Origin of the sequence: Pseudomonas sp. 25 R 14, from assembly GCF_900004755.1 — a bacterium.
GTDB lineage: Bacteria > Pseudomonadota > Gammaproteobacteria > Pseudomonadales > Pseudomonadaceae > Aquipseudomonas > Aquipseudomonas brenneri.
In genome coordinates this window covers 115,343-164,442 of the sequence record NZ_CVTS01000010.1, presented here as the reverse complement: position 1 = coordinate 164,442, position 49,100 = coordinate 115,343, and the positions used below count along the sequence as shown (strand labels likewise).

Below are 49,100 nucleotides of genomic sequence, written 5' to 3'. Positions count from 1 at the left end.
GGCCAGCCTCGCGGCACGGGGCTGGCAAGTCAGTCTGCTGGAGCGTCATCAAGGCCTCGCTCAAGAAGCCTCTGGCAACCCGCAAGGGGTGCTTTATCTCAAGCTGTCGGCGCACGGTACGGCGTTGTCGCAGATGATTGTCAGCGGGTTCGGGCATACCCGTCGCCTGCTGGAGCACCTGCAACGCGGCGTGGACTGGGACGGTTGCGGCGTCCTGCAACTGGCGTTCAATGCCAAGGAAACCGAACGCCAGGTGCAACTGGCCGAAGCGTTCCCCCCTGACTTGCTGCATCTGCTGGATAAGGACCAGGCACAGGCCCGGGCCGGGGTTGGCCTGGACCATGGCGGGCTGTTTTTCCCCGAGGGTGGCTGGGTTCATCCGCCCGCTCTCTGTGAGTGGCAGGCGCGCCAGCCGGGCATCACGGTGCATGTTCATCATGAAGTGCTCAAGCTGCGCAAAGTCGACGGCCAATGGCAGGCCTGGGACGGTGAAGTACTACTGGCCAGCGCGCCCGTGGTGGTACTGGCCGGGGCCGCCGAGGTCAAGCGCTTTGCCGCCAGCGCCGAACTGCCCCTCAAGCGCATTCGCGGGCAAATCACCCGGTTGCCGCAGACTGCCGAGAGCGCAGCATTGGCCACGGTGGTGTGCGCCGAAGGTTACGTTGCACCACCACGCCTGGGCGAACATACCCTGGGCGCCAGCTTTGATTTCAAGAGCGATGACCTGGCCCCCACCGCCGCCGAGCACGCCGGCAACCTGCAGCTGCTGCAGGAAATTTCCCCGGACCTGGCCCAGCGCCTGCACGCTGCCACATTGGCCCCGCAAGCGTTGGAAGGTCGGGCGGCCTTTCGCTGCACCAGCCCGGACTACTTGCCGATTGTCGGGCCACTGGTCGATCCCCAGGCGTTTACGCAAGCCTATGACAGCCTGCGCAAGGACGCCCGCCACACGCCGGACGCCATCTGCCCGTGGCTCGACGGTCTATACGTCAACAGCGGCCACGGCTCACGAGGTCTGATCACCGCACCGTTGTCCGGTGAACTGCTGGCGGCATGGCTGGACAATGAACCACTGCCCCTGCCCCGCAGCGTGGCAGAGGCCTGTCACCCGAATCGCTTTGCCGTGCGCGCATTGATTCGCAGCAATGTGGCAAAAAATCCTCAGTGAGCGGCCCCTCAACCCGCCATAGCTGGGGTCCTTCCGATCGGAGCGCCCCCACTATTTGCATATCACGTTGACCTAATTCCTCCCCGCTGCACCCACGCTGCACAGCCCGCAGGGTCTGTGGCGAAGGGGAGCGGCCGTTTGCCATATAACGTATTGATCTAAAACTCCACTAACAGCCTCGGGTCAGTCCCTAGGTACCCGCCGTTTTGGCGCGTGCATTTTTATCCCTCCCCAACGGAAAAACCGGTAAGGAATTTATGTGCGGACTAGCTGGAGAACTGCGTTTCGATCATCAACCTGCCGACCTGGCAGCGGTGGAACGAATCACCCATCACTTGGCACCACGCGGCCCTGACGCGTGGGGCTTCCATGCCCAAGGGCCGATTGCCCTGGGCCATCGCCGTCTGAAAATCATGGACCTGTCGGACGGCTCCGCCCAACCGATGGTCGACGCCCAACTGGGCCTGTCCCTGGCCTTCAACGGCGCGATCTACAACTTCCCGGAACTGCGCACCGAGCTTGAAGCATTGGGCTATGCCTTTTATTCCGGTGGTGACACTGAAGTGCTGCTCAAGGGCTATCACGCCTGGGGCGAAGCCTTGCTGCCCAAGCTCAATGGCATGTTTGCCTTTGCCATCTGGGAGCGCGACAGCCAGCGCCTGTTCATCGCCCGCGACCGCCTGGGCGTCAAACCCTTGTACCTGTCGCGCACCGGCCAGCGCCTGCGTTTTGCCTCGGCGTTGCCGGCGCTGCTCAAGGGCGGTGACATCAACCCGCTCCTCGATCCGGTGGCGCTCAATCACTACCTGAACTTCCATGCCGTGGTGCCCGCACCGCGCACCTTGCTGGCGGGCATCGAAAAGCTGCCGCCAGCCACCTGGATGCGCATCGACGCAGACGGCAACACCGAGCAGAAAACCTGGTGGACCCTGCCCTATGGCCCCCGCGACGATGAACAAAACCTGACCCTGGAAGACTGGACCGACCGCGTGCTGGACAGCACCCGCGAAGCCGTGGCCATTCGCCAACGCGCAGCGGTGGATGTCGGCGTACTGCTTTCCGGTGGTGTGGATTCAAGCCTGCTGGTGGGCCTGTTGCGCGAAGTCGGCGTGCAGGATCTGTCGACCTTCTCCATCGGCTTTGAAGATGCCGGGGGCGAGCGTGGCGATGAGTTCCAGTATTCGGATTTGATCGCCAAACACTACGCTACCGAGCACCACCAGTTGCGCATCGCCGAAAGCGAAATCATCGAACAACTGCCCGCCGCATTCCGTGCCATGAGCGAGCCGATGGTCAGCCATGACTGCATCGCCTTCTACTTGTTGTCCCGGGAAGTGGCCAAGCATTGCAAGGTAGTACAAAGCGGCCAGGGCGCCGATGAGTTGTTCGCCGGTTACCACTGGTACCCACAGGTGGACGGCGCCAGCGACCCTTACGCCGCTTATCGCGAGGCATTCTTCGACCGCAGCTACGACGACTACGCGGCCACCGTCGCGCCGCAATGGCTGACCGCCAATGACGCCGCCGGCGACTTCGTGCGCGAACATTTCGCACAACCCGGCGCGACTGCCGCCGTGGACAAAGCCCTGCGCCTGGACAGCACGGTGATGTTGGTGGACGACCCGGTCAAGCGTGTGGACAACATGACCATGGCCTGGGGCCTGGAAGCGCGTACGCCGTTTCTCGACTACCGCCTGGTGGAGCTGTCGGCCCGTGTGCCGGGTCAATTCAAACTGCCGGACGGCGGCAAGCAAGTGCTCAAGGAAGCCGCGCGCCGGGTGATCCCCAGCGAGGTCATCGACCGCAAGAAAGGCTACTTTCCGGTGCCCGGCCTCAAGCACTTGCAGGGCGATACCCTCAACTGGGTGCGCGACCTGCTGCTGGACCCGAGCCAGGATCGTGGCCTGTTCAACCCGGCGATGCTCGACCGCCTGCTCACGGACCCGCAAGGGCAACTGACGCCGCTGCGCGGCTCCAAATTGTGGCAATTGGCAGCGCTGAACCTGTGGCTCAGCGAACAAGGAATCTGATTGATGAAACCTCACGCCACGGCCTACAGCCAACGCCTACTGCGCGGCCAGGCGCCGTCCTACGAGCGCCTGCAGGCGCGCTTCGCCGAAGACGGCAGCGAACCCAGCGCGCAACCCATCGCCGTGCATTGCGGCTGGGGCCGCCTGTTGATTGGGCATACCTTCCCCGACCCAGCGAGCCTGGCCCTGGAGTTGCTCAACGAGCAGCCCGGGGAACGGGATATCGCCCTGTATGTGGCCGCGCCCCAGCAGATCCTCGGGATTGATCCACAACAGTTGTTCCTCGACCCCTCCGACACCTTGCGCCTGTGGTTCACCGACTACCGTCCGGCGACCCGGGTGTTTCGTGGCTTTCGCATTCGTCGCGTACAGAGCGAAACCGACTGGCAGGCCGTCAATCGCCTGTACCAGGGGCGCGGCATGTTGCCGGTGGACGCCAACCTGTTGACCCCGCGCCATCAAGGCGGCCCGGTGTACTGGCTGGCCGAAGATGAAGACAGCGGTGCAGTGATCGGCAGCGTCATGGGCCTTAATCATCAAAAGGCCTTCCATGATCCGGAGAACGGCAGCAGCCTCTGGTGCCTGGCCGTGGACCCGCAATGCTCGCGGCCAGGGGTCGGTGAAGTGCTGGTACGCCACCTCATCGAACACTTCATGAGCCGTGGCCTGAGTTATCTGGACCTGTCGGTATTGCACGACAATCGCCAGGCTAAAAGCCTCTACGCCAAGCTCGGCTTTCGCGCCCTCGCCACCTTCGCCATCAAGCGCAAGAACGGCATCAACCAGCCGCTGTTCCTTGGGCCGGGGCCACAGGCCGGGTTCAACCCCTATGCGCGGATCATTGTCGAGGAGGCCCACCGGCGCGGGATCGACGTCCAGGTAGATGACGCCGATGCCGGGCTGTTTACCCTCAGCCATGGCGGGCGCCGGGTGCGCTGCCGCGAGTCATTGAGCGACCTGACCAGCGCGATCAGCATGACCTTGTGCCAGGACAAGAGCCTGACCCACAAGGCACTGAGCGCCGCCGGTTTGCAATTGCCGGCGCAACAACTGGCGGCCAGCGCCGACGATAACCTGGAGTTTCTCGACGAACACCGGCGCATCGTGGTCAAGCCGCTGGACGGGGAACAGGGCCAGGGCGTGGCCGTGGACTTGCAGACCATCGAAGAAGTGCAACGCGCCATCGAAGCGGCGCGCCAGTTCGACTCACGGGTGTTGCTGGAAAGCTTTCACGAGGGCCTGGACCTGCGCATCCTGGTGATTGGTTTCGAAGTGGTGGCCGCTGCGATCCGTCGCCCGGCGCAGGTGATCGGTGATGGCAAGCACTCGATCGGGGCCCTGATCGAGGCCCAGAGCCGGCGTCGCCAGGCTGCCACAGACGGCGAGAGCAAGATCCCGGTGGACGACGAAACCCTGCGCACCCTGAAGGCCGCGGGATATGACTACGACAGCCTCTTGCCTTGCGGTGAAGTACTCGCGGTACGGCGCACCGCCAACCTGCACACCGGCGGTTGCCTGGAAGATGTCACCGCAATCCTGCACCCCACGCTGGTGGATGCCGCCATCCGCGCGGCCCGTGCCCTCGATATTCCCATGGTGGGCCTGGACTTGATGGTGCAGGCCGCCGACCAGCCGCAGTACGTATTTATCGAGGCCAATGAGCGTGCTGGGTTGGCCAATCATGAACCGCAACCGACTGCGGAGAAATTCGTGGATCTGTTGTTTCCACATAGTGAAAAGCTGCAAGTGACAAGCTGCAAGCCGCAAGAATAAAGCAGCCCCTATTTATCTTGCAGCTTGCAGCCTGAAACTTGCAGCTAAGGACCCCTTATGACCCGAACCATCCCCGAACCGGATCTCAACTACCTGCACAAAGTGCTGCTGGAAATGCTCGCCATCCCCAGCCCCACCGGGTTTACCGACACCATCGTGCGTTACGTCGCCGAGCGCCTGGAAGAACTCGGCATCCCCTTTGAAATGACCCGGCGCGGCACGATCCGCGCCACCCTCAAGGGCCAGCAAAACAGCCCGGACCGCGCCGTTTCCGCGCACCTGGACACCATCGGCGCCGCCGTGCGGGCGATCAAGGACAATGGCCGCCTGACCCTGGCCCCCGTCGGTTGCTGGTCCAGCCGTTTTGCCGAAGGCAGCCGCGTCAGCCTGTTCACCGACAATGGCGTGATCCGTGGCAGCGTCCTGCCGCTGATGGCTTCCGGACACGCGTTCAATACCGCCGTGGATGAAATGCCAATCAGTTGGGACCATATCGAACTGCGGCTGGACGCCTACTGCGCCACCCGTGCCGATTGCGATTCCCTGGGGATCAGTGTCGGTGATTTCGTGGCCTTCGACCCGCTGCCGGAATTCACCGAGAGCGGCCATATCAGCGCCCGTCATCTGGATGACAAAGCCGGGGTCGCCGCCTTGCTGGCGGCGCTCAAGGCTATCGTCGACAGTGGTGAACCGTTGCTGATCGACTGCCACCCGCTGTTCACCATCACCGAGGAAACCGGCAGTGGCGCGGCGGCCGCATTACCCTGGGATGTCAGTGAATTCGTCGGCATCGACATTGCACCGGTCGCCCCCGGCCAGCACTCCAGTGAACATGCGGTGAGCGTGGCGATGCAGGATTCTGGTGGTCCTTACGATTATCACCTGTCCCGACACTTGCTGCGCCTGGGGGCAGATAACGATTTGCCGGTACGGCGTGACCTGTTTCGCTATTACTTCAGTGATGCCCATTCGGCCGTCACCGCCGGCCACGATATCCGCACCGCGCTGCTGGCCTTCGGCTGCGATGCAACCCACGGCTACGAGCGCACCCATATCGACAGCCTGGCAGCCTTGAGTCGCCTGCTGGGCGCCTACATCCTCAGCCCGCCGGTGTTTGCCAGCGATGCCCAACCGGCCCAGGGATCCCTGGACCGCTTTAGTCATCAGCTGGAACACGAAACACAAATGGAGAGCGATACCCGCGTGCCCTCGGTAGACAGCCTGGTCGGGCAGAAATCCTGAAGCTGGCAACAATGATCCCGGCACAGTAGCATCGCCGGGATCAACCATTTGAGGCTTGTATGCTGATTCCCCACGATGCACTTGAAGTCGACACCCTGACCCGCCTCATCGAAGACTTCGTGACCCGCGACGGCACCGATAACGGCGACGACACGCCCCTGGAAACCCGCGTATTGCGCGTACGCCAGGCGTTGACCAAGGGCCAGGCGCTGATCGTTTTCGACCCTGAGAGTGAACAGTGCCAATTGATGCTCAAGCACGATGTGCCCAAGCACCTGTTTGACTAGGGATTAGGCACGGATACCGGGTTTGCCTGCTGGTGGCGGATCCTTTCATAGACCTCCGCCCGGTGCACGTTGACCCCTGTCGGCGCTTGCACGCCGAGTTTCACCTGGAGGTTGTTGACCTCCAGGATCCGCAGGGTGATGTGATCGCCGATGGAAATGATTTCGCCTACCGCGCGGCTAAGTACCAGCATGGTGTTTGTCCTTTGGAAAATTACCGGACATCGACCATGCTCCCTCCCCTACGAGCCATCAATGACCTGCCAAATAAACAGATCCTCCCTACAACCTAGGGTTTGTTTTACTGACAGACAAATATCAAATAGCCAAGCAGGACCGCAAAAATATAAACATATTGTTTATATCTATCAGCCTTTGACCGACTGCGCCTTGGCGCGCATTTTCTCCGACATGCTGGTCATCTCGTCATACAGCAACTGCGGATTTTTCTGCTTCAGTGCCCAGGCCATCCGCCCTTGCTCGTGGGGCAGGATCATGAACTCACCCTCGGCCACACGCTGGTAGATGTAATCGGCAATGTCTGCCGCACTGATCGGCGAGCTTTCCAGCAATTTACCGACCTGGGCCTTCATCGCAGGCGTCGGGCCACGGAACGAATCCAGCAGGTTGGTCTGGAAGAACGACGGGCAAACCACGTGTACCCCGACCTCCTGTTGCTTGAGCTCCACCAGCAGGCTTTCCGAGAGCGCCACCACGCCGGCCTTGGCCACGTTGTAGTTGCTCATGGCCGGGCCTTGCATCAAGGCAGCCATGGAGGCGATGTTGATGATGCGACCCTTGCTCTTTTCCAGCAGCGGCAGGAAAGCCTTGCAGCCCTTGACCACGCCCATGAGGTTGATTGCGATCTGCCAGTCCCAGTCTTCCAGGGACAATTCGCTGAAGAACCCACCGGAGGCAACCCCGGCGTTGTTGACGATCACATCGATACCGCCCAGCTTGACTTCGCAGGCCTGGGCAAAGGCCGTGAGCTGGCTGTAGTCACGCACATCACACCGCTGGATAAACCCGTCGCCACCGGCCTGGCGCACCAGCGCCAGGGTTTCCTGCAAGCCCGGCTCGCTGACGTCCGACAAGGCCAGTTGCCAGCCCTCCCGGGCCCAGCGCAGAGCGATTTCGCGACCCAGGCCAGATCCAGCGCCGGTGATCATCATGCGATTTTGCATAGGAAGTAGCCTTGTGGTTCAGGGAAGAAGTACGCGCCAGTGTAGCGAAGGTTATTCACCGACCCATGCACCATCAAGTTGCTGAATGCCCGAGGCAAACCAAAGGCCCGGTCGGATGCCGGAGCACGGGGTAAGTTCAATCTTTTCAAACTAAGTGCGAAGCAGCACAACAATTAAAAAAGAAATAAGCCAGTAGCCAAATCGAGTTAAAAAAACAGGGAATTTTCTGCAAAGTGCAGGAGTCGGATCAATTAAGGCAGCCGTTTTAAATGACCGGCGCTATCACTTGATAATCAGCTCTTTTCAGAAGACGAATAAGGAAAACACACTATGAGCCTCATTCTTATCATTGTTCTGATCCTCCTGCTGGTCGGCGGCCTGCCGGTGTTCCCGCACTCACGCAACTGGGGTTATGGGCCATCGGGCATTCTCGGTACGGTGCTGGTGGTGCTGTTGATTCTGTTGCTGTTGGGCAAGATATAACGGCTGTAACCCATCACTGTAGGAGCGAGCTTGCTCGCGAAAAACACCCAGGCAATGCGTTTCTTCAGGATAAGCGTGGTGGCTCTGAGTTCTTCGCGAGCAAGCTCACTCCTACAAAAAAAGATGCAAAAAAAAGAGGCCTTGAAGAAGGCCTCTTTTTTATTGGCGCCGATTAGTCCGGCTTGCCGTCTACCACACCTGCGGTGTTATCCAACAGACTCTTGGTAGCGGTTTGCAGGAACGACTCAAGTTTCTGCTTAAGTTGCGCCTCATCCGCCGACTCAGGGATCACCTTGCCGGTAGGGTTGGCACCCAGTTCGTATTGCCACAGCTTCGGTGGCATTTCCTTGGGCAGTACCAACACGCGGTCAGCGGTGAGCAAGGCCACGGTCTGGTCGCTGCCCGATGGCTTGATCACGCCAAAGCCCTTGTCGCCTTCCGGCAAGTTGAGCAGGTCACGGCCCCAGCACTGGTGACGGGTTTCACCGCCCAGGCGCCCCATGATGGTCGGCACGATATCGATCTGCGTACCCACGGTGTGGTCACGCACGCCGAACTTGTCCTGCACGCCCGGTGCGATCAACAGCAACGGCACGTTGAAACGGCCCAGGTCCATTTCGGTGATCTGTTGCTCGTTACCAAAACCATGGTCGCCGACGATCACAAACAGGGTGTCCTTGAAGTACGGCTCCTTGCGGGCCTTCTCGAAGAACTGGCCCAAGGCCCAGTCGGAGTAGCGCATGGCCGTCAAATGCTCGTTGAGGCGGCCACGGTCAGTGACCGGCGCGACTGGCAACGGTGTCGGCAAGGCATACGGCGTATGGTTGGACAGGGTTTGCAGCAGTGCGTAGAACGGCTTGCCGCCTTCGCGCGCCTTCAACTCTTGCAGGCCACGGTCGAACATGTCCTGGTCGGACACGCCCCAGGTCGGATCGGAGAACACCGGGTCGACGAAGTCGTTGCGGCCAATGAAGTTGGTCATGCCCTGGTTGCTGAAGAAGCCCGACTGGTTATCCCAGGCGAAGTCGCCGTTGTAGACATACACGTCGTCGAAATCACGGGCGCTGAGCAATTGCGGCAAGCCCGACAGCTTGTGGCTGCCTTCCGGGGTCTGCATCAGGTATTCGAAGCCTGGCAGGTTCGGGAAGCACGCCATGGTGGCGAACATGCCCTGGTGGGTATGGGTGCCATTGGAGAAGAAACGGTCGAACAGCAGGCCTTCCTTGGTCAACTCATCGAAGTACGGCGTGATCTTGCCGTTGCTGCCCAACGCGCCCACCGAGTGACCGGCGAAGCTTTCCATCAGGATCACCACGACGTTCTTGATCGGCAGGGTCTTCTCGGCCGGTGGCGTGAAGTCACGGCGCACGGCGGCAGTGTCGGTATCCACCAGTTTCTCGTCCGGCAGTACCAGCATGTCGCGCACGGTCTGGGTGGCCAGCGGTTGCTCCAGGGTGGCTTTCCAGACGTTCTCGCGATGCTCGGAGAAACGCGCCTTGGCCGCACCGATCAGCGACAGCGTACCGTTGAGGCCCAGGTGGTTGGCGAAGTTGGAGTCGGTGGTGTACACGTCACCCCAACGCATCGGCGGGCCCTGGCGCAGGGTGCCGCGTGCGGCGACCACGGCGATCAGCAGGCAGACCACGAACACCGCAATGCGGCTGTACCACGGGGCAACCTGGCGAGTGCCGACGGTGCCACCGCTGAACGGGCCACGCGGGCGCGTCGCGCGGTCGGCGCCCTTGAAGGCGATGCTCAGGATAAGTGTACCGACCGCCCAACCCAGCAGGTAGCGCACCACCGGGAAGCCGTACCAGAGCATGCTCATCACGGTTTTCGGATCTTCCTTGACGTACTGGAAGACCAGGCCGTTGAGGCGCTGGTGGAACTCGCGGTAGAAGTCCATCTCCATCAGGCCAAGGAACAGCGCGATGCTGGAGACCACGGTCAGCCACAACCGGAAGAACCCGCGGGCAGCCATGGCGCGCACACTGAACAGGGCCAGGATCAGCGGAATGCTCAGGTACACCACCAGACGCAAGTCCATGCGCAGGCCATTGACGAACGCTTCAAGGAACGTCGAGGCCGGGGTATCGAGCATCATGTCGCTGTTGTACACCAACAGCCCGAGGCGCAGCAGGGAGAGCATCACCATCATGACCAGGGCGCAAAGCAGCGTGTAGGCCAGGTGGGATTTGACGGTGGGTTGCAGCAAGCGATTAGAAGCTCGCTGCTGATTCAGGGCGTCCGGGTTTGCCATGTTGTTTGAGGACCCATTGGAAGTTTAAGTTGCGAAATAATGCAGCGGCGTCCTGCCCCGGCCAATGAAGGCACAGGGTCCAGGTATTACGCGGTGGGCAGATGGTGCCCGATCAACGTCGGCAACGCTATTGATTACTCATCGCGCAGGGCTCCTGGCGGCGCAGACGGGCCGTGGCAGGAAAATAAAGCGGGGGAATTGTCTTGGATGAAGTGTGAAAATTTTGTCCAGCGAATATCTCGACACACAAATCTTCAGAACACAGGAGAAGCAATTGTGGGAGCGGGCTTGCTCCCACATTTACTGTGCTCACTCGAAAAATGGAGTGTGTCGGTCAGATCCGCACATTGCCCCGTGGCCCGGCAATGGCCCAGATAATCAGGCCCAGCACCGGCAGGAACAGGATCAACAGGATCCACAACACTTTGGCCCCGGTCCCGGCGCCGCTTTTGAAGACGTTGATGATCGCCCAGATATCCAGCGCCAGGATGATCAACCCGATCAGGCTGTTAAATGTGGAACCCATGGTGTCGCTCCTAAGTGAGGGCTTGCCTGCTTAGGATAGCCAGCCCTGGCGAGGGTTCCGTTTTATTTCAGACGTGCAATGCAATGCGCAGGGCTTCCAGGGACGGCTCACCCTTGATCCCGACTTCGGCACACAACTCCAGCACCCGTGGTACGTCGTTGCCATACACCAATACCGCCTGGATTTCGTCATCGAGCAACTGGCTGAAATTCATCAGCGTATAACCGCCGTTTTCCGGGTTCATGGCGCCGAGTTGGATCTGGATCCGATTGAGCGCAGTCAGCGCCTCGGTCTTGGCCAGTTGCTTGGGCTTGAGGTTGAACGCAACGCTGGGGCCAAAGGACGCGACGATCTGGGCGAACAGTTCCTGGTAGGTATCGGCCTGGAACAGCACCGTTTCCGGCAGGCTGCCCACCACAATCCACTCACCCAGGGGGATGGGGAAGGTGTCGTCGTAGTTGATATCAGGGTTGGCCGCCAGAAATCCCTCGGCATCGGCGTAGGCCTGGGTGGCTTCGTCGGCGATCTGCACGATCTCGGCGTCACCCAGGCAACCGGAACTGATTTTAGTGATGAGTTCGACGAGCGCGGTGTTCATGGGCGAATCCTGTGGCGAGGCTGATTTTGAGGGCGCAAAGCCTACACCAGTTTTTGCAACTGCGCCGTCGTATCCGCCGCGCCCATGGTCTGGGCTGCCACCAGGGCGGTTACACCCTGGGCATCCGTAGCCTTGGGGTTGGCCCCCACGCTGAGCAGGTACTCGACCATTTCAGTGCGATTGAACATCGCCGCCATCATCAGTGCCGTGCGACCATCGGCGGATGCTCCCTCAACCGGGGCGCCACCTTCGACCAACGCCTTGACCACCTCAAGGTTGCCCTTGAACGCAGCACCGGCGATGGGCAACTGGTTTTTGTCGTTGGCCATCTGCGGGTCGGCCTTGAACTCCAGCAACACTTTCACCGCCTCGGCATGCCCGTGATAGGCCGCCAACATCAACAAGGTATCGCCATTGTGGTTACGCAGATTGACCGGCAAGCCCTTGGCCAACAGTGCCGCCAACATGGCGGAATCGCCCCGACGGGCCACGTCGAAGACCTGCTCGGCAAATTCGGCGGCTTCTTCTTCGGTCATTTGTTTGGCTTGATCTGACATCTGCGGCTCCCTGTAAGGTGTTTCGTAAGGCCGTCAGTTTCCCGAGCAGCCGTACGTCTGTCACCCCTTTTTTGCCGAAGGCCGCGATAGTCGTGTTCTATCACATACCGTCAGTAGCGATATTTTCCACCCTGAATATCCGCCAACACCTGCCCGGTCACCGGAACATAGGCATCAGTGCCCGGCAGCCAGACATACAGTGGGTCATCACCGACCTTGGCCGGGTCGAACGCCTCTTCCTTGAGTCGCACTTTCTGATACTTGAAGGTGCCGGTGGTTTCCATCTTCACCTTGACCCGCAGGAACAGCGGCACCGCATAGGCTGGCATCTGACTCTGGGCGAACTGCAGCAATGCCTGCATATCCAGGGTTGCCAGGGATTCGGTCGGGGTAATCGCCGCCATCCCGGCCCGCCCGTTGGTGTTGGCGATTTCCACACCGTAGGCCACCGCCTCGGTGATCTGCGGGTGTTGCATGAAGATGTTTTCCACCTCGGTGGTGGAGACGTTTTCGCCCTTCCAGCGATAGGTATCGCCCAGGCGGTCGACGAACTGCGCATGGCCAAATCCGATGCTGCGCAACAGATCGCCGGTGTTGAAATAGCGATCGCCCTTTTCGAATACGTCGCTCAACACCACCTTGCGGTTCTTTTCCGGGTCGGTGTAACCATCGAACGGCGCCTTGTCGTCGATCCTGGCCAGCAGCAGGCCCTGGCCGCCCTTCTGCACTTCACGCATAAAACCGTTGCTGCCACGGATCGGTTCGCAGGTGTCGTGAGCGTAGTCCACCAGCGCCCAGTGCATCAGGGAAAAGCCGATGGTGTTGTCGAAATTCAGCACATTGGTGAAACCGATATTACCGTCGCTGGCTGCATACAGTTCGCAGATATGATCGACGCCAAAGCGCTCCTTGAACGGCCCCCACACCCCGGGGCGCAAGCCGTTACCGATCATCTTCACCACGCGGTTGTCGCGGTCGCGCGGGCTTGGCGGCTGGTCGATCAGGTAGCGGCACAACTCACCGACATACCCCAGGGTCGTTGCGTTGAATTTGCGCACATCGTCCCAGAACTGGCTGGCGCTGAACTTGCGGCGGATGGCAAACCCCGACGCGCCGGCAATCGCCGAGCCCCAGCACACACACAGCCCCGTGGCGTGGTACAGCGGCAGGGTGCAATAGACGACATCCTCAGGCCCCATATCCAGGGCGATGGTGCCGAAGCTGGCCGAGGACTTCATCCAGCGGCCATGCTTGAAGATGCCGGCCTTGGGCAAACCGGTGGTGCCGGAGGTATAGATATAGAAGCACGGGTCGTTGAAGTAGATCTGTTGGCTGCTGGCCGGGTTATCCGTCGAGCAGTCCGCGCTGACGGCCATCAGGTCGATGTACCCGTGAGGCACCGGCACCGCCTGTTGATCGGCAACATACCAGGTGCGTAGCGGATCGATCGCCACCTGCTCACGCACCGCGTCAAAGGCTGCGACCAGTTCGGCACCGACAACAATCGCCACCGGGTTCACCAGGGTCAGGCTGTGCACCAGCACCGCCTGGGTTTGTGCGGTGTTGAGCATGGCGCAGATACCGCCGACCTTGGCCACCGCCAGCACGGTCAGCAACAGTTCGGGACGGTTTTCAATAAACAGCGCGACCACATCGCCCTTGCCAATGCCTTGGGCCTGCAGGTGATGGGCGATGCGGTTGGCGTGCTGGTTGGCCTGGCGATAACTGAGGACCTGATCGCCGTACAACAGGGCCGCACCCTCGGGATTGCGCTGGGTGGCCTGTTCGAAGGTCCAGCCCAGCCCGCACGGCTGGTCGGGGTCCGTGATATTGGCGACGCGGATACCGCGCACCAATCGTGGCAGGGCCCTGACAATGGTCGGCACCTTACGCAACATCATGCCGAGGGTGATCATCTCGCTGTTCGGATTGCTCATGCACAAAAGTCCTTTTTCTTATTATTCGTATGACCCGCGGGCGTTCATACGGTGTAGGACCGTTCCTGAATGCCTTGCAGGAAAATACGCCAGCCATTCCTTGGCTGTACACGCAGGATTTGCAATGTTTTGTATCCCGGGGAACGGCGCCCCCCCAGTACCGCTCGTCACCGGTCAATAGCGCAAAATGCAGGATGCACGATGGCCATTCATGCATATTGCACGAAACCGAAAATGCTGATTTTTTGTAAATCATTGATTTATAAGGATATTTTATAAATCACAATACTGGCACAATCACTGCACCTATCACTCCATGCCGCACAACACGAGCCAATGGAGCCGATAGACATGAGCCTGATCCAAGACAAATTCGCTTCTGTATTCTCCAGCTACGACGTCACCACCCAACCGCGTCCTGACGGTGGCATCCTGCTGACCTTGCGTAACACCGAAGGCAAGCAGATCAAGCGCTCGATCTCCTACCAGCAACTGCACACCGCCGATCAACTGACCTGGGTCATCAGCGCCATCCGTCGTGACCTGGCAGAACAGGCCAGCGAATTGCCACAGATTTCGATGCTGCAAAGTCAGAATCGCTTTGCCCTGCCGACGTACCACTCGGCATAAGTGCAGGTCAGTTTCCCAGGGCCGTGAAGCCGTGATGCTTCACGGCCCTTTTTTTACCCGCACAATCCGCGCTTGATCGCCTCGCTCACCGCCTGGACTCGGTTATTGACGTGCAATTTGCAGTAGATATTGCGCAGATGAAACTTCACCGTGGCCTGTGAGACACAACGTATACGGCTGATTTCCCACACTGTCTTGCCCTCCGTGGCCCAGCGCAGTATTTCCAACTCTTTGACCGTCAGCGGTTTATCCGGCAACGACGGTGCGCCGCCAGCCCGGTCGTCGGACGCCTGCTCACACACATCCACCGCCGCGTTTGCCGCAGGCTCAACGGATGGGGTGGGCTCCTCTGGGCTGCTCATGCATGCCTCTCCCTCTCGTAGTGATTTGCACTGCCAATATTCGGACTCCTCCTATTGACAGATAAGTACACAGCGACGGGAGAGTTACACAAAGCCTGGGATTAACACATCGACCCACAGACAAATAGCCGGAACTTACAAACTATAGAGTCCATTCCCACAAACTTATCCAACTTAAGTGTATTGAATAAGTTTGCAGATCGTGAACTAACGTCAATCATCCAGCCCAGGAAATCCTTGGGCGATCTCACTGCCAGTCACGTGTGCCACGGCCCCGGACGCGGTCTTGAACAGGCTGATTGCGACCACTCGCGGCTCCTCTCCCAAATCAAACCAGCGTGGCACGCCGGCCGGTATGCGCAGCAGGTCGTGTTTTTCGCACAGCACCGTGTAGACATAGTCGTCGATGTGCAGGCCAAGCAGCCCACGCCCAGCAGCGAACAGGCGGATTTCATCGGCGTCATGGCGATGTTCATCACGCAAGCGCGCCCGCCCCCCATCCTGCTGCGGGTGCTCGCGGCTCACGCTCAACACCTCCACCTGCGCGTAGCCCTCTGCGGTCATCAAGCTGTCGATCTGCCCCTGGTACGCCGCCGTCACCTCAGCCGCGCTGGCCCCGGCCTCCACGCGGGTGCTGGCCTGCCAGCGTTCAAAACCCACACCCTGTTCGGCCAGGGTCTGGGCAATATCGTCAACGTGGGTCAAGACTTTGTTCGGGGTGTCCGGGGTAGAGACGTGATAAACGCAAAGAATGCTCATGAAAGGAGTCCTCGGGCAGTAAGAATATTCAGATGATGGACCGGGCTCATGGCCGCTCCTCGGGCAAGCGCACGGCCATGATCAACGCGGCTGCCAAGGCCGCGAGGCTGGCAATACTGAATGTGAGGGTGGGCCCCAGTTGGTTCCAGCTGTACCCAGAATACAAGGCGCCCAGCGCACCACCCGTACCGGCCAGCGCAGCATAAAGGGCCTGGCCCTGGCCTTGCTGGCGCGCACCGAAGCTACGCTGCACAAACTGGATGGCCGCCGCATGAAAGCTGCCAAAGGTCGCGGCATGCAGCAGTTGGGCAAACAGCAGCACCCACAGGAACTCGGCGAACGATCCCAGCAACAACCAGCGCAACGCCGCCAACAGAAAGCTGGCCACCAGCACCCGACGCACCGAGAAACGCGTGAGAACCCGGCTCATGGCCATGAACATCAACACTTCCGCCACTACGCCCAGGGCCCACAACAGGCCGATCACGCCACGGCTGTAGCCCAGGTTTTCCAGGTGCAGGGTGAGGAAGGTGTAGTACGGGCCGTGGCTCATTTGCATCAAGGCGACACAGGCATAAAACGCCAGCACACCAGGGCTGCGCAACTGCCGCAGGAAACCGTCACCGGCCCCACGATCGCCAGTGGAAACCGGCTGGGCATTGGGCACCCACAAACTGGCACCGATGATACCGGCCATGATCAACACGATCGCCACCGGGTAGATATCCAGGCTCAAGGCCTCGAACAATCGCCCCAAGGCAACCACTGCGAGGATAAACCCGATGGAGCCCCACAAGCGGACCTGGCTGTAGCGCGAGGTCTGGCCTTGCAGATGCGCCAGAGTGATGACCTCAAACTGTGGCAGCACCGCATGCCAGAAGAACGCATGCAGGGCCATCACCAGCGCCAGCCAGGCATAGCTCTGGCTGACGAAGATCAGCGAGAAGCTCAGCAACGTGCACACCGCGCCAAATCGCACGATGGCCAGGCGCCGACCGGTGTAGTCCCCCAGCCAGCCCCAGATATTGGGAGCTACGCAGCGCATCAGCATCGGGATCGCTACCAGTTCGCCAATGCGCGCGCTGGAGAACCCCAGATGATGGAAGTACAGCGCCAGGAATGGCGCCGTCGCCCCCAGCAGGGCGAAATAGAACAGATAGAAGCTGGAAAGTCGCCAGTACGGGAGCGCTGTCACGGTCAGACCGTCACAGCTGGCCCAGCACCGGGGTACTCACACGCACATCGGCATTCTGCCCACGGTGACGCAACAGGTGATCCATCAGCACAATGGCCATCATTGCCTCGGCAATCGGCGTGGCGCGGATCCCGACACAAGGGTCATGGCGGCCCTTGGTGATCACCTCCACCGGGTTGCCATGCACATCGATGGAACGGCCCGGCGTGGTGATGCTCGACGTCGGCTTGAGTGCCAAATGCGCCACAATCGGCTGGCCGGAGGAGATACCGCCGAGAATGCCGCCCGCATTGTTGCTGACAAAACCTTCGGGGGTCAGCTCATCGCGATGCTCGGTGCCGCGCTGGGCCACGCAAGCGAAACCGGCGCCGATTTCCACGCCCTTGACCGCGTTGATGCTCATCAGCGCGTGGGCCAGTTCGGCGTCCAGGCGGTCGAAGATCGGCTCGCCCAGGCCCGGCATCACCCCTTCGGCGACCACGGTGATCTTGGCGCCCACTGAGTCCTGGTCACGGCGCAACTGGTCCATATAGGCTTCCAGTTCCGGCACCTTGTCCGGGTCGGGGCTGAAGAAGGCGTTGTCTTGCACGCTGTCCCAGGTCTTGAACGGGATTTCAATCGGGCCCAGTTGGCTCATGTAGCCACGAATCACGATGCCCTGGGTTGCCAGGTACTTCTTGGCGATGGCCCCGGCCGCCACGCGCATCGCGGTTTCCCGCGCCGAACTGCGGCCACCGCCACGGTAGTCGCGCTCGCCGTATTTATGGTGGTAGGTGTAGTCGGCGTGGGCCGGGCGGAACAGGTCCTTGATCGCCGAGTAGTCCTTGGACTTCTGGTCGGTGTTGCGGATCAACAGGCCGATGGCGCACCCGGTGGTGCGGCCTTCGAACACGCCGGAGAGGATTTCGACTTCGTCGGGCTCCTGGCGCTGGGTGGTGTGGCGGCTGGTGCCGGGCTTGCGGCGGTCGAGGTCGCGCTGCAGGTCGTCCAGGGACAGCTCAAGGCCGGGCGGGCAGCCGTCGACAATGGCGACCAACGCCGGGCCATGGCTTTCGCCCGCGGTGGTGACAGTGAACAGCTTGCCGTAGGTATTGCCGGACATGCAGGGCGCTCCGTGAAATCAGTTGAATCAACTCAACCGTGATAACTAAGCGCGCCAGTATACGCAGGCTCACCCAGTAGTTCATCCTCGAAACCTTCCCGGTAGACGTTGGTCCAACCGGCACCTTCCTCATGATGGCGCGATGATGCTGCGAGTTTTGCTGTTCACCCTCACCCTGATCTGTACCGTGGCCCACGCCGCCGCGCCTGTGGTGCTGCAACGCCCCATCAGCCTGGACACCGGCAGCGGCGAGTTGTTTGGCTCGTTGCTGCTGCCCCAATCCGCCAAACCCGTGCCCGTGGTGCTGATCATTGCCGGCTCCGGCCCCACCGACCGCAACGGCAACAGCGCCGACGGTGCACGCAACGACAGCCTCAAGCGCCTGGCCTGGGTGCTGGCCCGGCACAACATCGCCAGCGTGCGCTATGACAAACGCGGCGTGGCCGCCAGCCTCAAGGCCACGCCCGACGAGCGCAACCTGACCCTGGATGCCTATGTAGCCGACGCCGTGGCCTGGGGCAAATTGCTCAAGGCCGACCCGCGTTTCGGGCCCTTGGTGGTGCTGGGCCACAGTGAAGGTGCCTTGGTCGCGACCCTGGCCGCGCCTGAACTCGACCCCGCCGGGGTGATTTCCCTGTCCGGCAGTGCCCGCCCGGTGGACCAGGTAATTCGCCAGCAACTGGCCGACCACATGCCCCCTGCCCTGCTGCTGCGCAGTAACCAGATTCTGGATCGGCTCAAGGCCGGCCAGGTGGATGCCGATGTGCCCGGCCCGTTGCAGAGTATTTTCCGTCCCAGCGTTCAGCCTTACCTGATCAGCCTGTTTCGGGCAGACCCTGCGGCGGCTTTCGCCCGCCTGAGGATGCCGGCGCTGATTGTCCAGGGCACCACCGACCTGCAAGTGGGGGTCACCGATGCCGAAAAGCTCAAAGAGGCCAAACCCGACGCCGAACTGGCGGTGATTCCCGGCATGAACCACGTCATGCGCATCGTGCCCAACGACGTGAAACAGCAACTGAATTCCTACAACGATCCGCAATTGCCCCTCGCCGATGCGCTGGGCAGGCGCCTGGTTGGCTTTATCGACGGACTTCGCCCCCGATAAGCGACTATTGACCCTCCAGTCCTGGAGAAAACGGCCGATAAGCACAGGGTCGACAGCAAAAAGCCTGTCGACTTGCAGGGCTTGGACAGGATCGCGCCGAATGACGAACACCGAAGCAGTACCGCAACCTCCCGCCGACACCACCGCCGACACCGAAACGGCGGCAGCGGCTGCGCTGCCGTGGGCGGAGGTTGAGGCCGAACACTTCAAAATGCTGCGCCTGGCGCCCTTGGCCACCGATCGCGCCACGGGTGCACGGCCATTGCGCTTTGTGCAGTTTGGCTACGCCGAACGCAACAACAAGGACCATAGCCTGCTGCGCATGGTCATCCAATTGCCCAGCCAACGGGTGCGACGCGAACAGAATCACCTCGATGTCTGGGTCGACCACGCCACCCACCGCGTGCATTTCGGCCCGGGCAACAGCCTGGAAATCGAACCGGCAAACCGTGGCCTTGGCCGTTTCCTGGTCGCCCAGGGCGCCGCGTGGGCGAAAAAGAAGTGGTCGCACTATCGCGTCGACGGCGTCGACCTGGCGAACAAGGACGCACTGAACGAAGCCACGCGCCTGCGTCGCGACCACTTCTTGCGCATCCAGGGTTTTGACGTGGCCTATGCCGATGTCCAGCATCTGAAGGGCCATGTGCAACCGGGCAAGGTCAGCGAGGTGCTGGACAGTTGGAACACCGAGAAGGTGCAGTTCGTGGAGATCCTGGAGGCGGCGCAGATGCTGCAACAGGCCGAGCAGAACCTGGTGGAGCAGGAAGTGAAACTGCGCCACGAAGAAGAAAAGGTCATCAAGTTCAAGCGTGAAGACAGCGGCTTGCGCTTCACCATTACCTGCCTGGTGGCGTTTACCGTGTTCCAGGCGGGGTTGCTGATCTGGATTGCGACGCACCGCTGACAACGCGGTTTAACTGAACAAAGCACCTCAAATGTAGGAGCTGGCTTGCCTGCGATGCAGACGACTCGGTGTATCAGCTACACCGAGTTGATGCCATCGCAGGCAAGCCTGCTCCTACATGGGCCGGGCTAGACCCTGGAGGCAAACACCGCCTGATGCTCCCGGCACTGCTGCGCCGTCAGCATGAACACGCCATGGCCACCGTTCTGGAATTCCAGCCAGGCAAAATCCACTTCCGGGTACAGCGCTTCAACGTGCACCTGGCTGTTGCCCACCTCGACAATCAGCAAGCCCTTCTCGGTCAAATGATCGGCCGCTTCGGCCAACATCCGACGCACCAGGTTCAAACCGTCATCACCACAGGCCAGGCCCAGCTCGGGTTCGTGCTGGTATTCGTCGGGCATGTCGGCGAAATCCTCGGCATCGACATACGGCGGGTTGGACACAATCAGGTCAAAACGCTGGCCGGGCAAACCGTCGAAGCCATCACCCTGCACGGTGTAGACGCGCTCATCGGCGCCGTGGCGCTCAATGTTCTGGTTGGCCACTTCCAGCGCCTCGTAGGACAAGTCCCCCAGCACCACTTCGGCCTCCTGGAACTCGTAGGCGCAGGCAATGCCGATGCAACCGGAGCCGGTGCACAGATCAAGGATGCGCGCCGGCGGCTGGGCCAGCCAGGGTTCGAAGCGGTTTTCGATCAGTTCGCCAATCGGTGAGCGCGGGATCAGCACACGCTCGTCTACGATAAACGACATGCCGCAGAACCAGGCCTCTTTCAACAGGTAGGCCGTAGGCACGCGCTCGTGGATACGGCGATGCAGCAAGCGCTGCACATGGGCGACTTCCTCTTCTTCCAGATTGCAGTCCAGGTAACTGTCGGCAATTTCCCAAGGCAGGTGCAGTGCACCGAGTACCAATTGCCGGGCTTCGTCCCAGGCATTGTCGGTACCATGGCCAAAAAACAGGTCTTCCCCATGGAAACGGCTGACAGCCCAACGGATATGGTCGCGCAAGGTGCGCAGGCGGGAAGTGATCACGGGGGCAAGCTCCAGGAAAAAACGACTGGCAATTCTAACAGCCTTAAGCTGTACGGACGATGTCTGAAAAACCTTTGCAGCACGTCAGTGTTAACCTGATTCAAGGTTTTTCTGTTACACAGCACCCCCTCTTGACATGGCTGTAGGCCAACAACGGCGCACCTTACGTTAGTAGCGATTCACAGAACCGCTCAGCCAGAGGACAATGTCGCAAAAGCCCCACTCACAGGAGCCCCAGAATGTCCGTTCCAAAGACGATGTTTCAACTCAGCGGTCGCGGTTACGCACCGGCCAATTTGAGCCACGCGACCCTTGTGATCATCGATGCCCAGAAAGAGTATTTGAGCGGCCCGCTCGCCTTGTCGGGCATGGACGCAGCGGTAGAACACATCAAGCAGCTGAGCGCCGCCGCACGCAAGGCCGGGCGCCCCATTGTGCATGTCCGTCACCTGGGCACCGTCGGCGGCCTGTTCGACCCTCAGGGCGAGCGCGGCGAGTTCATTCCTGGCCTGGAACCGCAAGACGACGAAACCATCATCGGCAAACTGCTGCCCAGCGCCTTCCACGGCACGCCGCTGGAAAAAACCCTGCAGGACCTGGGCTCCCTGGACTTGATCGTCTGCGGCTTTATGAGCCACTCCAGCGTCAGCACCACCGTGCGCGCGGCGAAGAACCTGGGCTTTCGCTGCACCCTGGTGGAAGACGCCTGCGCCACCCGCGATTTGCCTTACAAGGGCGGCATCCTCAGCGCCGAACATGTCCAGCAAACTGAAATGGCCATCATGGCCGACAACTTCGCCACCCTCGCCTTGACCCAAGATCTGATCTGATCGCCCTGTCGATGAGCGGCGCGGCCATCTTGCGGCCCCGCTCATCCGCTAAAGCCTGTCATTTACCGCAATTGCCTCCCAGCCCGGAACAAGTTGTTTATCTTCCGGTCGAAGGGCCGATACCCTGGAGGAAAGGTCGGAATGAAGATATCCGATGGATTTGACGCTCGTCGCTTGCGCCCCAAGGGCCAGAGCAACTGGCGTTTGCGCCTGGGCGCGGTGTTTGCCGCGCTGCTCGCGCTGTTTGGCTTGCTGCTCTCGTTGGCCGGTGGCGCCGCGCTGTCTGGCCACTCGCCTGCGTTGGGCGAACTCAATACCAGCCCGGGCGGTGCGGCGGTGCTGTTAGTCGGCGGGCTGTTGATCCTGTGGCTCGGCGTCTGGTTGTGGCGCCGTTGCCGACGCCGCATGCGTGAACCACTGGCGCTGAACATCGCCTCACACCTGATGAAAAAGCACGACTGATCGAGCACTGATAGCGTTTTGTCCCGCATCAACCGCGCTGATTTGGGTAAACTGCCCGCCCTTCGCGGAGGCTGCCATGCAAGACGACGATTTTTCCCTGTTCAAAAACGAGCTGCGCGGCGTCAAGCCGATCAAGCACGACCGCGCCGATACCGGCAAACCCAAGGCCGACCGCGCGCAGATCGCCAAACTGCGCCAGGCGGCCACGGTGCGCACTGACGCCACCACGGTGGACGGCCTGTCGGACCAGTTCGTGATTGACGTCGGCCCCGAAGACGAGTTGATGTGGTCCCGCGACGGGGTCCAGGAAAGCCAGGTGCGCAAGCTCAAGGCTGGGCAGATCCCGTTCGAAGGCAGCCTCGACCTGCATGGCATGACCGTGGAAAAGGCCCGGGAAACCCTCTGGGCCTTCCTTGCCGAAGCCACCAAATTCGAAATCCGCTGCGTACGCGTCACCCACGGCAAGGCCGTGCGCCTGGACGGCAAGCGCCCCATGATCAAGAGCCACGTCAATACCTGGCTACGCCAGCATGCCCAAGTGCTCGGCTTCACCTCCTGCCAACCGCGCCATGGCGGCGCCGGCGCGGTGTATGTGATGCTCAAGCGCACGATGCTCGAAGGGCGTGACGAGTAACCCACGCTTGCAGCGATCTGCCGGCCACCGTACCCTTGCACTTTGCGAAAATCCCACAGGTAGTTTCATGTCCCTGGAACAGAATTACACAGCGATCCTCGGCCAAATCGGCGAGGACGTCTCCCGCGAGGGCCTGCTCGACACGCCAAAACGTGCCGCCAAGGCCATGCAATACCTTTGCCGCGGCTATGAGCAGACACTGGAAGAGGTCACCAACGGTGCCCTGTTCAGCTCCGACAGCAGCGAAATGGTGCTGGTCAAGGACATCGAGTTGTACTCGCTGTGCGAACACCACTTGCTGCCGTTCATCGGCAAGGCCCATGTCGCCTATATCCCGAGCGGCAAGGTGCTGGGCCTGTCGAAGGTCGCGCGGATTGTCGACATGTATGCCCGTCGCCTGCAGATCCAGGAAAACCTCAGCCGCCAGATCGCCGATGCGGTCCAACAGGTGACCGGTGCCCTGGGCGTTGCCGTGGTGATCGAGGCCAAGCACATGTGCATGATGATGCGCGGTGTGGAGAAGCAGAATTCGTCGATGATCACGTCGGTGATGCTGGGTGAGTTCCGCGAAAACGCGGCCACCCGCAGCGAGTTCCTCAGCCTGATCAAGTAACCGGCTGCGCCAGGAAAAACCGGCATTCATCGCCGGTTTTTTTTCGCCCGTGGAAATCAGGTAAGCTGCGGCCCCTTCTGTCATGGGCAAGAGGTTTCAGCCATGTTCGTCAAAGCACTTCGAGTGGGCCTCGGCCACGTCATCATCGCGGGCGATTTCCTGACCCGCCCACGTAAAAAACAGCGCCCTGCCGAGCAACAGGCGCAGGTCAATGAAGCGGCCAAGGGCCTGACCCTGTACCAGTTCCACGCCTGCCCGTTCTGCGTGAAGACGCGCCGCACCCTGCACCGCCTGAATGTGCCGGTGGCGCTCAAGGATGCGAAGAACAACGAGCAGGACCGCCAGGCTTTGCTGACACAAGGTGGCAAGATCAAGGTGCCGTGCCTGCGTATCGAAGAAAACGGCCAGACCACCTGGATGTATGACTCCAAGGTAATCATCGATTACCTGGATAAGCGCTTCGCCGCGATCTGACAGAAAACGCGGTCAAAATGTGGGAGCGGGCTTGCTCGCTCCCACATTTTGACCGCGCCTATCAGTCGAGCATCGGCACGTGCCTGGGGTGGCTGGCCACACGCTCAAGCCAGGCTTGCACGGCTGGGTAGGGGCTCAGGTCGAAGCCACCTTCATGGGCTACATGGGTGTAGGCATACAGCGCAATGTCGGCAATCGAATACTGGTCGCCCACCAGGTACGGCGTGGCTTGCAGTTGTTTTTCCATGACCTTCAGCGCCTTGTAGCCGCCTTTATGGGTGGTTTTGTACTCTTCCAGCCGATCGTCCGGCAGGCCCAGGTAAAGCTGGATAAACCGCGCCACTGCAATGTACGGCTCATGGCTGTATTGCTCGAAAAACTGCCATTGCAACACCTGCGTGCGCAGTCGCGGCTCGCTGGGCAGGAATTCGCTGCCGTCGGCGAGGAAGTTGAGGATCGCATTGGACTCCCATAGGCAAGTGCCGTCTTCCAGTTCCAGCACCGGGATCTTGCCGTTGGGGTTCTTCGCCAGGAACTCGGCGGTCTGTGTGTCGCCATTCAAGATGTCGACATTCACCCACTCATACGCGATGCCGAGCAGGTTGAGCATCAACTTGATCTTGTAGCAGTTGCCCGAGCGGTAATCGCCATAAACCTTGTACATGAAGCTCCCCTTATGCCGCTTGCGCGCGCTGTGCTTGACGGACCACCGCCGCGAGACGCTTGAGACCTTCGTCCAGGCGCGCCGGGTCGATGTGGCTGAAATTGAGCCGCAGGTGCCCATGGTGCTGGTCCGGCTCGGAAAAGAACGGTTCACCGGGCATGAACGCCACGTCCTGATCGAGCGCTGGTGCCAACAAGGTGCGGGTATCCAAGGGCTGTTTCAAGGTCAGCCAGAAGAATAATCCCCCCTGAGGCACTTGCCAGTCGGCCAGCTCATCGAAGTGGCGCTTCAGTGCCGCCTGGAACCCATCACGACGCTCACGGTAAAAACTGCGCAGTTGCACCAGGTGCTGCTGGTAGCGCTCGGTGCCGATCCACTGCATGGCCTGCCATTGGCCAACGCGGTTGGTGTGCAGGTCCGCCGACTGCTTGAGCTTGAGCAGATGGGGAAACAAATCGGGGCTGGCGATCAGGTAACCGACACGCAAGCCGGGGAGCAGGGTTTTCGATACGGTGCCGGTGTAGATCCAGCTGGCCTTGCGCAGCCGGCTGACAATCGGCCGCGCACTGGCGCCATCGAAGGTCAACTCGCGGTAAGGCTCGTCTTCGATCAGGGTCACGCCGAACTCATCCAGCAAGGCCGCTACGGCGTCGCGCTTGGCTTCGCTGTAGCGCACCGCCGAAGGGTTCTGGAAGGTCGGGATCAAGTAGATGAATGCCGGGCGATGGCGTTCCAGATTGCTGCGCAGCGCCGTCAGGTCCGGGCCATCGGCTTCCAGTTCCACGGTCAGGCAATCGGCGCCGAACAATTGGAAGATCTGCAGGGCAGCCAGGTAGGTCGGGCCTTCCAGCAGGATCTGCGTGCCCCGGTCGATATACAGCTTGGCCGCCAGGTCCAGGGTTTGCTGCGAGCCGCTGACCACCAACACCTGGCTGGCCTCGCAGGCCACCCCCAGCGCTCGCGCTTCGGCCGCCAGCAACTCGCGCAATTGCGGCTCGCCTTCACTCATGCCGTACTGGCCCATGGCCGGCGGCATGCCCTGCCAATCCAGCGCCGGCAGCATGGCTTCGGCGGGCAGGCCTCCGGCGAATGACATCACCTCCGGACGCTGGGCCGCCGCGAGGATCTCACGGATCAAGGAGCTTTTAAGGCGCGAAACACGTTCAGAGAAAGCCATAGGGTCACCGGTAGCAAAGCCTGGGGGAAATACGTCAAACTGGTTGACCGAAATTACGACGCCCCGGGTAGATACGTCAATATGCTTGACCTTAAAAACCAGACTTCGCAGCAAGCCGCCATGGAAGCGTTCTTCTTCGGCTATCAGGCCTTCACCGCCAAGGCCGATGAAATGCTGGAGCGCCGGGGCTTGAGCCGGGTGCATCAGCGCATCGTGTTTTTTATCGCCCGTTACCCCGCCTTGAACGTCAAGCAACTGCTGGAACTGCTGGGGGTGAGCAAGCAGGCGCTGAATATGCCACTGCGCCAATTGCAGGAAATGCACCTGGTCGACAGCATCGCCTCGGACACCGACAAACGTAAGCGCCTGCTGCAATTGACCGAAGAAGGCCAGCGCTTCGAACACGCCCTGCGCCGCGAGCAAGTCAAGTTGCTGCAGCGCGCCTTTGCCGAGGCCGGCGAGGACGCAGTGAATGGCTGGCTGGCGGTGAACAAGGCCCTGACCCTGCCTTGAGAGTGGCCTTTCATCTTTTTTGCACACATAATCGCAAACATTATTTGCTTTCTTTGTATACAAAAGCATAATTCGCTTCGTGCGAGTTCCTGACCTACTGGTCAACAAAACCCGCTGGTACCTCAAAGCACCGCTGCCCACCCCTGTGTCCGGTGCTGGAAATAACAATAAAACTCTTGAGGAGTACTTGCTGTGGAAAGCCATAAATCCGACGCCCCTACGCTGGATCGCAGTCCGCCCCACCTTTCAACCGTGAAGCAGGGCTGGCTGGAACGCCTGTTCAAACTCAGCTTGCATGGCACCACAGTGAAGACCGAATTGATCGCCGGCCTCACGACCTTCATCACCATGGCCTACATCATCTTCGTCAACCCCAACATCATGGCCGATGCCGGCATCGACCACGGCGCCGCCTTTGTCGCGACCTGTATCGCCGCAGCTCTCGGCTGCCTGTTGATGGGCCTGTATGCCAACTGGCCTGTAGGCCTGGCTCCCGGCATGGGCTTGAATGCGTTTTTCACCTACACCGTGGTCGGCACCATGGGCTACACCTGGGAGACCGCGCTGGGTGCGGTATTTATCTCCGGCGTGTTGTTCATGATTCTGACGCTGTCGCGCATCCGCGAATGGCTGCTCAACAGCATCCCGGTAAGCCTGCGCCACGCCATGGGCGCGGGGGTGGGTCTGTTTCTGGGGGTGATCGGCCTGAAAACCGCCGGCATCATCGTTGCAAGCCCCGCCACCCTGATCAAGCTCGGCTCCCTGCATGAACCGGCTCCGCTGTTGGCGGCCATCTGCTTTTTGCTGATCGCGATCCTCAGTTATCACCGGGTGTTCGGTGCGATCCTGATCAGCATCATCGCCGTTACCCTGGCCGGCTGGGGCCTGGGCCTGGTGCATTACCAGGGTATTGTGGCGCCCCCGCCGAGCCTGGCACCGACCTGGATGGCGATGGACGTGATGGGCGTGTTCAACGTCAGCATGATCAGCGTGGTATTCGCCTTCCTGTTTGTACACATGTTCGACACTGCCGGCACCCTGATGGGCGTTGCCCAGCGCGCCGGGCTGGTGAACGCCGACGGCAAGATCGAAAACCTCTCGCGGGCCTTGAAAGCCGACAGCGCCTCCAGCGTGTTTGGTGCGGTGGTGGGTGTGCCACCAGTCACCAGTTATGTGGAAAGCGCTGCGGGCGTGGCCGCAGGTGGGCGCACCGGGCTGACCGCCGTTACCGTGGGCGTATTGTTTGTGGCAGCGATGTTTTTCGCCCCGCTGGCGGGCATGATTCCCGCGTATGCCACGGCCGGTGCATTGATTTATGTGGCGATGCTGATGATGAGCGGCATGGCCCATATCGAATGGGACGACGCCACCGACAGCATCCCGGCGATTGTCACGGCGATCATGATGCCCTTGACCTTTTCCGTCGCCGACGGCATCGCCCTGGGTTTTATCACCTACGTGGCCCTCAAGGCCGGTACTGGCAAGTACAAGGAAATTTCCATCAGCCTGTGGGTGCTGTGCGCGATTTTCATCGCCAAGTTTGTCTTCCTGTAACTCGGAAGCCGGCGAAAACCGCCTCACCCTCGGGTGGGGCTTTTGCATGTATGGAGGAATGTAATGAGCGTGGAAACCTGGCTGCTGTTCAGCGGCGCTGCTTTGATCGTGATCCTGATTCCGGGGCCGCTGTCGTTGCTGATGATCAGCAACAGCCTGAACTACGGCCTGCGCCGTTCGTACCCGGCGTTTCTTGGCGGGGTGTTTGCCTCGATCTGCCTGCTGAGCGCCTCGGCCCTCGGCCTGGGGGCCTTGTTGCTGGCGTCGGAGCAGTTGTTCAGCGCCTTGAAGATCGTCGGTGCGCTGTATCTGTTCTACCTCGCCTGGCAGAGCTGGCAGCAGTCGCGCCTGCCGTCCCAGGGCGCCGTGGTGCCGGACGCAGCACCCGTACCGCGCTTTCGCGCGCTGTTTGGCCGGGCCTTTGTGCTGGGCGCGAGCAACCCCAAGGACATTCTGTTTTTCGCCGCCTTCCTGCCGCAGTTTCTCAGCAGCCAGCAGCCGTTTTTGCCGCAACTGCTGATCATGATCGCCACCTGGACCGTGCTGGACCTGCTATGCAAGCTGGCCTACGGCCTGGGAGCCCATGGTGCCGCGCGGTATCTGCGCACCGGCAAGGGCCAGAGCTGGTTCAACCGTTTCAGTGCCGGGCTGTTTGGCAGCGCCGGGGCGGCATCGCTGCTCAGGGGCTAGTGGCTTCCTGACGCCGTGTAGGAGCGAGCTTGCTCGCGAAGAACTCGAGCGCACCGCGTGTAGCCAGACAACGCGCGTTATCGTTGACGTTTTTCGCGAGCAAGCTCGCTCCTACAGAGCGGGCAAAAAAAAGCCCGCAGTGTGAGCGGGCGAAACCAACGAAGAGCATTTGGGGGTGTGAAGCGAGGTGACGACTCAGCTACCGCGATAGGTGGAGTAGCTGTAGGGCGAAATCAGCAGCGGCACATGGTAGTGATCCTGTTCGGCACTGATGCCAAAACGCAGCACTACCACATCGAGAAACGCAGGTTCCGGCAGTTGCACGCCACGGGCGCGGTAGTAGTCGCCGGCACTGAACTGCAACTGGTAGACACCACTGCGGTACTCATCACCTTGCAGCAGCGGCGCGTCGCAACGGCCATCGCTGTTGGTCAGGGCACTGGCGACCAGCTCCAGTTGCGCACCTTCGACGCGGAACAGTTCAACCTTGATGGCGCTGCCTGGGCAGCCGTGGGCGGCGTCCAGTACGTGTGTGGTCAGTCGTCCCATGGATCGGAGCTCCCGTGTCGTGGATTAATAAAGAGGCCGCACCTTTGCAGGGCAATGAAAAGCCGGCGATAGCCGATTAAGACACTTTTCAAAAAAATTGTACACAATAAATTCAACAAACATCCCTCCCCCCTGTAGAAGCCAGCTCGTCGGCGATGACGGTGTATCGACCACAGATGTGGCAACAGCAAGAATGCCATCGCCAGCAAGCCGGCTCCTACAGATGGTTTTTCATACTTTAGTTGACCAATTGGGCAAGTTTCTTGCAAGGATAGGCCTCTGCTACCGCCTGGAAAAAATGCAGAAATACAGGCTTACAAAGTGACCATCAAGTTGTATACAATCAGCCCATCGCTGTGACGCCACGACCGCCACACCATCGATCACGAACAAGAAGGAAGACTGCAGTGAGCGCTGACTACCCACGCGACCTGATCGGTTACGGCAGTAACCCACCGCACCCTCACTGGCCGGGCAAGGCGCGCGTTGCCCTGTCGTTCGTACTCAATTACGAAGAAGGCGGTGAGCGCAATATCCTGCACGGCGACAAAGAGTCGGAAGCCTTCCTCTCGGAAATGGTCTCGGCCCAACCGCTGCAAGGCGCGCGCAACATGAGCATGGAGTCACTGTACGAATACGGCAGCCGTGCCGGCGTGTGGCGCATCCTCAAGCTGTTCAAGGAATTCGACATTCCGCTGACCATCTTCGCCGTGGCCATGGCCGCACAACGTCACCCCGATGTGATCCGCGCCATGGTCGCCGCCGGTCACGAGATTTGCAGCCACGGCTACCGCTGGATCGACTATCAATACATGGATGAGGCCCAGGAGCGCGAGCACATGCTCGAAGCCATCCGTATCCTCACCGAGCTGACCGGCGAACGCCCACTGGGCTGGTACACCGGGCGCACCGGCCCCAACACACGGCGACTGGTGATGGAGGAAGGCGGCTTCCTGTATGACTGCGACACCTACGACGACGACCTGCCCTACTGGGAACCGAACAACCCGACCGGCAAGGCGCACCTGGTGATCCCCTACACCCTGGACACCAATGACATGCGCTTCACCCAGGTCCAGGGCTTCAACAAGGGCGACGACTTTTTCGAATACCTCAAGGACGCCTTCGATGTGCTGTATGCCGAAGGTGCCGAGGCCCCGAAAATGCTCTCCATCGGCCTGCATTGCCGCCTGATCGGCCGCCCGGCGCGCCTGGCCGCACTCAAGCGCTTTATCGAATACGCCAAGGGCCATGACCAGGTGTGGTTCACCCGCCGCGTCGACATTGCCCGCCACTGGCATGACGTACACCCTTTCCAGGGAGCCGCCAAATGACAGCGTTCCAAACCTTGAAACCATCGACCCTCAGCCGCGACGAATTTGTCGCAGCCTTCGCCGATATCTATGAACACTCGCCATGGGTGGCCGAAAAGGCCTTCGACCTGGGCCAGGACGCTTCGATCGATGAGATTGAGACCCTGCACCAGCGCATGAGCGATATCCTGTTGAGTGCCGATCACACCAGGCAACTGGCCCTGATCAACGCTCACCCGGACCTGGCCGGCAAAGCTGCCGTCCAGGGCCAACTGACCGAAGCCAGCACTAACGAACAAGCTGGCGCCGGTATCCACCAATGCTCGAGCGACGAGTTTTCGCGCTTCACCGAGCTGAACGATGCCTACAAGGCCAAGTTCAAGTTTCCCTTCATCATGGCGGTAAAAGGCAGCAACCGGCATCAAATCCTCGCCGCGTTTGAAACGCGCATCCACAACCCGGTCGAGACCGAGTTCAAGTGCGCGCTGGCAGAGATCAACAAGATCGCGTTGTTCCGATTACTGACCCTTTAGCAAACCTGGCCCGAGCGAATCGATCAACGCCCAGGGCCTGGCAAGCATCCCAAGCCACTCTATCTAAGGCAGACAAGAAGAATGAAAGCGCAACCCGTACCTTTCGAGAAGTTCGTCAACCTGGCCGACGCCCGCCTGGGCACCAAGATCATCTCGGTGACCGATGACTGGTTCGCCGACGCCAACCGACTGTTCCAGCCGACCCCGGCCGTATGGAAGGAGGGCGTTTTCGATGATAACGGCAAGTGGATGGACGGCTGGGAGTCCCGCCGCAAGCGCTTCGAAGGCTTCGACAGCGCGGTGATCCGCCTGGGCGTACCGGGTTCGATCAAGGGCGTGGACATCGACACTTCATTCTTCACCGGCAACTTCCCGCCATCGGCGTCCCTGGAAGGCTGCTTCCTGGCTTCGGGCGAGCCCGATGACAACACCCAGTGGGTTGAAGTACTGTCCGCCGTAGAGTTGCAGGGCAACAGCCATCACTTCCACGAGATCAACAACGACCAGGCGTTCAGCCACCTGCGCTTCAACATCTTCCCGGATGGCGGCGTAGCACGTCTGCGTGTGTACGGCATTCCGTTCCGCGACTGGTCGACCGTGGGTGACAACGAACAAGTGGACCTGGCCTCCTCCCTCAATGGCGGTCGCGCACTGGCCTGCTCCGATGAACACTTCGGGCGCATGGGCAACATCCTCAACCCGGGCCGCGGCATCAACATGGGCGATGGCTGGGAAACCGCACGCCGTCGCACGCCTGGCAATGACTGGGTAATCGTCGCGCTGGGGCATGCCGGCGAGATCGAAAAAGTGGTGGTCGATACCCTGCACTTCAAGGGCAACTACCCGGACACTTGCTCGATCCAGGGCGCGTTCGTCAAAGGCGGCACCGACAGCCAGATCGAAACCCAATCGCTGTTCTGGCGCGAACTGCTGCCAGCACAGAAACTGGAAATGCACGCCGAACACACCTTCGCCGAGCAGATCAAGGCACTGGGCCCGATCACCCACATCCGCCTCAACGTATTCCCGGATGGTGGTGTGAGCCGCCTGCGGGTTTTCGGCAAGGTCGCTAAATAAGGCCGCCCATGTAGGAGCGAGCTTGCTCGCGAAGATCGTCAACGATAACGCGCCCCTCCTGGATAAACGCGGTGCCCTTGAGTTTTTCGCGAGCAAGCTCGCTCCTACACAGATCCATCAATAACTAAACAGATTAAGAAGACAGCCATGCGCACACTGATGATCGAACCCTTGACCAAAGAAGCCTTCGCCCCTTTCGGAGACGTTATCGAAACCGAAGGCAGCGATCACTTCATGATCAACAACGGCTCGACCATGCGCTTTCATAAACTGGCGACGGTCGAGACCGCCACGCCAGAAGACCACGCCATCATCAGCATCTTCCGCGCCGATGCGCAGGACATGCCGTTGACCGTGTGCATGCTGGAAAGACACCCGCTGGGCAGCCAGGCCTTTATCCCGCTGCTCGGCAACCCCTTTCTGATCGTGGTCGCGCCGGTTGGCGATGAACCTGTATCAGGCTTGGTCCGCGCCTTCGTCACCAACGGCAGGCAGGGCATTAATTACCATCGCGGCGTCTGGCACCACCCGGTGCTGACGATCGAAAAGCGGGATGACTTCCTGGTGGTTGATCGCAGTGGCACAGGCAATAACTGCGATGAGCATTTTTTCAAAGAGGATGAGCGGTTGATCCTCGCCCCCCACCAATAAGAGAAGGTCCGATCACCCGACAACAAGGGTGACGGGCGAGAGGTAAAGACTGTGGAAGCACATCTGTTGGAATGGCTGAACCTTAGCGTGCGCTGGGTTCATATGATCACTGGCGTGGCCTGGATCGGTGCGTCTTTCTATTTCGTATGGCTGGAAAACAACCTGAACCGCGTCAACCCCAAAAGCGGCCTGGCTGGCGATTTATGGGCAATCCACGGTGGCGGTATCTACCACCTGGAAAAATACAAACTGGCCCCACCGACCATGCCGGACAACCTGCACTGGTTCAAATGGGAAGCCTATTTCACCTGGATGTCGGGCGTCGCGCTGCTCTGCGTGGTGTTCTACCTCAACCCGACGCTGTACCTGCTCGCCCCCGGCAGCAGCCTCAGCGGTACCGAAGGCGTGTTGCTGGGCATTGGCTCACTGTTCGCCGGCTGGTTCATCTACTCCTTTCTGTGCGACTCGGCCCTGGGCAAACGCCCTGCCCTGCTCGGCTTCATCCTGTTCGTCCTGTTGATCGGCGCCGCCTATGGCTTCAGCAAGGTGTTCAGTGGCCGTGGCGCGTACCTGCATGTGGGCGCCATCATCGGCACCATCATGGTCGGCAACGTGTTCCGCATCATCATGCCGGCCCAGCGTGCGCTGGTGGCGGCGATCGCGGAAAACCGCACGCCAGACCCGGCACTGCCGGCCAAGGGCCTGTTGCGTTCACGCCATAACAACTACTTCACCCTGCCTGTGCTGTTCATCATGATCAGCAACCACTTCCCGAGCACCTACGGCAGCCAGTACAACTGGTTGATCCTGGCCGGGATCGCGGTGGCGGCGGTGTTGGTGCGTCACTACTTCAACACCCGCCACGACAGCCAGAAATACGCCTGGACTCTGCCGGTCGGTGCCCTGGCGATGATCTGCCTGGCTTATGTCACCGGTCCAAAACCCGCGGTTACCACACCGGACGTGGCCAAGGCGCCAGCAGCGATCGAGTACCAGCCATTGCCGGAAACCGCATTGGGTGGCGGCCTCAAGCCAGCAACTCCCGCCGCGCCAGCACCAGCGGCAGAAGCGCCTGCGGCCCAGGCCTCGACGGATTTTGGCAAGGTACATAGCGTGATTGAAGAGCGTTGCACCGTGTGCCATTCGGCCAAGCCCACCAGCCCGCTGTTCAGCACCGCACCGGCCGGGGTGATGTTCGATACCCCGGCGCAGATCCAGCAGCAAGCGGCGCGCATTCAAGCGCAGGCGGTTGCCAGCCAGATCATGCCGCTGGGCAACATTACCCAGATGACTCAACAGGAACGCGAGTTGATTGGTAGCTGGATCAATCAGGGGGCCCGCACTAACTGACAGCCTGACGCAAATCCAAAATGTGGGAGCGGGCTTGCTCGCGAATGCGGTGTGTCATTCAACCCTTAAGGTGACTGAGCCGCCGTTTTCGCGAGCAAGCCCGCTCCCACAGGGGATCTGCGGTGATTTTGAGATCGAGCTCCAAATGGCAATTGACTGCCAAACAACACAAAAATAAAAAAGATCCGAGGTGTTGCATGTCCCAGTTAGAAACGCAGATTCCTGCCGCGCCCGCCATGGTGCGGCTTCCACTTTTGCAACTGATCCTGGTAGGCCTGCAACATGTACTGCTGATGTACGGCGGCGCCGTGGCCGTACCGCTGATCATCGGACAAGCCGCGGGTTTGAGCCGTGAAGAAATCGCCTTTCTGATCAACGCCGACCTGTTGGTGGCGGGGATCGCCACCATGGTCCAGTCCTTTGGCATCGGCCCGCTGGGTATCCGTATGCCGGTGATGATGGGCGCCAGCTTTGCTGCGGTCGGCAGCATGGTCGCCATGGCAGGCATGCCGGGTATCGGCCTGCAAGGGATCTTCGGCGCAACCATCGCCGCCGGGTTCTTTGGTATGGTGATCGCGCCGTTCATGTCCAAGGTAGTACGCTTCTTCCCTCCGTTGGTGACCGGTACCGTGATCACCGCCATCGGTCTTTCGTTGTTTCCCGTCGCGGTGAACTGGGCGGGCGGTGGCGCCAGCGCTGTGCAATTCGGCTCACCGATCTACCTGGCCATCGCCGGCCTGGTACTCGCCACCATCCTGTTGATCAACCGTTTCATGCGCGGTTTCTGGGTCAATATCTCGGTGCTGATCGGCATGGCCCTGGGCTATGCCTTGTGCGGTTTGCTCGGCATGGTCGACCTCGGTGGCCTGGAGCAGGCGCCGTGGGTGCAAGTGGTCACGCCGTTGCACTTCGGCATGCCCACGTTCGAGTTGGCGCCGATCCTGTCGATGTGCCTGGTGGTCGTGATTATTTTCGTCGAGTCCACCGGCATGTTCCTGGCCCTGGGCAAGATCACCGGGCAGGAAGTCACCCCGAAAATGCTACGGCGCGGCCTGCTGTGCGATGCCGGCGCATCGTTCTTTGCCGGGTTCTTCAACACCTTCACCCACTCCTCTTTCGCCCAGAACATCGGCCTGGTGCAGATGACCGGCGTGCGTTGCCGCTCGGTGACGATCATGGCCGGGGCCTTTCTGATTGTGCTGAGCCTGCTGCCCAAGGCGGCGTTTTTGGTAGCGTCGATTCCACCTGCGGTGCTGGGTGGTGCGGCCATCGCGATGTTCGGCATGGTCGCGGCGACCGGGATCAAGATCCTCCAGGAAGCCGACATTGCCGACCGCCGTAACCAGTTGCTGGTGGCCGTGAGCATCGGCATGGGCCTGATTCCGGTGGTACGCCCGGAGTTCTTCGCCCAGTTGCCGTTGTGGATGAGCCCGATTACCCATAGCGGCATTGCCATGGCCACGCTCAGTGCGTTGTCGCTGAACGTGTTGTTCAACATCCTGGGCGGTTCAGAACGACCCGAAGTCGCCCATACGCATTGATTCCTTCGTTACTACAAAAATAACAACGAACAGGGAATATCCACATGCACGCCATTCACCTGGGGCCGGCCACACGCCGTGCCCCATTCTCGCCCCTCGCGCTCTTTTACAGCGCACTTGAGCACAGGCTCTGGAGCCAGTATTCTCCGCGCCCGCTCAAATCGACTCAAAAAAAAACAGCGAATGTAAAAGCTGACTTAAAGGCCAACTTATCCCGGCCTTATGTTGGCTGCCAAAGTGCGCAAAAGTCCTCTGAATTCGACTGCATCCCCTGCAGCCGACGGGGATTTTTTGGCTTTTCAAACACCTTGGCGCAGCTCTTGCTAAAAGCATTAAAGCTGACCGAACAGACGATTTTTGCAGCGAACCAAAAGGCGCCACACCAGAGCGCCTGCGTAGAAGAAAAACCACAAAACCTTAGCTCGGGAGCAACCGAATGAAACGTACCGTGAACAGCCTTATGTTGGCAGGATCCCTGTTGGTTGGGGGCCAAGCGATGGCGGGTGACCTGCTGCAGTGGCAGAACAACAGCCTGACTTACCTGTGGGGTAAGAACTTCAAAGTCAACCCAGAGATCCAGCAAACCGTCACCTTTGAACATGCCGATGCGTGGAAGTACGGCGACAACTTCTTCTTCCTCGACCGTATCTTTTACAACGGCAAGGAAGACGGCAACGTCGGCCCCAATACTTACTATGGCGAGTTCAGCCCACGGCTGTCGTTTGGCAAGATCTTCGATAAAGACTTGTCCTTCGGACCGATCAAAGATGTCTTGCTGGCGTTCACTTACGAGTTCGGCGAAGGCGACAATGAGTCCTACCTGGTAGGCCCGGCATTTGACTTGAACATCCCCGGCTTCGATTACTTCCAGTTGAACTTCTACCAGCGCCAGACCGAAGGCAATCGCCCGGGTGACGGCGTATGGCAGATCACGCCGGTATGGTCGTACACCATTCCCGTGGGCAACTCCGACGTGCTGATCGACGGTTTCATGGACTGGGTGGTGGATAACGACAAGAACGCCCGTGGCACCTACCACGCCAACCTGCACTTCAACCCGCAGGTCAAATATGACTTGGGCAAGGCCATGAGCTGGGGCGCCAAGCAGTTGTATGTCGGCTTTGAATACGACTACTGGAAGAACAAGTACGGGATCCAGGACAGCGGCGCGTTCGAGACCAATCAGGACACGGCGAGCCTGCTGGTCAAGTACCACTTCTAAAGCCTGAACACGGCCCCCTGTAGGAGCGAGCTTGCTCGCGAAAATCGTTAACGATGACGCGAGTATCCTGAATGCACGCGGCGTTCTCAGGTTTTTCGCGAGCAAGCTCGCTCCTACAAGGGATCAGGCCAAGCCCAGGAACCGCTGCAACTCTTCGCGCTTGGCCAGCGCATCGCGCCGGCCCAGCTCGATCAACTCACTGCAATACCCCGCCTCGAACAGCAGATAGCTGAGCACCCCCGCCCCGCTGGTCTTGGTCGCCCCTGGCCCACGTAAAAACAGACGCAACGCTGCCGGCAGTTCCTGGCGATGGCGCGCCGCAATCTCGTCGATTGGCTGGCTGGGCGCAATCACCAGCACGTCTACCGGTGCCAGACCGCGCGCGGCGCTGTCGGCCGGCTGCAGATGGCTGAACTGGTTGAGGCGCTCCAGCAACTCGATATCGCTCTCAAGGCTGTCAATGAACGTGCTGTTGAGCATGTGCCCGCCGATCTGCGCCAGGGTCGGCTGCTGGCCGGTGTAAGTGCGTTGCTGCGGCTCATTCGGGTCAACGGAACGCGGGTTGCCACTGACGCCCACCACCAGCACCCGGCTCGCCCCCAGGTGCAAAGCCGGGCTGATCGGCGCCGACTGCCGGACGGCGCCATCGCCAAAATACTCCTGATCGAGTTTGACTGGCGCAAACAGCAACGGAATCGCCGAGCTGGCCAGCAGGTGCTCCACGGTCAACTCCGTGGGCAGGCCAATGCGCCGGTGGCGCAGCCAGGCGTCGATGGTGCCGCCACCCTGATAGAACGTCACCGCCTGCCCCGACTCATAGCCGAACGCCGTCACGGCGACGGCGTGCAGGTGTTTATGGCGGATCGCCTCATTGATGCCTTCGAAATGCAATTTTTCCTGCAACAGTTCCCGTAGTGGCGAACTGTCGAGCAGCGCCACCGGCACCGGCGATCCCAGGCCCAACAGGCTGCGGGTCAGGAAGCGGCTGGCCTGGTGAATCACCCCCGGCCAGTCGCTGCGCAGTACCAGATGGCTGCGAAAGCCCTGCCAGAAGGCGGTGAGGCGTTCAATGGCGGCGGTAAAATCCATGGCCCCGCTGGCCAGGCTCACGGCGTTGATTGCGCCGGCCGAGGTGCCGACAATCACCGGGAAGGGATTGGCCGCGCCCGGCGGCAACAGTTCGGCAATCGCCGCCAGCACCCCGACCTGATACGCCGCACGCGCCCCGCCGCCGGAAAGAATCAAGCCAGTGACCGGTTCAGTTGGGCGCATTGCATAACTCCATGGGCGGGGGACAGTCCGTTTGTTCAGCGACGCTTTTCGTACAGCTTGGGTTCGCCCGGCGGCCGGCTCTTGAAACGGCGATGGGCCCACAGGTATTGCTCAGGGCACTCGCGCACCACCGTTTCCACCCACTGGTTGATGCGCAGGCAATCGACTTCGTCGGACTCACCGGGAAAGTCGCGCAACGGCGGATGAATCACCATGCGGTAACCGCTGCCATCCGCCAGGCGCTGCTGGGTAAACGGCACCACTAACGCCTTGCCCAGCCGCGCGAACTTGCTGGTGGCGGTGACCGTGGCGGCCTGGATACCGAACAACGGCACAAAAACGCTTTGCTTGGCGCCATAGTCCTGGTCCGGCGCATACCAGATCGCCCGGCCGGCGCGCAGCAGCTTGAGCATGCCGCGCACGTCTTCACGCTCTACCGCCAGGGAATCGAGGTTGTGGCGCTCGCGGCCACGGCGCTGGATGAAATCGAACAACGGGTTGCCGTGCTCACGGTACATGCCATCGATGGTGTGCTTCTGGCCCAGCAAGGCAGCGCCGATCTCCAGGGTGGTGAAATGCAGGGCCATGAGGATCACGCCCTTGCCTTCCAGTTGTGCCTGCTTGAGGTGTTCCAGCCCTTCGACATGGGCCAGGCGCGCCAGGCGTGGCTTGGGCCACCACCAGCTCATGGCCATCTCGAAGAAGGCGATGCCGGTGGACGCAAAGTTTTCCTTGAGCAAATGTTTACGCTCCTGGGCGGACATTTGCGGGAAGCACAGTTCCAGGTTTCGCGCGGCAATACGCCGACGTTCACCGGCCACTCGGTACATAAACGCACCCAGGACACGGCCAATCCCCAACAAAACCCGGTATGGCAGCTGCACGATCAACCACAGCACACCAAGTCCCAGCCACAACAGCCAGAAGCGCGGGTGAAAAAATACAGCTCGAAAACGCGGGCGATCCATTACAGATTCCGGTAAAGACAAGGGCCGCGCATTCTACAACGGTTCGACCCGGCTTGCGGCTAGCGGATGTTCTCGTTATAAGTCTCGACACTTTTCGTGACAAGCCGCTTTGCCGACCATGAGCCAAACTGAATCGCTAGACCAAGATCCCGTATTCCAGCTCAAGGGCAGCATGCTGGCCATTACTGTGCTGGAACTGGCCCGCAACGACCTTGACGCACTGGATCGCCAGCTTGCCGCCAAAGTCGCCCTCGCGCCGAATTTCTTCAACAATGCGCCGCTGGTGCTGGCCCTGGACAAATTGCCAGCCGGCCAGGGCGCCGTTGATCTGCCGGGCTTGATGCGCGTGTGCCGCCAACATGGCCTGCGCACCCTGGCCATTCGCGCCAGCCGCATTGAAGACATCGCTGCGGCCATCGCCATTGAACTGCCAGTATTGCCACCGTCCGGCGCCCGCGAGCGCGTGCTCGACCCGGTGGAAACTGAAGTGAAGAAAAAACCGGAAAAACCACCCGAGCCGACGATCAAGCCTACAAAGATCATCACCTCCCCCGTACGCGGCGGGCAGCAAATTTACGCCCAGGGCGGCGATCTGGTTGTAGTCGCCCCCGTCAGTCCCGGTGCGGAACTTCTCGCCGATGGCAACATCCATGTATACGGCCCAATGCGCGGTCGGGCACTGGCCGGGGTCAAGGGTGATACCAAGGCACGGATTTTCTGCCAGCAACTGAGTGCTGAGCTGGTGTCCATCGCCGGGCAGTACAAGGTTTCAGAAGATTTGCGGCGTGATCCGCTGTGGGGGGCCGGGGTACAGATCAGCCTGTCGGGCGATGTGTTGAACATCATCCGTCTTTAACGGATACTGCCGCATTTTCCAAGCATCTCTAGACTCTGATAGCAAAGCGAAACCGGCAAGACTTGTGTAGGAACAATAGGAAGTTGGCGTTTCCCTACGGGAACCACATCTTTTTCTTACGAAGGCTGTCCGCCTGCAGCGAGTTTCAAGAGATGTTTTTCAGGGACCGAAAAGTCCTTTTTCCTTAGGGGTGAAACACCTTGGCCAAGATTCTCGTGGTTACATCCGGCAAGGGTGGTGTGGGTAAGACCACCACCAGCGCCGCTATCGGTACCGGCCTCGCTCTGCGCGGCCACAAGACAGTCATCGTCGACTTCGACGTGGGCTTGCGTAACCTTGACCTGATCATGGGTTGCGAGCGCCGCGTGGTGTACGACTTCGTCAACGTGGTCAACGGCGAAGCCAACCTGCAACAGGCACTGATCAAGGACAAGCGCCTTGAGAACCTGTATGTACTGGCCGCCAGCCAGACCCGTGACAAAGACGCGCTGACCAAAGAAGGCGTGGAAAAAGTCCTGATGGAACTCAAGGAAACCTTTGAGTTCGTGGTCTGCGACTCCCCGGCCGGTATCGAGACCGGTGCTCACCTGGCGATGTACTTCGCCGATGAAGCCATCGTCGTGACCAACCCGGAAGTGTCTTCGGTACGTGACTCGGACCGTATGCTGGGCCTGCTGGCCAGCAAATCCCGTCGCGCCGAGAAAGGCGAAGACCCGATCAAGGAGCACCTGCTGCTGACCCGCTACAACCCTGAGCGCGTAAGCAAGGGCGAGATGCTGGGCGTAGAAGACGTTAAAGAGATCCTGGCAGTTGCGCTGCTGGGTGTGATCCCAGAATCCCAAGCGGTACTCAAGGCGTCCAACCAGGGCGTACCGGTCATTCTCGACGACCAGAGCGACGCCGGCCAGGCGTACAGCGATGCTGTCGATCGCTTGCTGGGCAAGACCGTGGAACATCGCTTCCTCGATGCACAGAAGAAGGGATTCTTCGAGCGCCTGTTTGGAGGCAACTAAACAATGAGTATTTTTGACTTCTTTCGCTCCACCAAAAAAACTAGCACTGCGTCGGTAGCGAAAGAGCGTCTACAGATCATCGTGGCGCACGAACGCGGCCAACGCAGCACCCCGGATTACCTGCCAGCCCTGCAAAAGGAACTGGTGGAGGTGATCCGCAAGTACGTCAATATCGGTAACGATGACGTGCATGTCGCCCTGGAAAATGACGGCAGCTGCTCGATTCTGGAACTCAATATCACCCTGCCTGATCGTTGATCGAACAGGCGGTCGCCACGGCGGCTCCGCTATATCGCCCCCTGTAGGAGCGAGCTTGCTCGCGAAGGACTCAAGTGCACCGCGTTCATCCTGGATAAACGCGGCGCTCTCAGGTTCTTCGCGAGCAAGCTCGCCCCTACAAGAGGCGATGGGCGCAGCCGCCGTTGGCGTTTGTTACGAGGCTGTTTAATGCCGCTGTCCAATATCCATATTCTCCACCAGGATGCCGCTGTGCTGGTGGTGAACAAGCCTACCCTGCTGCTGTCGGTGCCAGGTCGCGCCGACGACAACAAGGATTGCCTGATCACCCGCCTGCAGGAAAACGGCTATCCCGAGGCCCGCATCGTCCATCGTCTGGACTGGGAAACTTCGGGGATCATCCTGCTGGCCCGGGATGCTGACACCCACCGCGAACTGTCCCGTCAGTTTCACGACCGCGAAACCGAAAAAGCCTACACAGCCTTGTGCTGGGGCCAACCGGAACTGGACAGTGGCAGCATCGACCTGCCGCTGCGCTATGACCCGCCGACCAAGCCGCGACATGTGGTGGACCATGAGTTCGGCAAACACGCACTGACCTTCTGGAAAGTCCTGGAGCGTTGCGGGGATTGGTGCCGGGTTGAGCTGACGCCGATTACCGGACGTTCACACCAGTTGCGCGTGCATATGCTGTCCATCGGTCACCCGCTGCTGGGCGACGGTTTGTATGCCCACGAACAGGCCCTGGCTGCCTGGCCCCGCCTGTGCCTGCACGCGAGCATGCTGAGCTTTACTCACCCGCAAAGCGGCGAACGTTTGCGCTTCGAGTGCCCTGCGCCGTTCTAAAATTGGCAACCCGATCAAAAATGTGGGAGCGGGCTTGCTCGCGAATGCGGTCTATCAGTCACAGAAAGGCTGACTGACACACCGCATTCGCGAGCAAGCCCGCTCCCACATTTGTTCTGTGCACTTATCACATCGGACGGTAAACTCGCGCCATTGCTGTCTGGAGCTACTTATGCGCGAAGCGTTGAATCAAGGCCTGATCGACTTCCTCAAGGCCTCTCCCACCCCCTTTCATGCCACTGCTGCCCTGGCCCAACGCCTGGAAGCCGCCGGTTTCCAGCGTCTTGACGAGCGCGAGACCTGGACCACCGAGGCCAACGGTCGCTACTACGTAACCCGTAACGACTCCTCGATCATCGCGTTCAAGATGGGCCGCCAATCGCCCCTGCATGACGGCATCCGCCTGGTGGGCGCCCATACCGACAGCCCGTGCCTGCGGGTCAAGCCGCAACCCGAGCTGCAACGCCAGGGTTTCTGGCAACTGGGTGTGGAAGTCTACGGCGGCGCATTGCTGGCGCCGTGGTTCGACCGCGACCTGTCCCTGGCCGGGCGCGTGACGTTCCGCCGTGACGGCAAGGTCGAAAGCCAGTTGATCGACTTCAAGTTGCCGATCGCCATTATCCCCAACCTGGCCATCCACCTGAACCGGGAAGCCAACCAGGGCTGGGCGATCAACGCCCAGACCGAACTGCCGCCAATCCTCGCGCAGTTTGCCGGTGACGAGCGCGTAGACTTCCGCGCCGTGCTCACCGACCAACTGGCCCGCGAACATGGCCTGAACGCCGACGTAGTGCTCGACTACGAGTTGAGTTTCTACGACACCCAAGGCGCCGCCGTGATTGGCCTGCATGGCGACTTTATCGCCGGTGCACGCCTGGACAACCTGCTGTCGTGCTACGCCGGCCTGCAAGCCCTGCTCACCAGCGAGACCGACGAAACCTGCGTGCTGGTGTGTACCGACCACGAAGAAGTCGGCTCCTGCTCGGCTTGCGGTGCCGACGGCCCGATGCTGGAGCAGACCTTGCGCCGCCTGCTGCCTGAAGGTGATGAGTTTGTACGTACGATTCAGAAGTCACTGCTGGTCTCTGCCGACAATGCCCACGGCATCCACCCCAACTATGCCGACAAGCATGATGCCAACCACGGCCCCAAACTCAATGCCGGCCCGGTGATCAAGGTCAACAGCAACCAGCGCTACGCCACCAACAGCGAAACCGCCGGGTTCTTCCGCCACCTGTGCATGGCCGAAGAAGTACCGGTGCAGAGTTTCGTGGTGCGCAGCGACATGGGCTGCGGCTCGACCATCGGCCCGATCACCGCCAGCCACCTCGGCGTGCGCACCGTGGACATCGGCCTGCCGACATTCGCCATGCACTCGATCCGCGAGCTGTGCGGCAGCCATGACCTGGCGCACCTGGTGAAGGTGTTGAGTGCGTTTTATGCGAGTCGTGACCTGCCCTGAGATCGGCGGCGCTGCCAATCGCGGCAAGCCCGCTCCTACAGAAGACTGCGGTCAAAATGTGGGAGTGGGCTTGCCCGCGATGGCGATTTCGACCGCACTCCATCTCTTTCTGACACACATCAAGGCACCCTGCACCAAACACGCCTAGACTGGTAATCATCTTCCAACGACAAGGCCGTCCCCACCATGATCCCGATGTCCGCCTTCCACGCCATGCTCATCCCCATCCTCGCGGGCATGATCCTGCTGGCCGTTGGCTTCAACTTCCGCGACAAGAACCTCGGTGTGTTTGGCATGTGGGTCGGCATGCTGCTGATCCTCGGCACCATCGTCTTCCGGATCCTCGCCAAACTGGCCGAATAGACAAATGCACTCGCATTGGGCATAGCGCCCTCGTACACTCGGTCGATCTGTCGTTTTCAAGGTTGACCGCCTCGTGCTTGCTCGTCTGTTTGCCCTGCCGTACTGCCTGTTCCTGTGTCTGCTGACCCTGCTGCCCATCGCCCCTGCCCAGGCGGTCGGCCTGCCCGGCATCCTCGGCAGCTCCTCCAAGGCCCAGCCGCAGGCCGATGTGCCGTTGGGGCAGTCCCTGGACGAGGTGATCAAGAACCTGGAAAACGACCAGCAGCGCGCCAAGCTGCTGGCCGACCTGAAAAAGCTGCGCGAAGCCACGAAAAAGGCCCAGCCCGCCGCCGAGCAAGGGGTACTGGGCTTGATCGGTGGGACCCTGGCCAGTCTGGAGCAACAGCTGTCCGGCACCGACAGCCCGCTCAATCGCTGGTCTGCCGAATTCGACCAGGCTAAGTCCGAGTTTTCCGCATTGATGCTGCCGGCCAGCGAATGGCTGCCGATCATCTTCGGTTTTGCCGTGATTTTGATGCTCTGGAGCCTGCTGGCTGCCGCGCTGATCTGGCTCGGTCACTGGGTGCGCCTGCGCTTTGGCCTCAGTGAAGAACTGCCACAACACCCCAAGACCTGGGACATGCTGCGCTTTGCCTTGCGCAAGCTAGGGCCCTGGCTGATTGCCTTGGTGATCACGGTCTATATGAGTTACGCCCTGCCCTCATCCCTGGGCAAATCCCTGGCCATGGTGCTGGCGTACGCGCTGGTGGTCGGCACCTGTTTCTCGGCGATCTGCGTCATTGCCTTCTCTGTGCTCGACGGCCCGCACCGCCACCGGGCGCTGTATATCCTGCGCCACCAGGCCTTTCGCCCGCTGTGGCTGATCGGCAGTTTTGCCGCCTTTGGCGAGGCGCTGAGCGACCCGCGCCTGACCGAAGCCCTGGGGATCCACCTCGCGCACAGCGCGGCGACGGTCGCCAATGTACTGGCCGCGCTGTCCACCGGCGTGTTCATCCTGCGTTTCCGCCGCCCCATCGCCCACCTGATCCGCAACCAGCCACTGTCACGGCGCCTGACCCGCCGTGCGCTGACGGATACCCTGTCGATCATCGGCACCTTCTGGTATTTGCCGGCACTGTTGCTGGTGGGTATTTCGCTGTTTGCCACCTTTGTTTCCGCCGGCGACACCAGCACCGCGCTGCGTCAGTCGCTGTTTTGCACGGTGTTGCTGGTGTTGTGCATGGTGATCAATGGCCTGGTGCGCCGCCAGGCCCTCAAGCCGCAACGCGGGCACAAGCGTCACGCGCTGTATTCCGAGCGGCTGAAAAGCTTCTTCTACACCCTGGTCCACCTGTTGGTATGGCTGGTGTTTATCGAGCTGGGCCTGCGCGTGTGGGGCTGGTCGCTGATCCGCTTTACCGAAGGCGACGGGCATGAAATCAGCGTCAAACTGTTTGGCCTGGCCGGTACGCTGCTGTTTTCGTGGCTGATCTGGATCCTCGCCGATACCGCGATCCATCACGCCCTCACCCGCTCACGCAAAGGCCTGGCCAACGCGCGGGCGCAGACCATGATGCCGTTGATCCGTAACGTGCTGTTCGTGACGATCTTTATCATCGCCGCCATCGTCGCCCTGGCGAACATGGGCATGAACGTCACGCCACTGCTGGCCGGTGCCGGTGTGATCGGCCTGGCCATCGGCTTTGGTGCGCAGTCCCTGGTGGCGGACTTGATCACCGGCCTGTTCATCATCATCGAAGACTCCCTGGCCATCGATGACTACGTGGACGTCGGCGGCCACCTGGGCACCGTCGAAGGCCTGACCATCCGCACCGTGCGCCTGCGTGACATCGACGGCATCGTCCATACCATCCCGTTCAGCGAGATCAAGAGCATCAAGAACTACTCGCGGGAATTCGGCTACGCGATTTTCCGCGTCGCGGTACCCGCCAGCATGGACATCGACACCGCGATCAAGCTGATGCGCGATGTGGGGCAGAAAATGCGCGCCGACCCGCTGCAACGTCGCAATATCTGGTCGCCCCTGGAGTTCCAGGGTGTGGAGAGTTTCGAGTCCGGCAACGCCATCCTGCGCGCACGCTTCAAGACCGCGCCGATCAAGCAGTGGGAGGTGTCGCGGGCGTTCAACCTGTCGCTCAAGCGGCATCTGGACGAGGCCGGGATGGACCTGGCGATGCCGCGCTTGAGTGTGCAGGTGGTGACGGCGGCGAGTGGCCCGCAGGACACTCAGGTCACATCCACCCCCACATGAATCGCGTCATGGCGCCAGAACTCCAGATCGCAATCGATCAGCCGCTCATGTTGATCGTAGTTGACCCGGGCGATCCGCAGCCCAGGGCTGCCCACCGAGACTTTCAGGGCTGCTGCCGCGTCTACCTGCAATGAGGTCGGCACAATCTCGAAGCGCACGCGCCCGTAATGCAGGTCGTACTTGCGTGCATATAACTCGGTCATCGATTCATTCAAGTCGCACGCCAGGATCCCCGGGAAATACTGGGGATTGAGGTAGTGCTCGACATACAGCACCAATCGCCCATCAATCCGTCGCCTGCGGCGGATCTGGATCACGCTGGACAGGGCCGGCAGTTGCAACCACGCGCAGACTGCCGCCGACGCCGGTTGCAGGCGTGCCGAGATGACCTCGGTAGACGGCACCCGGCCCTGGGCGCTGACCATGGCGTGGAAGTGGCTGCGCTGCATCAGGTTGTAGGCCAGACGGGGCGGCGAGACAAACCAGCCGCGGCGCTCCTCGCGGTAGATCTGGCCCTGGGCCTCCAATTGCAGCAAGGCTTCGCGCACCGTTATCCGGGTGGTACCAAACAACTCACTGAGTTTGCGCTCGGCCGGCAATTTGCTCGCAGGCGTCAATAAGCCGTGGCTGATCTGCTCTTGCAGCGTCTGGCCAATGGCTGTCACCGCTTTGGTTGCCTCATCACGCATCAACGTTACCTATCTGGACTAGGCCAGCACTGTCTGGGTGCACCAAATGCCCCTGGAATGGGCGGCGGTCATTGCGTGCAAGCCTAGGCATCACACATGACCGACAGATGACAGCGCCTTGCGCCGCTGCCTCATACACCCTGCAATACATCGGCCAAGTCCAGTAAATACGGGGCCCATGCATTGGTCTACGCTTACCCGGCAGGCGCCTGCGCAGGCGTTATAAAAACGACATCGACATGAAACTGTCATCCAGCGCGCCTAAATTGGCTCGTGTATTGCTGACCTAGACCAAACCAACCGCGCATCATAAAAAACGCAGCGTTGAAAACGCCCAAAGGAGCTTCGGATGAAACAGCTTTTCCTGGCATCACTGTTAGGCTCGACCATTGCCATGTGCACCGCCGCCATGGCCGCTGACACCGACTTGAAAACCCTGGAGGCTGCCGCCAAGGCAGAAGGCTCTGTGAACAGCGTCGGCATGCCCGATGACTGGGCCAACTGGCGCGGCACCTGGGAAGACCTGGCGGCCAAGTACGGCCTCAAGCACATCGATACCGATATGAGCTCGGCCCAGGAAATCGCCAAGTTCGCCGCAGAAAAAGACAATGCCAGCGCCGATATCGGTGACGTGGGCGCAGCCTTTGGCCCGATTGCGGTCAAGCAGGGCGTGACCCAACCCTACAAGCCAAGCACCTGGGAGCAGATCCCGGCCTGGGCCAAGGACAAGGACGGCAACTGGGCACTGGCCTACACCGGCACCATCGCGTTTATCGTCAACAAAAAGCTGCTGCACGGTTCCGAAGTCCCGACCAAGTGGTCTGACCTGAAGACCGGCAAGTACAAGGTCTCGATTGGTGACGTGAGCACCGCCGCCCAGGCCGCCAACGGCGTACTGGCCGCAGCCCTGGCCAACGGTGGCGATGAAAAGAACATCCAGCCGGCGCTGCTGATGTTCGCCGAGATCGCCAAGCAGGGGCGGATCTCCCTGGCCAACCCGACCATCGCCACCATGGAAAAAGGTGAAGTTGAAGTAGGCGTGGTCTGGGACTTCAACGGCCTGAGCTACAAGGCCAAGATGGCCAACCCGGATGATTATGTGGTGCTGATCCCATCGGATGGCTCGGTGATTTCCGGCTACACCACCATCATCAACAAATACGCCAAGCACCCCAACGCCGCCAAACTGACCCGCGAATACATCTTCAGTGATGCCGGGCAGATCAACCTGGCCAAGGGCAATGCGCGGCCGATCCGTGCCGAACACCTGACCCTGCCCCCAGAAGTCCAGGCCAAGCTGCTGCCCAACGAGCAGTACAAGGGCGTGACCCCGATCAAGGACGCCGATGCCTGGGAGAAGACCTCCAAGGCGCTGCCGCAGAAATGGCAGGAAGAAGTCATTATCAATATGCAGTAAGCCCAGCACCCCACATTGGCAATCCACTGGAGACCCAATGTGGGAACAGGCTTGTGTGGGGACGGGCTTGCCCGCCCCCACAGTTTTGACCCTGTTCCTCCAGACATACCGATGTTTACTGTTGCGGAGCCCCTATGAAGCACAACGTCATCCTTGTGGTGCTCGACGGCCTGAACTACGAGGTCGCCCGGCATGCCATGGGGCATCTCCAGGCCTACGTCGGCGCAGGACGCGCAGCGCTGTACAAGCTGGAATGCGAATTGCCCGCCCTCTCCCGCCCGCTGTACGAATGCATCCTCACCGGCGTAGCGCCGATCGACAGCGGCATCGTCCACAACCACGTCTCGCGCCTGTCCACCCAGCGCAGCATTTTCCATTACGCCACGGATGCCGGCCTGAGCACTGCAGCGGCGGCTTACCACTGGGTCAGCGAGCTGTATAACCGCTCGCCCTTCAGCGCAGCCCGCGACCGGCATACCGATGACGAGGCCCTGGCGATCCAGCACGGGCATTTCTACTGGAGCGATCATTATCCCGACGCCCACCTGTTTGCCGATGCCGAAAGCCTGCGCCTCAAGCACGCACCGAACTTTTTGCTGGTACACCCGATGAATATCGACGACGCCGGCCACAAGCACGGCCTCGACACCCCGCAATACCGCAACAGCGCCCGCTCGGCCGACATCATCCTGGCCGACTACCTGCAAGGCTGGCTCGATGCCGGTTACCAGGTGCTGGTCACC

Annotated in this window: 52 protein-coding genes and 2 pseudogenes (1 of these 54 cut by a window edge); 35 read left to right on the top strand and 19 right to left on the bottom strand. The window is 60.6% G+C overall.

Annotation, left to right across the window (positions count from 1 at the left end):
* The 5 genes from mnmC to BFQ03_RS02050 form a co-directional block, all read left to right on the top strand.
* A partial coding sequence (gene mnmC, locus BFQ03_RS02070) for an FAD-dependent 5-carboxymethylaminomethyl-2-thiouridine(34) oxidoreductase MnmC1 (RefSeq protein WP_083204784.1) occupies positions 1-1,168 on the top strand: 1,168 nt, incomplete at its 5' end.
* A 257-nt stretch (positions 1,169-1,425) separates the two neighbouring features.
* The gene (locus BFQ03_RS02065; RefSeq protein WP_032863208.1) at positions 1,426-3,198 is read left to right on the top strand and encodes an N-acetylglutaminylglutamine amidotransferase; all 1,773 of its coding nucleotides are present in this window, start codon (positions 1,426-1,428) and stop codon (positions 3,196-3,198) included.
* A gap of 3 nt (positions 3,199-3,201) precedes the next feature.
* Positions 3,202-4,971, top strand: coding sequence for an N-acetylglutaminylglutamine synthetase (gene ngg / locus BFQ03_RS02060; RefSeq protein ID WP_050593445.1), 1,770 nt, complete (start codon positions 3,202-3,204; stop codon positions 4,969-4,971).
* Positions 4,972-5,028: 57 nt separating this feature from the next.
* Positions 5,029-6,213: an osmoprotectant NAGGN system M42 family peptidase gene (locus BFQ03_RS02055; RefSeq protein ID WP_032863209.1), complete on the top strand. Its 1,185-nt coding sequence runs from the start codon at positions 5,029-5,031 to the stop codon at positions 6,211-6,213.
* A 59-nt stretch (positions 6,214-6,272) separates the two neighbouring features.
* Positions 6,273-6,500: a YheU family protein gene (locus BFQ03_RS02050; protein ID WP_003172962.1), complete on the top strand. Its 228-nt coding sequence runs from the start codon at positions 6,273-6,275 to the stop codon at positions 6,498-6,500.
* Here BFQ03_RS02050 and csrA read toward each other — a convergent pair.
* Positions 6,497-6,691: a carbon storage regulator CsrA gene (gene csrA / locus BFQ03_RS02045; RefSeq protein WP_065942390.1), complete on the bottom strand. Its 195-nt coding sequence runs from the start codon at positions 6,689-6,691 to the stop codon at positions 6,497-6,499. The genes BFQ03_RS02050 and csrA overlap by 4 nt on opposite strands.
* Before the next feature lie 174 nt (positions 6,692-6,865).
* Entirely contained in the window at positions 6,866-7,681 is an 816-nt protein-coding gene (locus tag BFQ03_RS02040; RefSeq protein ID WP_032863214.1) for an SDR family oxidoreductase, read from the bottom strand.
* A gap of 330 nt (positions 7,682-8,011) precedes the next feature.
* Here BFQ03_RS02040 and BFQ03_RS02035 point away from each other — a divergent pair, with 330 nt between their 5' ends.
* Entirely contained in the window at positions 8,012-8,164 is a 153-nt protein-coding gene (locus BFQ03_RS02035; protein ID WP_032863216.1) for a DUF3309 family protein, read from the top strand.
* 172 nt (positions 8,165-8,336) lie between these two features.
* On the opposite strand, the gene BFQ03_RS02030 is transcribed toward BFQ03_RS02035, so the two are convergent.
* The 5 genes from BFQ03_RS02030 to BFQ03_RS02010 form a co-directional block, all read right to left on the bottom strand.
* The gene (locus BFQ03_RS02030; protein WP_065942389.1) at positions 8,337-10,424 is read right to left on the bottom strand and encodes an LTA synthase family protein; all 2,088 of its coding nucleotides are present in this window, start codon (positions 10,422-10,424) and stop codon (positions 8,337-8,339) included.
* A 334-nt stretch (positions 10,425-10,758) separates the two neighbouring features.
* Entirely contained in the window at positions 10,759-10,950 is a 192-nt protein-coding gene (locus BFQ03_RS02025) for a PLDc N-terminal domain-containing protein (RefSeq protein WP_032863221.1), read from the bottom strand.
* A 67-nt stretch (positions 10,951-11,017) separates the two neighbouring features.
* Complete coding sequence (locus BFQ03_RS02020; protein ID WP_032863223.1) at positions 11,018-11,548, bottom strand: hypothetical protein; 531 nt, start codon at positions 11,546-11,548, stop codon at positions 11,018-11,020.
* A 41-nt stretch (positions 11,549-11,589) separates the two neighbouring features.
* The gene (locus tag BFQ03_RS02015) at positions 11,590-12,105 is read right to left on the bottom strand and encodes an ankyrin repeat domain-containing protein (RefSeq protein WP_065942388.1); all 516 of its coding nucleotides are present in this window, start codon (positions 12,103-12,105) and stop codon (positions 11,590-11,592) included.
* A 110-nt stretch (positions 12,106-12,215) separates the two neighbouring features.
* Positions 12,216-14,042: a long-chain-acyl-CoA synthetase gene (locus BFQ03_RS02010; RefSeq protein WP_065942387.1), complete on the bottom strand. Its 1,827-nt coding sequence runs from the start codon at positions 14,040-14,042 to the stop codon at positions 12,216-12,218.
* Between the two features lie 351 nt (positions 14,043-14,393).
* On the opposite strand from BFQ03_RS02010, the gene BFQ03_RS02005 reads away from it, so the two are divergent.
* A complete protein-coding gene (locus BFQ03_RS02005) occupies positions 14,394-14,672 on the top strand; it encodes a DUF3509 domain-containing protein (protein ID WP_032863228.1) in 279 nt (92 codons plus the stop codon).
* Between the two features lie 53 nt (positions 14,673-14,725).
* On the opposite strand, the gene BFQ03_RS02000 is transcribed toward BFQ03_RS02005, so the two are convergent.
* The 4 genes from BFQ03_RS02000 to aroC form a co-directional block, all read right to left on the bottom strand.
* Positions 14,726-15,034 (bottom strand): response regulator transcription factor, encoded by a 309-nt coding sequence (locus BFQ03_RS02000; protein ID WP_082445671.1) that lies wholly within the window; start codon positions 15,032-15,034, stop codon positions 14,726-14,728.
* Positions 15,035-15,247: 213 nt separating this feature from the next.
* Positions 15,248-15,793 carry a 1,2-dihydroxy-3-keto-5-methylthiopentene dioxygenase gene (locus tag BFQ03_RS01995; RefSeq protein ID WP_065942386.1) on the bottom strand — a complete coding sequence of 182 codons (546 nt, stop codon included), beginning with the start codon at positions 15,791-15,793 and terminating at the stop codon, positions 15,248-15,250.
* A 46-nt stretch (positions 15,794-15,839) separates the two neighbouring features.
* Positions 15,840-16,988: an MFS transporter gene (locus BFQ03_RS01990; protein WP_065942385.1), complete on the bottom strand. Its 1,149-nt coding sequence runs from the start codon at positions 16,986-16,988 to the stop codon at positions 15,840-15,842.
* A 10-nt stretch (positions 16,989-16,998) separates the two neighbouring features.
* The gene (gene aroC, locus BFQ03_RS01985; RefSeq protein WP_032863232.1) at positions 16,999-18,090 is read right to left on the bottom strand and encodes a chorismate synthase; all 1,092 of its coding nucleotides are present in this window, start codon (positions 18,088-18,090) and stop codon (positions 16,999-17,001) included.
* A 142-nt stretch (positions 18,091-18,232) separates the two neighbouring features.
* Between aroC and BFQ03_RS01980 the strand changes: the two genes are divergently transcribed.
* On the top strand, positions 18,233-19,195 hold the full coding sequence (locus tag BFQ03_RS01980; RefSeq protein ID WP_065942384.1) for an alpha/beta hydrolase: 963 nt from the start codon (positions 18,233-18,235) through the stop codon (positions 19,193-19,195).
* 100 nt (positions 19,196-19,295) lie between these two features.
* A complete protein-coding gene (locus tag BFQ03_RS01975; RefSeq protein ID WP_032863234.1) occupies positions 19,296-20,099 on the top strand; it encodes a hypothetical protein in 804 nt (267 codons plus the stop codon).
* Between the two features lie 128 nt (positions 20,100-20,227).
* On the opposite strand, the gene prmB is transcribed toward BFQ03_RS01975, so the two are convergent.
* Positions 20,228-21,136 carry a 50S ribosomal protein L3 N(5)-glutamine methyltransferase gene (gene prmB / locus BFQ03_RS01970; RefSeq protein WP_032863235.1) on the bottom strand — a complete coding sequence of 303 codons (909 nt, stop codon included), beginning with the start codon at positions 21,134-21,136 and terminating at the stop codon, positions 20,228-20,230.
* A 239-nt stretch (positions 21,137-21,375) separates the two neighbouring features.
* On the opposite strand from prmB, the gene BFQ03_RS01965 reads away from it, so the two are divergent.
* The 5 genes from BFQ03_RS01965 to BFQ03_RS01945 all read left to right on the top strand — a co-directional run bounded on the left by BFQ03_RS01965 (position 21,376) and on the right by BFQ03_RS01945 (position 24,149).
* Positions 21,376-21,966, top strand: coding sequence for a cysteine hydrolase family protein (locus tag BFQ03_RS01965; protein ID WP_065942383.1), 591 nt, complete (start codon positions 21,376-21,378; stop codon positions 21,964-21,966).
* A gap of 141 nt (positions 21,967-22,107) precedes the next feature.
* A complete protein-coding gene (locus BFQ03_RS01960) occupies positions 22,108-22,428 on the top strand; it encodes a hypothetical protein (protein WP_032863237.1) in 321 nt (106 codons plus the stop codon).
* A gap of 76 nt (positions 22,429-22,504) precedes the next feature.
* Positions 22,505-23,062, top strand: a complete 558-nt coding sequence (locus BFQ03_RS01955) for a Smr/MutS family protein (protein ID WP_032863238.1) — start codon at positions 22,505-22,507, stop codon at positions 23,060-23,062.
* Between the two features lie 67 nt (positions 23,063-23,129).
* Positions 23,130-23,675, top strand: coding sequence for a GTP cyclohydrolase I FolE (gene folE / locus BFQ03_RS01950; RefSeq protein ID WP_032863239.1), 546 nt, complete (start codon positions 23,130-23,132; stop codon positions 23,673-23,675).
* A gap of 102 nt (positions 23,676-23,777) precedes the next feature.
* Positions 23,778-24,149: a glutathione S-transferase N-terminal domain-containing protein gene (locus BFQ03_RS01945; protein WP_065942382.1), complete on the top strand. Its 372-nt coding sequence runs from the start codon at positions 23,778-23,780 to the stop codon at positions 24,147-24,149.
* A gap of 61 nt (positions 24,150-24,210) precedes the next feature.
* Here BFQ03_RS01945 and BFQ03_RS01940 read toward each other — a convergent pair whose 3' ends face one another.
* Entirely contained in the window at positions 24,211-24,813 is a 603-nt protein-coding gene (locus BFQ03_RS01940) for a glutathione S-transferase family protein (RefSeq protein WP_065942381.1), read from the bottom strand.
* A 10-nt stretch (positions 24,814-24,823) separates the two neighbouring features.
* The gene (locus BFQ03_RS01935) at positions 24,824-25,990 is read right to left on the bottom strand and encodes an aminotransferase-like domain-containing protein (protein ID WP_065942380.1); all 1,167 of its coding nucleotides are present in this window, start codon (positions 25,988-25,990) and stop codon (positions 24,824-24,826) included.
* An 81-nt stretch (positions 25,991-26,071) separates the two neighbouring features.
* Between BFQ03_RS01935 and BFQ03_RS01930 the strand changes: the two genes are divergently transcribed.
* The 3 genes from BFQ03_RS01930 (at position 26,072) to BFQ03_RS01920 (ending at position 28,747) form a co-directional block, all read left to right on the top strand.
* Positions 26,072-26,503 (top strand): MarR family winged helix-turn-helix transcriptional regulator, encoded by a 432-nt coding sequence (locus tag BFQ03_RS01930; protein WP_032863243.1) that lies wholly within the window; start codon positions 26,072-26,074, stop codon positions 26,501-26,503.
* A gap of 222 nt (positions 26,504-26,725) precedes the next feature.
* Entirely contained in the window at positions 26,726-28,057 is a 1,332-nt protein-coding gene (locus BFQ03_RS01925) for an NCS2 family permease (protein WP_223232712.1), read from the top strand.
* Positions 28,058-28,120: 63 nt separating this feature from the next.
* Positions 28,121-28,747 (top strand): LysE family translocator, encoded by a 627-nt coding sequence (locus BFQ03_RS01920; RefSeq protein WP_032863245.1) that lies wholly within the window; start codon positions 28,121-28,123, stop codon positions 28,745-28,747.
* Between the two features lie 16 nt (positions 28,748-28,763).
* Here the strand turns inward: BFQ03_RS01920 and BFQ03_RS30465 are convergent.
* Both BFQ03_RS30465 and uraH read right to left on the bottom strand, forming a co-directional pair.
* Positions 28,764-28,850, bottom strand: a pseudogene (locus BFQ03_RS30465) (outer membrane lipoprotein carrier protein LolA); the annotation flags it as partial.
* Between the two features lie 92 nt (positions 28,851-28,942).
* Positions 28,943-29,296: a hydroxyisourate hydrolase gene (uraH, locus tag BFQ03_RS01915; RefSeq protein WP_032863246.1), complete on the bottom strand. Its 354-nt coding sequence runs from the start codon at positions 29,294-29,296 to the stop codon at positions 28,943-28,945.
* 407 nt (positions 29,297-29,703) lie between these two features.
* Here uraH and puuE point away from each other — a divergent pair, with 407 nt between their 5' ends.
* From puuE to BFQ03_RS30460, 9 genes and pseudogenes are all read left to right on the top strand, one after another.
* The gene (puuE, locus tag BFQ03_RS01910; RefSeq protein ID WP_032863247.1) at positions 29,704-30,630 is read left to right on the top strand and encodes an allantoinase PuuE; all 927 of its coding nucleotides are present in this window, start codon (positions 29,704-29,706) and stop codon (positions 30,628-30,630) included.
* Entirely contained in the window at positions 30,627-31,142 is a 516-nt protein-coding gene (gene uraD, locus BFQ03_RS01905; protein ID WP_032863248.1) for a 2-oxo-4-hydroxy-4-carboxy-5-ureidoimidazoline decarboxylase, read from the top strand. The genes puuE and uraD overlap by 4 nt, the downstream gene beginning before the upstream one ends.
* Positions 31,143-31,223: 81 nt before the next feature.
* Positions 31,224-32,219: an allantoicase gene (gene alc, locus BFQ03_RS01900; protein WP_032863249.1), complete on the top strand. Its 996-nt coding sequence runs from the start codon at positions 31,224-31,226 to the stop codon at positions 32,217-32,219.
* A gap of 147 nt (positions 32,220-32,366) precedes the next feature.
* Complete coding sequence (locus BFQ03_RS01895; protein WP_032863250.1) at positions 32,367-32,870, top strand: ureidoglycolate lyase; 504 nt, start codon at positions 32,367-32,369, stop codon at positions 32,868-32,870.
* 51 nt (positions 32,871-32,921) lie between these two features.
* A complete protein-coding gene (locus tag BFQ03_RS01890) occupies positions 32,922-34,220 on the top strand; it encodes a urate hydroxylase PuuD (RefSeq protein WP_065942379.1) in 1,299 nt (432 codons plus the stop codon).
* Between the two features lie 197 nt (positions 34,221-34,417).
* The gene (locus BFQ03_RS01885; protein ID WP_065942378.1) at positions 34,418-35,761 is read left to right on the top strand and encodes a nucleobase:cation symporter-2 family protein; all 1,344 of its coding nucleotides are present in this window, start codon (positions 34,418-34,420) and stop codon (positions 35,759-35,761) included.
* A 44-nt stretch (positions 35,762-35,805) separates the two neighbouring features.
* A complete protein-coding gene (locus tag BFQ03_RS29535) occupies positions 35,806-36,201 on the top strand; it encodes a hypothetical protein (RefSeq protein ID WP_130898266.1) in 396 nt (131 codons plus the stop codon).
* Positions 36,198-36,983: an outer membrane protein OmpK gene (locus BFQ03_RS01880; RefSeq protein WP_032863253.1), complete on the top strand. Its 786-nt coding sequence runs from the start codon at positions 36,198-36,200 to the stop codon at positions 36,981-36,983. The genes BFQ03_RS29535 and BFQ03_RS01880 overlap by 4 nt, the downstream gene beginning before the upstream one ends.
* Before the next feature lie 31 nt (positions 36,984-37,014).
* Positions 37,015-37,101, top strand: a pseudogene (locus BFQ03_RS30460) (outer membrane lipoprotein carrier protein LolA); the annotation flags it as partial.
* Between the two features lie 5 nt (positions 37,102-37,106).
* Here BFQ03_RS30460 and BFQ03_RS01875 read toward each other — a convergent pair.
* Together BFQ03_RS01875 and BFQ03_RS01870 are read right to left on the bottom strand one after the other, a co-directional pair.
* Positions 37,107-38,255: a patatin-like phospholipase family protein gene (locus BFQ03_RS01875; RefSeq protein ID WP_032863254.1), complete on the bottom strand. Its 1,149-nt coding sequence runs from the start codon at positions 38,253-38,255 to the stop codon at positions 37,107-37,109.
* Between the two features lie 35 nt (positions 38,256-38,290).
* On the bottom strand, positions 38,291-39,223 hold the full coding sequence (locus BFQ03_RS01870; RefSeq protein ID WP_032863255.1) for a lipid A biosynthesis lauroyl acyltransferase: 933 nt from the start codon (positions 39,221-39,223) through the stop codon (positions 38,291-38,293).
* 118 nt (positions 39,224-39,341) lie between these two features.
* Here BFQ03_RS01870 and minC point away from each other — a divergent pair, with 118 nt between their 5' ends.
* The 7 genes from minC to BFQ03_RS01840 all read left to right on the top strand — a co-directional run bounded on the left by minC (position 39,342) and on the right by BFQ03_RS01840 (position 46,251).
* Positions 39,342-40,079 (top strand): septum site-determining protein MinC, encoded by a 738-nt coding sequence (minC, locus tag BFQ03_RS01865; RefSeq protein ID WP_032863256.1) that lies wholly within the window; start codon positions 39,342-39,344, stop codon positions 40,077-40,079.
* A 200-nt stretch (positions 40,080-40,279) separates the two neighbouring features.
* Positions 40,280-41,092, top strand: coding sequence for a septum site-determining protein MinD (gene minD, locus BFQ03_RS01860; protein WP_032863258.1), 813 nt, complete (start codon positions 40,280-40,282; stop codon positions 41,090-41,092).
* A gap of 3 nt (positions 41,093-41,095) precedes the next feature.
* Positions 41,096-41,350, top strand: a complete 255-nt coding sequence (gene minE / locus BFQ03_RS01855; RefSeq protein ID WP_032863259.1) for a cell division topological specificity factor MinE — start codon at positions 41,096-41,098, stop codon at positions 41,348-41,350.
* Positions 41,351-41,539: 189 nt separating this feature from the next.
* Positions 41,540-42,175 (top strand): RluA family pseudouridine synthase, encoded by a 636-nt coding sequence (locus BFQ03_RS01850; RefSeq protein ID WP_065942377.1) that lies wholly within the window; start codon positions 41,540-41,542, stop codon positions 42,173-42,175.
* A 172-nt stretch (positions 42,176-42,347) separates the two neighbouring features.
* Positions 42,348-43,637: a M18 family aminopeptidase gene (locus BFQ03_RS01845; RefSeq protein ID WP_032863261.1), complete on the top strand. Its 1,290-nt coding sequence runs from the start codon at positions 42,348-42,350 to the stop codon at positions 43,635-43,637.
* Positions 43,638-43,823: 186 nt separating this feature from the next.
* A complete protein-coding gene (locus tag BFQ03_RS30155) occupies positions 43,824-44,000 on the top strand; it encodes a hypothetical protein (RefSeq protein WP_162843703.1) in 177 nt (58 codons plus the stop codon).
* Between the two features lie 73 nt (positions 44,001-44,073).
* Complete coding sequence (locus BFQ03_RS01840; RefSeq protein ID WP_065942376.1) at positions 44,074-46,251, top strand: mechanosensitive ion channel family protein; 2,178 nt, start codon at positions 44,074-44,076, stop codon at positions 46,249-46,251.
* Here BFQ03_RS01840 and BFQ03_RS01835 read toward each other — a convergent pair.
* Positions 46,227-46,940 (bottom strand): UTRA domain-containing protein, encoded by a 714-nt coding sequence (locus BFQ03_RS01835; RefSeq protein ID WP_065942375.1) that lies wholly within the window; start codon positions 46,938-46,940, stop codon positions 46,227-46,229. The genes BFQ03_RS01840 and BFQ03_RS01835 overlap by 25 nt on opposite strands.
* 349 nt (positions 46,941-47,289) lie before the next feature.
* Between BFQ03_RS01835 and BFQ03_RS01830 the strand changes: the two genes are divergently transcribed.
* Both BFQ03_RS01830 and BFQ03_RS01825 read left to right on the top strand, forming a co-directional pair.
* Entirely contained in the window at positions 47,290-48,357 is a 1,068-nt protein-coding gene (locus tag BFQ03_RS01830) for an ABC transporter substrate-binding protein (RefSeq protein WP_032863264.1), read from the top strand.
* Between the two features lie 134 nt (positions 48,358-48,491).
* Positions 48,492-49,100: the 5' portion of an alkaline phosphatase family protein gene (locus tag BFQ03_RS01825; protein ID WP_065942374.1), read on the top strand. The gene runs 198 nt beyond the window's last position; only the first 609 of its 807 coding nucleotides appear in the window; the start codon lies at positions 48,492-48,494; its stop codon lies beyond the right edge, outside the window.

What these genes read in the sequence shown, in the direction of transcription:
- BFQ03_RS01975 (WP_032863234.1), top strand. Translation starts at nt 19,296, where the DNA reads ATGACGAACACCGAAGCAGTACCGCAACCTCCCGCCGACACCACCGCC.
- BFQ03_RS02020 (WP_032863223.1), bottom strand. Translation starts at nt 11,548, where the DNA reads ATGAACACCGCGCTCGTCGAACTCATCACTAAAATCAGTTCCGGTTGC.
- BFQ03_RS01980 (WP_065942384.1), top strand. Translation starts at nt 18,233, where the DNA reads ATGATGCTGCGAGTTTTGCTGTTCACCCTCACCCTGATCTGTACCGTG.
- BFQ03_RS01875 (WP_032863254.1), bottom strand. Translation starts at nt 38,255, where the DNA reads ATGCGCCCAACTGAACCGGTCACTGGCTTGATTCTTTCCGGCGGCGGG.
- BFQ03_RS01895 (WP_032863250.1), top strand. Translation starts at nt 32,367, where the DNA reads ATGCGCACACTGATGATCGAACCCTTGACCAAAGAAGCCTTCGCCCCT.
- aroC (WP_032863232.1), bottom strand. Translation starts at nt 18,090, where the DNA reads ATGTCCGGCAATACCTACGGCAAGCTGTTCACTGTCACCACCGCGGGC.
- BFQ03_RS01940 (WP_065942381.1), bottom strand. Translation starts at nt 24,813, where the DNA reads ATGTACAAGGTTTATGGCGATTACCGCTCGGGCAACTGCTACAAGATC.
- BFQ03_RS02040 (WP_032863214.1), bottom strand. Translation starts at nt 7,681, where the DNA reads ATGCAAAATCGCATGATGATCACCGGCGCTGGATCTGGCCTGGGTCGC.
- folE (WP_032863239.1), top strand. Translation starts at nt 23,130, where the DNA reads ATGTCCCTGGAACAGAATTACACAGCGATCCTCGGCCAAATCGGCGAG.
- BFQ03_RS01995 (WP_065942386.1), bottom strand. Translation starts at nt 15,793, where the DNA reads ATGAGCATTCTTTGCGTTTATCACGTCTCTACCCCGGACACCCCGAAC.
- BFQ03_RS30155 (WP_162843703.1), top strand. Translation starts at nt 43,824, where the DNA reads ATGATCCCGATGTCCGCCTTCCACGCCATGCTCATCCCCATCCTCGCG.
- BFQ03_RS02035 (WP_032863216.1), top strand. Translation starts at nt 8,012, where the DNA reads ATGAGCCTCATTCTTATCATTGTTCTGATCCTCCTGCTGGTCGGCGGC.
- uraD (WP_032863248.1), top strand. Translation starts at nt 30,627, where the DNA reads ATGACAGCGTTCCAAACCTTGAAACCATCGACCCTCAGCCGCGACGAA.
- BFQ03_RS02065 (WP_032863208.1), top strand. Translation starts at nt 1,426, where the DNA reads ATGTGCGGACTAGCTGGAGAACTGCGTTTCGATCATCAACCTGCCGAC.
- BFQ03_RS01965 (WP_065942383.1), top strand. Translation starts at nt 21,376, where the DNA reads ATGTCCGTTCCAAAGACGATGTTTCAACTCAGCGGTCGCGGTTACGCA.
- BFQ03_RS02050 (WP_003172962.1), top strand. Translation starts at nt 6,273, where the DNA reads ATGCTGATTCCCCACGATGCACTTGAAGTCGACACCCTGACCCGCCTC.
- BFQ03_RS01870 (WP_032863255.1), bottom strand. Translation starts at nt 39,223, where the DNA reads ATGGATCGCCCGCGTTTTCGAGCTGTATTTTTTCACCCGCGCTTCTGG.
- BFQ03_RS01850 (WP_065942377.1), top strand. Translation starts at nt 41,540, where the DNA reads ATGCCGCTGTCCAATATCCATATTCTCCACCAGGATGCCGCTGTGCTG.
- BFQ03_RS01935 (WP_065942380.1), bottom strand. Translation starts at nt 25,990, where the DNA reads ATGGCTTTCTCTGAACGTGTTTCGCGCCTTAAAAGCTCCTTGATCCGT.
- BFQ03_RS01955 (WP_032863238.1), top strand. Translation starts at nt 22,505, where the DNA reads ATGCAAGACGACGATTTTTCCCTGTTCAAAAACGAGCTGCGCGGCGTC.
- BFQ03_RS01885 (WP_065942378.1), top strand. Translation starts at nt 34,418, where the DNA reads ATGTCCCAGTTAGAAACGCAGATTCCTGCCGCGCCCGCCATGGTGCGG.
- minE (WP_032863259.1), top strand. Translation starts at nt 41,096, where the DNA reads ATGAGTATTTTTGACTTCTTTCGCTCCACCAAAAAAACTAGCACTGCG.
- BFQ03_RS02055 (WP_032863209.1), top strand. Translation starts at nt 5,029, where the DNA reads ATGACCCGAACCATCCCCGAACCGGATCTCAACTACCTGCACAAAGTG.
- csrA (WP_065942390.1), bottom strand. Translation starts at nt 6,691, where the DNA reads ATGCTGGTACTTAGCCGCGCGGTAGGCGAAATCATTTCCATCGGCGAT.
- BFQ03_RS01845 (WP_032863261.1), top strand. Translation starts at nt 42,348, where the DNA reads ATGCGCGAAGCGTTGAATCAAGGCCTGATCGACTTCCTCAAGGCCTCT.
- uraH (WP_032863246.1), bottom strand. Translation starts at nt 29,296, where the DNA reads ATGGGACGACTGACCACACACGTACTGGACGCCGCCCACGGCTGCCCA.
- BFQ03_RS29535 (WP_130898266.1), top strand. Translation starts at nt 35,806, where the DNA reads ATGCACGCCATTCACCTGGGGCCGGCCACACGCCGTGCCCCATTCTCG.
- BFQ03_RS02000 (WP_082445671.1), bottom strand. Translation starts at nt 15,034, where the DNA reads ATGAGCAGCCCAGAGGAGCCCACCCCATCCGTTGAGCCTGCGGCAAAC.
- BFQ03_RS01835 (WP_065942375.1), bottom strand. Translation starts at nt 46,940, where the DNA reads ATGCGTGATGAGGCAACCAAAGCGGTGACAGCCATTGGCCAGACGCTG.
- BFQ03_RS01945 (WP_065942382.1), top strand. Translation starts at nt 23,778, where the DNA reads ATGTTCGTCAAAGCACTTCGAGTGGGCCTCGGCCACGTCATCATCGCG.
- BFQ03_RS02005 (WP_032863228.1), top strand. Translation starts at nt 14,394, where the DNA reads ATGAGCCTGATCCAAGACAAATTCGCTTCTGTATTCTCCAGCTACGAC.
- BFQ03_RS02015 (WP_065942388.1), bottom strand. Translation starts at nt 12,105, where the DNA reads ATGTCAGATCAAGCCAAACAAATGACCGAAGAAGAAGCCGCCGAATTT.
- BFQ03_RS01960 (WP_032863237.1), top strand. Translation starts at nt 22,108, where the DNA reads ATGAAGATATCCGATGGATTTGACGCTCGTCGCTTGCGCCCCAAGGGC.
- BFQ03_RS01930 (WP_032863243.1), top strand. Translation starts at nt 26,072, where the DNA reads ATGCTTGACCTTAAAAACCAGACTTCGCAGCAAGCCGCCATGGAAGCG.
- ngg (WP_050593445.1), top strand. Translation starts at nt 3,202, where the DNA reads ATGAAACCTCACGCCACGGCCTACAGCCAACGCCTACTGCGCGGCCAG.
- BFQ03_RS02025 (WP_032863221.1), bottom strand. Translation starts at nt 10,950, where the DNA reads ATGGGTTCCACATTTAACAGCCTGATCGGGTTGATCATCCTGGCGCTG.
- BFQ03_RS01880 (WP_032863253.1), top strand. Translation starts at nt 36,198, where the DNA reads ATGAAACGTACCGTGAACAGCCTTATGTTGGCAGGATCCCTGTTGGTT.
- BFQ03_RS01830 (WP_032863264.1), top strand. Translation starts at nt 47,290, where the DNA reads ATGAAACAGCTTTTCCTGGCATCACTGTTAGGCTCGACCATTGCCATG.
- BFQ03_RS02010 (WP_065942387.1), bottom strand. Translation starts at nt 14,042, where the DNA reads ATGAGCAATCCGAACAGCGAGATGATCACCCTCGGCATGATGTTGCGT.
- minC (WP_032863256.1), top strand. Translation starts at nt 39,342, where the DNA reads ATGAGCCAAACTGAATCGCTAGACCAAGATCCCGTATTCCAGCTCAAG.
- BFQ03_RS01920 (WP_032863245.1), top strand. Translation starts at nt 28,121, where the DNA reads ATGAGCGTGGAAACCTGGCTGCTGTTCAGCGGCGCTGCTTTGATCGTG.
- BFQ03_RS02030 (WP_065942389.1), bottom strand. Translation starts at nt 10,424, where the DNA reads ATGGCAAACCCGGACGCCCTGAATCAGCAGCGAGCTTCTAATCGCTTG.
- alc (WP_032863249.1), top strand. Translation starts at nt 31,224, where the DNA reads ATGAAAGCGCAACCCGTACCTTTCGAGAAGTTCGTCAACCTGGCCGAC.